This is a genomic window from Hugenholtzia roseola DSM 9546, assembly GCF_000422585.1.
Taxonomy (GTDB): Bacteria; Bacteroidota; Bacteroidia; order Cytophagales; family Bernardetiaceae; genus Hugenholtzia; species Hugenholtzia roseola.
The window spans coordinates 57,672-115,342 of the sequence record NZ_KE383883.1; the positions used below are offsets into that span (position 1 = coordinate 57,672).

Sequence of the window (57,671 nt, forward strand, 5' to 3'; positions counted from 1 at the left end):
CAGGAAAACTGAACGGCTATGCAGACGCTGCTTTCGCTTTACTGATTGGTGATGAAAACTTTAACAAGATTGCCCAAGTAGAATTTCCTGAAAAGTCTTACGATTTGCACAGTTCTTTTACTTACCAAGGCAACTTTTGGATAGCTCTGTATAGTGAGATTGTTGAACGTGAAGGAACTATGCGTTTTGTTATTTTTCAAACTATAAAAAAATAATACTATGTTAAAAAAACAATTTATATATTTTTTATTTTTTATTTTTATTATATCTTGTATTAATAATGATATAATATATAAATATGAAAAAGACTTTTTTTTGTTAATGAATAATGAATATAAAATCAATATAAACGATTTAAATAATCATTATGTTCTAATATTAGGTAACAATAGTTGTAATTCTTGCAAAGAAGAAGTACTTCTTTTTTATGAAAAAAAATTAAAATTATTATTAAATAATGAAAAAGTTTTAATTTTAATAAATTATAGCCCTGCTAAAAGTATGATTAGCGAAAATATACGCTTGATTGAAGACCAAGAAGGCATATTACAGGAGTATGAAATAAATGCTTATAATCCTCAAATATTATTTTTAAAAAATAACAAAGTAATTTTTCATTCTTATATAGAGAAAAATAACTTTATAATTATAGAAAAATTTATTCAAACTAATTTATCTAATCACTAATCTCTTCTCTTTATGATGCGTCTCTCTTTTTGCCTCTTTGCAGTTTGCTTTTTTTGGCTAACGGCTGCCCATGCACAAGATTCTATTCCTACCAACTTATATTATCAAAATGAAAAAATTACGCTTTCTTTTTTTCATTTTTTACCAAATGATTTCAAAGTAGGATACGATATAAATAAAGAATCAAAACTTTATTTATTAAACAAAAACAACTTGATAACAGACGAACTGTCTCTTCCCTTTTTTCCACAAGACCTCATTCCCACCGATAGCAACGCTTTTGTCCTGCGCAACCTACAAAGTGGATATCTTGTCGAAATCCAAGATGAAAAACTAAAAGTAATTGATAAAATAAAATCATTTGCTCTTGAAGAAGAAAACGTCTCATGTTATATGCCTATTTACACTGCATTTGGAGTAGTGGCACACGACCTTGCTAAAAATCCGCGTTTTTTTCTCAAAGATAGAACAAGCAAAACGCATTATCTCTTTACAAAAGAAGGTAAAAAAGCCAAAGGCAGCTATAATTTCGCGGTGTGGCGTGAAAACTTTTGTGCTTTTTTTTCCGACGAATGGATAGGCTATGACTTATCGAGTCAAAAGCAAACTTTTCGCTACTTTCTGCCAAAGGAAAAAAACGCAAATTGGCGTTATGTATTTGACTATGTATTGAAAAAACACTATTTTGTGTACGAAAAAAAGATAAGTAAAAAAGCAAGTAGCTTTTTTCTGTATCAGTACGACGGCAAAAAAACGCTTCGTTTTGTGGCAACACTGCAAGATTTTCCCTATCATATTTACGATAACAATTTGCATTTTATTAAAAAATATGAAAATAAATGGGCGCATTTTGTTGTTGATATAAAATCTGATAAAACAAAACAAGCTGATATAGAATTATTTGAAGTAAAGTAGTTTTTATACACTTTATTTCCCTACGCCCTTGCCTGTGTCGCCAAGAGGAATTACATAGTCGTCTGCGAGGACACAGCATACAAATTTTTACGCAACTTTATTTTCTATTTATCGTATAAAAGTTCATTCTTTGACTAAAAAACGATAAATCTTATGGTAACCTTCTTGCTTTATCCTTATACCACTACGCCCGAAATCTTTTTGGAGCGCATCAAAGAAATAGGGCTTGGGTTTGGTTGGAAACTTTCAGACGAAAGCCCGAATCACCTTGTTTTTATCAAAAAAGGAAATATGAACACATTTTGGTCGCAAAAAATAGAAATTGCCTGCGTGCAAAGCGGTTTTGCGAATATATCAACTACTGTTCAAAATCCTTTACATAGTGGAATGGGTGGCATTTCAGACGAGCCAACGAAAGACCTTATCGAGAGTTATCAAAAAAGATTTATTTTATAGAATATAAAAATTATATAATTTTCATACCAAAATGGGGACAAAAGACACTTGTCCCCATACCAAACAAGCGATTTTAGCACTTAAAGCAACGTTTCTTTGATAAGAATATAAATCCCCATCACGAGTACAAACCAACCGAAGGCAGGTTTTAGCTTTTTGCCTTCTATTTTTTGGGAAAGTGCCATGCCTGCAAATATGCCCACAATGGCAAAGGCGGAAAAGATAGCTAAGAAAGTCCAATCGATTTGCGTTTTGCCCAGCTCACCTGTAAAGCCTAAAAGGGATTTGGCGGCAATGATAACCAAAGAAGTGCCTACCGCCTGCTTCATAGAGAGTTTGGAAAGTACCACTAAGGCAGGAATTATCAGAAAGCCCCCACCTGCCCCCACCAAACCTGTGAGTACGCCCACAACACTTCCTTCTAATAAAATCAGGGGATAGTTAAATACCTGTTCGGTTTCTTCTATTTTTTCTGTATTGTTGTCTTTTTTAATCATACTATAAGAAGCCGCAATCATTAAAATTGCAAACAAAAGCATCAATAGAATATCGCGCGTAACCACAAAACTTCCTACCGAAAAGACCTCGTCAGGGATATTCGGTACAAGGTAAGCACGTGTCAGATAAACGGCAATAATGGAGGGAATCCCGAAAACTACCGCCGTCTTGACATTGACTAAGCCTTTTCGAAAATAGCCCACAGAGCCTACTGCGCTGGTCAGTCCGACGATAAAAAGCGAGTACGCCGTTGCGGTAGTGGCATCAATGTCGGCTAAATAGACCAAAACAGGAACGGTGAGAATACTTCCGCCTCCCCCGATAAGCCCCAAGGATATGCCAATGACGATAGCCAAAAGGTATGAAATTATGAGCATCATAGAGTTATTTTTTTTGAGTTTGACTGCAATTTGATTACAAAGGTAGGCAGTAGGCAGTAGGGAATTAGGAACAAATGTTACTTTTAGCGAAAAGCAAGCCCCTCGAAATGGGCTACGGCAAGGCAAAAGATAGCAGAAAATCTATTTTTCACACGCCCAAAAAGCTAAAAGAAGGTTTTGCCGCTATTCGCCTAATAAAATTTTGAAAAATTCATATTTTGTTCATGTCAGGATAAGCAACTTGTCCTTAAAAAATCTTATTTTTGAGAGAGATTTGCGTTTTTCATTTTCTATTCTAAAAGCATCAAAAAAATAGCCTTTCACCCCAAAACTGTTTTCAAATGTCTGCCAATGGGCTTCAAAATCATACCTACCTAAGCCAAAAGAAGATGCGAAACTTCTCTATCCTCCTCCTATTGTCTTTTTTTCTGGTGCTACAATCGCTAAAAGGGCAAGATTCGCTGCTGTATCAATTTTCGCTCGAAGATTTGCAAAGTGCGGAAGCAGGGGCTTTCATAACGACGGCTTCGAAAAGGGCAGAGCGCGTAGAAGATGCGCCCTCGGTGGTGTCGGTCATTTCGGCGGAAAATATCCGTATTTTTGGCGGAAACACACTTTTTGAGCTATTAGAGCGCGTCAGTAGCATTTACCTAACAGGCTCGGCACTGCTTCCCGACAATATGATTTCTATGCGCGGCGACGCAACGGTGCATTATAGCAACCGCATCTTGATTTTGATAGATGGCAGACCCTATCGCGACAATGCAGGCGGCGGGATTCGATTGGCATTTTTTCAGTTTTTCCCCCTTGAAAACATCGAGCGCATCGAAATTATACGCGGACCGGGGGCAGTTTTATATGGCAGCGGAGCTTACACAGGGGTTGTCAATGTCATTACCAAAAAAGAGAAGGCGCAAGCGACAGCCGTTTCCCTACGGGCAGGCGGCGATGGGCGCGTGCAAGGGGCAGTGCGTTTTTCTACTCCACTTCAAAAAAAGGGCAGCCTTTCTATCGGGGTGCAGGGTGCAAATGATAGGGGTTGGACTTTCAACGCCACAGACGGAATGGGGCTAAATCGCGACCTAAGACGCAGTACGCAAGGCGCAGGTCTGCACCTGAAAGCAGAGTATGACAACTTTCACCTTCATAGTTTTGCAGGCGTGGCAAATACAACGGCAATGTATTTTCCCGGTGCCTGGTCGAATTATACGCGCATCATAGGCAACGACACACTTCGGAATTTTTATAGCGATTTCCAAGCCATTCATTACAGCCTTTTTGCTGATGCAGGCTATACTTTCGCGCTTTCTAAAAAGTGGAAATTAAGCACCAATGTTACCTACAATGGTTTGCGCTTTGTAGAAACAGCAAAGGGCGCGGCAGACGACATTGCCATTACCCGTTCGGAAGATTGGATTTTTGAAGTGGCAAATTTTATAGAATTAGGTGAAAAAGGGACGCTAATTTGGGGCGGCTTGGCGCAGCGCATTTCGGGCAATCAGACCTTTCCTATCAGCCTAAGACGCGAAAAGACAGAGGAATTTCCATACGAAGCCGTCGGTTTTGGTAGCTATAATATCTTCGACTTCAATCTTGGGCGCAATCCTGCCCCTCCTTATATCATCGAACCCTATCGGGAAACGTGGTTTTCGGGCTACTTACAAACCGATTATCGCCTTTCTTCGCATTTTAAAATTGTTGTAGGGGGACAACTGAATAAAGCCGCGCAGGTTGCACTCGATTTTGTGCCGCGTCTTGCCCTTATTGCAAAGGCAAACGATTATGTGGGTGCAAAACTGTTGTACGGCGAAGCCTTCCGCGTAGGTGCGTCTTCCGAGCGTTTTATTCGCGTTAATTTTGTCTTTGGCAATCCGAATTTGCTACCCGAAAAAGTCAGGACTGCCGAATTTAGTCTTTATTACAACGACCCCAATCAATTTTCAAACCTCACCCTAACCTATTTCCAAAACCGCCAACGCAATATCATTACGCGCTCTTCGAAGGCTGCCCAAGACAACAACATTCCCGCCTTCGAATACTTCGACAATAGCACCCTACGCCGCTCACAAGGTTTTGAGTTGGAAATAAGCCTCAATCCTTTGGATAGGTTCAAGGTCATGGCGTATGCAAGTGTGATGGAAAGCCAAGATGAGGTTGTGATTCGTAGCAGCAACAATGCACAACAGCAAGACTCGATTATTCGCGTATCTAATTTGCAGGGCATGCCCCAGACGATGGCGAAAGTTGGCATTTCTTATACCGACCCGAAAGGTTTTTCTTTGGGAGTCTTTAATAGCTTTTTTACGGGCGTAGACATCTTACAAGCCACTCCGCAAGGCGTTGTGCCTATGCCACTTATCAATCCTGCCGCTACCTCTTTTCATTGGCTGACGGCACAAGTCCAACTTTCAGTAGGCGAACTGCTCACCCTGCCTAATTTAGTGGGCTTAGAAGCCACCTTTTATGGCGAAAACCTCCTCAATCAGCGCGTTATGAGCATCGAGCCGCAGCGCAACGTCAATACCCTACCTTCACGTGGAGGACGCAGGTTTTATGCAGGACTGCAATATCGTTTTTAACGATTTCTTTTTTCTAATACCGAAACGATGTCGGCAAGGGTTAGGTCTTGTGCAGCCAAAAGCACCAAGAAATGGTACAATAAATCGGCACTTTCTTCTTCAAATCGTAGCTTATCGCCTTTTACCGCCTCGATGACGCTTTCTACCGCCTCCTCGCCTACCTTCTGCGCAATTTTAGGAATCCCCTTTCTAAAAAGCGATACGGTGTAAGAAGTCGCCTCTGGATTGTCAATTTCTTTTTTTCGCTCCTGAATAAGATTTTCCAAGCGTTTCAAAAAGGCAAGTTCGGCACTCGAATCTTGATTGGGTTCATCAAAACAGGTATCACTGCCTGTATGACACACACCTCCCGTAGGATTTGCTTGGATAAGAAGGGTATCATTGTCGCAATCCAATTTATGCGAAACTACATGTAGAAAATTGCCAGAGGTTTCACCTTTCGTCCAAAGTCTATTTTTGGTACGGCTAAAAAAGGTAACGACCTTTTCGTCTAAGGTCTTCAAATAAGCGGCTTGGTTCATAAAGCCCAACATCAAGACTTTTTGCGTTTGTGCGTCTTGGACAACAACGGGGAGCAGTCCGCCTAATTTTTCGAAATCTGGCTGCATGAAATTGATTGGGGTAAAACGATAAAACAGAACGATAAAACAGAACGGTAAGACAAAATAAGAAGAAAGAAAAGGGCTTGAAGATTTAGAAAGGCGGCTCCTCGTCGAAATCATTTTTAGAAAAGGGGGCTGCATTGGGGTTGTTCGCCTTGCTGGGCAGCGCGTCCATGATGTCGGAAAAGCCGTCGTCTATGCCGCCGAAATCATCTTGGGCATATCCGCCGCCTGTGTCTTCCAAATCTTTAAACTTGACAAAACTCTTTTCGAAGCGCAAACGAATGGTATCGATAGAGCCGTGTCGGTTTTTGGCTACAATAACTTCGGCGACATTTTTGGTGCTTTCACCATTTTCAAATTCGGTAATTTCGTAGTATTCAGGGCGATAGAGAAAAAGCACCATATCGGCATCTTGTTCTATCGAACCCGATTCCCTTAAATCCGAAAGTTGCGGCTTTTTGTCGCCTCCGCGCGTTTCTACGGCACGCGAAAGCTGTGAGAGTGCCAAAACAGGCACGTTGAGTTCTTTGGCAAGCTGTTTTAAAGCTCGCGAAATGCTGGCAATTTCCTGCTCACGATTGCCCTGCTTGCTCGATTCGCCCGTCATGAGCTGCAAGTAGTCGATGATAATCAGGTCGATGCCGTGTTGGGCTTTGAGCCTGCGGCATTTTGCTCGCAATTCCAAAATAGAAATGGCAGGCGTGTCGTCTATAAAAAGTTTTGCCTGCGCCAAAGAGCCTGTTTTTTTCAGAAGCTGCTCCCATTCGTATTCCTGCAATTTGGCACTTCTCAATTTTTCACTCTCAATTTCGGCTTCCCCCGACATCATACGCAAGAGCAACTGTTCAGACGACATCTCCAAAGAAAAAATCGCAACCGAACGATGAAAAGGATTCATGGCAGCATTTCGCGCCGCCGAAAGGACAAAGGCAGTGTTGTGCGTTAGGGTAAAATCATTGGTCAGATACAAATGGTCGGGGCTGCCAATCTGAATACACTGCGTTTCTACCGTTTCTTTGTAGGCGACGGCAGTGATGTATTTGAAAAGTGGCATAGGCGACTTTCCTAAGGCTTTTCCTACGCGCAAGTCGAAAAGGGCTTCGGGAAGTTCGAAGTGCAAGCCGTCTTTTTCATACTTTGCCCAACCGCCCAAAGAGCGAATCAGAAAGAGCAAATCTTTGATAAAAGGCTGATTGTGTTCGGGTTCGAAAATCGGATATACGCCCTGCGATTTGTCTTGTGCAAACTGACTTTGCGGATAACCCTGCTCCAAAATGCCCTCTAAAAGTTCCAATCGCTGCTCCAAACTACCCCAAAGGTAGGATTCTGGAATGGAAATAGGTAAGTTTTCAAATTCATTGAACAATTCCTTCAACTGACTGCGCAAAGGTTCAAGTGGCACTAAGTCTTTTTCTACAAGATGGCGCAAGTTGCGATTAGAGAGCAAAAAGCCCACGCCATAGGGCGGAAAATCGTATGTTTTTGGCTCAAATTGAAGCGGTTGCACAAGGGGAATGTAGTGATTGGGCGTGCCGTCGGGCAGATAGAGCGTATCTAAAATTTCGGCTAAGGAGCGTACTTTGCCGATACCGACCTTATCTGAACCCAAGTTTGTATCTGAATTTGTATCTGAATTTGTGCCTAATATGTGGGCATCAAGTTCTGCCTGTGCATCAAGTTCTGCCTGCATTGCCGAAAACCAAAGATGCTCCAAACAGCAAGTAGCCGACGTGCCATCATCAAAAAAGACCTCATACACATCTTTTTTACCCTGCGGAAAGATGCCCACAAGGGGATAGAAAACTCCGTCGCTGCCTGCAATGCGGTCTTCTACTGTTAGGTCGCCCATTTTTTTCCAACCCTTTGCGGTGAGCAAAAGGGCATCAAGGGGCTGCGCTTTACCCATAGCAGGGCGTGCCGCAATGATGACCAAGTCGGAAGGCTGCCACCCCGAAGTGAGGCGGTCTAAGTTGGTAAAACCGCTGGCTACGCCCGTAAGTCCGTCTTTATTTTTGCGCTTTTCTGCAATTTCTTTAATCGTTTTGGTAAAGACGCTCTGCATATCGGCGGCTTTTTTTCGAATAGTAGCCTCTGCCAAATCAAAAAGGTGCTGTTGTGCCGAATCTAATAAGTCAAAGACATCTACCAAATCGTCTAAGGATTCTTGTCCGATTTTATTAGAAATGCTATGCAGTTCGCGCTTGATGGCTTTTTCCAAGATGATTTGGGCATGATATTGAACGTTTGCCGAAGAATTGACCTCGGCGGTTAGGGCAGCGACAGTGGCTACGCCCCCAATTTTTTCCAATTCACCTAAGCGTTTTAGCTCCTCACAAACGGTGAAGATGTCTATCGGATTACCCTTTGCCGAAAGGTTGAGGATAGCTTGATAGATGGTCGCATACGCTGGCTCATAAAAATGCTTTGCCCGCAAAAACTCCTCTACCTCGCCAATGGCTTCGCGCTCGAGCATCAATGCGCCCAAGACTGCCTTCTCTATGTCGGTAGCCTGTGGGGGCATGCGTGCGTCTGTGCTTTGAAGCGAAATTTTGCGCACGCGACTATCTTGGCGGCTGCTGTAATAGCCATTGTTTTCGGGTTCTTTGGACATATCTTGTGGGTATCAAAGAGGCGACATCAAGCAAAACAAGACAAAATCTCCCTTTCGCACCCTCAAAATCAGGCACAAACATTCGTACAAAACAGAGCCGCACGAAAAGGATAGACTTTTTAGATTGTAAAGTTACGCTTTTTTTTCGAGGGCAATCACACAAATTTGGAAAATTATACCAAAATGCAGCCCCACTCAAAGTTCAAACAAAGCTCGAACAAAAGACGGACAAGGCAGAGTCTTTTCCCTACCTTTATGAACAATGATATTGAATCCTGCGCAAAGTCTTGTGTTGTCAAATTTGAAGCGAAATAAAATTTGGGCTGAACTTTTTTTAGGTCTGAAAGCCCTTTCTTATTTCCATCTCACTGCGGATAAGGCAATGCCTTGTCCCTACTCCTGCGAACAGTGGCACGCCACAAGGTTTCCTACAAAAGTGCCATTTTGTCAGGTTTTGAAAAAAAACAGAAAGGCGCGTGGCTACTTTTTTGCAATTTTGGCAAAAAAATAGGTCTATCTGTCCCTTTCGCCTTTCCGCTTTGGGCTTGGCATATCAGTTGTTAAAAAGAGGACAAACACAATCATTTTTCATCTACTCTACAAAAAGAAGTACAACCTCATGGGAAAAATTATAGGCATAGACTTAGGAACGACCAACTCTTGCGTATCAGTTATGGAAGGCAATGAGCCTGTCGTTATCACCAATAGCGAAGGGAAACGCACTACCCCCTCTATCGTCGCTTTTATGGACAACGGCGAGCGCAAAGTAGGCGACCCTGCCAAACGCCAAGCGATAACCAACCCCGACAAAACTATCGCGTCTATCAAACGCTTTATGGGACGCTCTTTTGCCGAAGTGCAGGGCGAAACCAAATACATTTCTTACAAATTAGCACAAGGGGCAAATAATACACCGCGCGTTCAGATTAAAGACCGTATGTATTCGCCACAGGAGATTTCGGCAATGGTCTTGCAAAAGATGAAAGCCACAGCCGAAGACTATTTAGGCACGACTGTAACCGAAGCCGTTATCACCGTTCCTGCTTATTTCAATGACGCGCAACGCCAAGCCACGATTGAGGCGGGTGAAATTGCAGGTCTGAAAGTGCGCCGTATCATCAACGAACCCACAGCGGCTGCCTTAGCCTACGGTTTGGATAAGAAAAGCCAAGACCTAAAAATTGCCGTCTTCGACTTAGGCGGGGGTACTTTTGATATTTCTATCCTCGAATTAGGTGATGGCGTTTTCGAGGTAAAATCTACCAACGGCGATACCCACTTAGGCGGCGACGATTTTGACCAAGTTATCATCGACTGGCTTGCCGAACAGTTCCAAAACGATTATAGCGTAGATTTGCGCAAAGACCCAATGGCTTTGCAGCGTTTGAAGGAAGCGGCAGAGAAAGCCAAAATTGAGCTTTCAAGTTCTACCCAAACCGAAATCAATTTGCCTTACATCATGCCTATCGATGGCGTGCCGAAGCACTTAGTAACCACGCTTACTCGTGCCAAATTTGAGCAAATCGCTGATAGCCTTGTGCGCCGCACCTTAGAGCCTTGCAAAAAGGCACTCGCTGATGCAGGCATGAACGCCAGCGAAGTTGATGAAGTTATCTTGGTAGGGGGTTCTACCCGTATTCCTAAAATTCAGGAAGAGGTAGAAAAATTCTTCGGCAAAAAGCCCTCTAAGGGTGTCAATCCCGACGAAGTAGTGGCAGTAGGCGCGGCTATTCAGGGCGGTGTCTTGACAGGTGAAGTGAAAGACGTACTCCTTTTAGACGTTACGCCACTTTCTTTGGGTATCGAAACAATGGGCGGCGTATTTACCAAGCTCATCGAATCTAACACGACCATTCCTACCAAAAAATCGCAGACCTTTTCTACTGCTGCCGACAGTCAGCCTTCGGTAGAAATTCACGTCTTACAAGGCGAGCGCAGCATGGCAAAAGACAACAAGACCATCGGACGCTTCCACTTAGACGGTATCCCCCCTGCACCGCGCGGAATCCCACAAATTGAAGTAACCTTTGATATTGACGCAAACGGGGTTATCAACGTTTCGGCAAAAGACTTAGGTACGAACAAGGAGCAAAAAATCCGCATTGAGGCTTCTTCTGGTCTTACAGACGAAGAAATCAAGCGTATGAAGCGCGAAGCCGAAGCCAATGCCGCTGCCGACAAAGAGTTCAAAGAAAAGGTAGATGCCGTCAATCAAGCCGACTCGATGATTTATCAGACCGAAAAACAACTCAAAGAATTTGGCGATAAACTTTCAGAAGGCAACAAGACCGCTATCCAATCTGCCCTCGACGACCTCCGCAAAGCGCATGCCGCACAAGATGCAAACGGCATCAAAACCGCTTTGGAAACCCTACAAGCCGCTTGGAACGCTGCCTCGCAAGAAATGTACGCCGCCGCAGGTGCAGCAGGAACTGACCCCAACGCAGGCGCGACAGGTTCGGCAGCAGGCGCGGAAAACAAAGGCGCAGACGACGTTACAGATGTAGATTATGAAGAAGTAGATGGTAAAAAATAAAAAATGATACCGATTTGCTTTACAAAAAAAGCGACTCCTATTGGGGTTGCTTTTTTTTATTTCTTTAAAAAAGTAAGCAGGTAGAGTTTGATTTAAAATATGATGATTTAAAATTTTAAAAAAATTAGAAAGTTTTGTTTTTATCTAAATATATGCCGTTTTATTTCAATCCAACTTAGGACAAGGCAGTGCCTTGTCCCTACCTTGACAAACGATTTTTTAAAACTTAACACCACTGCCGCTAACCCTCCGTTTCCTGATTTTCGCTTGCCCTAATTTCTATTTCTGCCTGCTTTTGTGCGGCTAATTGGCGGATTCGCTGCCTTTCTACCCAAGCCGAAATAAGGATACTGCCTTCATACAAGGCAAAAATGGGAAGGGAAATAATGACCTGACTCACTACGTCGGGCGGCGTGATAATTGCCGAAATGATAAGAATAATGACAATGGCATGGCGACGAAAGTGGCGCATCAGGGCAGGCGTAGCCAAACCTACCTTCGAGAGGGCAAAAGCAACCATCGGCAGTTGGAACATCAAACCGCAGGCGATAGTGAGCATCGCCACCGTCGTAACGTAGGAATGAATGTCAATTTCATTGACGATACTGGGGTCTATTTGATAATTAGACAAAAAATTGATAGAAAGTGGCGTGATGATAAAATAACCAAATAAAACGCCTATTCCGAAAAGCAAAGACACGAAAAAGGTAGTGCCGCGAATGGTCTGTTTTTCCGAAACATAAAGCGCGGGCTTGACAAATCGCCACAGTTCCCAAAAAGTATAGGGAAAGGCGCAGACAATACCCACCGCAAAAGAAGCCGCAATGTGCATCGTAAATTGCCCTGTCAGGACGCGATTTTGAATGATAAAAGGCAACTCTTTGATGCAAATGGCATCAGAAATCTGACACAAGAGCTGGTACGTCCAGAAATCGGCACGCGAAGGAGCTAAGATAATCCCCCCGAATACGATTTTTTCATTGAGGAAGGCAATGATGCTAAAAACCAAAATAGAAGCAAAGGCACGAATTAAGTGCCAACGCAATTCTTCCAGATGGTCTAAAAAACTCATCTCCTTTGCCTCTTTCCCCTCGTGGTTGGGCTTTTTTTCCGAATTAGAACGACTCATGGCGGTATCGGGTTTGAAAATAAACTCGCACAAAGGTACGAAAAAAAAGCATCTTGATTTTCAAAATCTCAAACCCCAAATTTTAAGCGGCTAAGTAACATCTGTTACGAAACGCCTGCCTTTTAAGCCCTAACTTTGTAGTATCAAAACAGAAAACGACTTCTTTCCTTTTTGAGTACCCCTTTCTCTATCACGTTGGTTATTGTTTTTATTCTGATTTTATCGCTTATTCTCTTTCTTATTTTCTCTCTGATTCTTTCTATTCTTTTTTCCACTTTTTCACCCCAAACGAAGAAAAATATGAACACAAATTTGGCAACTCTCCTAAAAAATGGCGAAGGCACTATCGTAGATGTACGCAGTTTTGGCGAATTTATGGGCGGACACCCAGCAGGTGCGCTCAATATCCCCCTACACGAAATTCCAAATCGAGTAGCAGAAATCAAAGCCCTCAAATCGCCTCTTATCCTCTGTTGTGCTTCGGGCAATCGCAGCGGACAGGCGCAAATGTACCTTTCGGCGCAAGGAATTGAATGTTACAATGGTGGCTCTTGGTTAGATGTCAATTATTTGCAGGCACAGACACAAGCCTAAGCCTTGAAAGGTTAGGTCTGAAAAATTTTGTAATTTGTGGAGGTAAAAAAGACTTGCTTCCACAAATTACAACTTTAAACTCAAAAACTAAAACTATTTTCTAACACTTTCTCATTTCTAAGATGCTCGAAACACTCAAAAAACTCTTTGGATTTTCCGCTGCCCCTGCCGTAGATTTCAAAACCTTAGTGGCACAAGGCGCAATTTTGGTGGATGTCCGCAGCCAAGCCGAATTTGCAGGCGGACACATCAAAGGGGCTATCAACATTCCCCTCGATAGCTTAGAAGCGAATCTGCACAAGCTCAAAGACAAGCAAAAACCCATCATCACACATTGCGCTTCAGGTAGGCGGAGCGGTATTGCGAAGGGCATTTTGGCTTCAAAAGGCTATGCACAGGTCTATAACGGCGGCGGTTGGCAAGGTTTGAAAGCGAAGTTAAGCTAATTATTTTTCAAAATTCTGACTTATTTTCAAAATCAGATGATACAAAAATTATATCAAACCCTATCCGCACCTTGGGATTTTATTCGCCTTTTGCGTTTGGGACTTGCCCTGCTTTTTATAGGTTCGGGCATTTGGGAATCGCAAATGGGTGCGCTCTTTTTAGGTGGTATTTTATTGGTACAAAGTCTGCTCAATGTGGGCTGTGGCATGGGTAGTTGCACCCCTGCCGCTCTGCACGAGCAAGCCCAAAAGCAACCAACGGACGCAAAGGCTCAACAGATAGTCTATGAAGAAGTTTTGCAAAAAAAGTCAAAGTAGCCGTTTTTATGGCTTGTTTCAAATTTGAACGAAATAAAATTTGGGCAGAACACTTTTTTAGGTCTGAAAGCCCTTTTTTATTTCAATCTTGTTGCGGACAAGGCAATGCCTTGTCCCTACCTTTGATTTTTAGAATTTAACCTTATTCCCCTCTCCACTCCTTTTTTTCCTTTATTATGCAAAAACAAAACTTTTGGACAGGCTTTCAAACGCCTGCCCTTTATCGCAGCCTTGTCTTGGGTCTGATGTTTTCTTTGGTCGTTCATTTGGGCGCGTGCCAAAAAGCCCCACAAAGCGTTACTACCGAAACAGCCACACAAAAAGGCACAAAAGAAATACTGACCACACCAGATTTTGAGCAAAAATTAGCTGCTACCCCACAGGCACAACTTGTAGATGTGCGCACACCTGCCGAATTTGCAAGCGGACACCTTAAAAATGCCGTCAATATTGATGTTAGTAGTTCGGATTTTAAAGAAAAAGTGGCGAATTTAGACAAAAGCAAGCCTATTTTTGTGTATTGCCGTTCGGGAGCGCGTAGCGGCATGGCAAGTGGCATCTTGCAGGAACTGGGTTTCACCCAAATCTATGACCTAAGAAATGGTATCGTCGCTTGGCAGGGCGCAGGAAAAGCCGTAGAGTAAAAGCATCATAAAACAAAGGCATCAGAGCAAAATAGTAAAAAACAAGATTTATGTTTTGTTTTGAAAATAAAAAATTTAAAACCAAATATTTTATCAAAACTATTAGTTTTGTGCTGCCATTTCAATACAACTTCGGACAAGGCAATGCCTTGTCCCTGCATTTGTACCCAATTTTTAGAAACTGTTTTTTTAGAACTTAGCACCATTTTGAAAAGGCAAAATCCTGCCTTTCACAACTCTAATTTGCGAAGCAGGCGCACCATTCTATCTACGCGCTCTGCCTCTGTTGGGGCTGCAAAAAGATAATCGAGGCTTTTTTCTTTTTCCAAATCCGAAAGCCGCGCAAAAATCGCCGCCGCCTCTGGTGCATGCTGCAAACAGGCTTGCCAAGTTTCTAAAAAATCCTGCGGAAAGGCAAAAGGATAAAGTCGCAATTCTACCCAATCTCCTGCTTTTTTACCCAATTTTTTGCGCAAAGCTGCCCCCAAAGGCAGAAAAAGACGACCGCCTCCCATGGGCATCAGACGACAATGTGGCAAGGTGAGCGCGTCTATTTGTCCCATAGCACGCACCCAACCAAAAGAAGCCCTTGGGTTTTGTGGCACTTGGGGCAAGTAAAGGTAATGCCAACCGCCTTTGCCCTCGAATTTTTCAATGCAAAAACTGCCTTCTACCAATGTTTTTTCATTTGATACCATATAGAAACTTTTTTTTAGCTAAAAAATGAAATTATATTGCTACAAAAAAAACACTCCAACAAAGCTGGAGTGTTTTTCTACTCACAGCCTAAAATAGATTGCTCTATCCTAAGCCATGATGAAAATGGGCTACAAACAATCCTTTTTATCAAAAGGACATGCAAAGATAGGAAAAAACAATCCAAATGCAAAACGCGCAGGTGCATAAAAGATTAAAAATTTTCAACATCTTGACTTTTAGGCACTTATTTCCAAAGAAAATAAGGTATAACCCTTATTTTTTTGCTTTTTGTTCAGCGTTTTGGCTTCCAAAGTTTTTATTTGCAAGCAAGTTGCATTTTTCTACCACAAAAATAAGAGGCAGCCACCACTTTGTGGAACTTTTAAAAAAACAAGACCTCGCCGCTTTAAAATAGCAGCAAGGTCTTGCCCTTCTTGCCAATTAGTGCCAATTAGCGCAAAATTTAGAGAGCCGCCGTAACAACAACTTTCTGCCATTTGGTCTGCTTGCCTACTTGGGTGCGCAAAAAATAAGTGCCTGCGCCATATCCGCGCAAATCAATTTGGGTCTGAAAATCGCCTTCTACGGCTTCGCGCATCTCCTCGTGCTGTAAAGCACCCGAATCGCGATATAGGGCAATGAATACCGTTTCTTTTTTGATGTCTTTTAGTTTTATATCAAAACTTCCTTCTGATACCTGCGGCGTAATTTGGCAGCGGTTATCGGGCAATGCTTCTATTTGGTTGTCAGATAGTTGGGTATTGAAGGCTTGCGGTAGCTCGTTGGGGCTTAGGTTTTCGAAGTGAATGGTTTTGATGGCGTAGGTGCTTTTTTGTCGTGCTTCATCTTCGTCTGTTGGGAAACGGTAGCGATAGCCTCTTGCTTGTTCTTCAATTTGGACATCAATTTGTGGGAAATCTTCAAACATTTCGGCTACATCTTGAAGGGCATCTTCCATGTCGCGCATGGCAGCTTCTATGTCGGTGCGTAGTTCTTGGGAAAAAGCCTCGCCATCGATTTTAAAGTCGAAGTCGAAAATGGGTCTTTTGATTTTCCCCTGCTTGCCGCGCCAAATTCTGATGTCGGCAATGTCTTCTAATTCTTCGACATCTACCTGAATATCAAAGTCTTCTGTTTCATAGACTTCTGTCTTGCCGTCTTTTTCTATCGTAATCTTGACCTTGCGCCTATTTTTTTGAGTAGTGGTAGAATCGGGCGTTTCGTTTTGGCTCTGTGCTGCCAGTGGCGCGTGAGTGGCGAGGAGAAAAAAGAAGCTACAAAATAGAACGCCTTGTAGGAAAAGAGGTATCATTTTCATAAGAAATAGAGAAAAGAATGAGGAATAGCCCTACCCAAAGGGCAAATCGAGGAAATAAAATCGCGAATTTGCATAGAAAGACAAGGCTATTAAACAAAGAGTTGCATCTTTTGCGTTATGTTTGCGAAAAAAAACACAAACAAAACCCAATGCGAATGGTTATCAGAACAGTGCAAACGCTATGCTTCGTTTTTTTTATCGTTTGTCTTCCTACCCTTGCCAAAATAGGCGCAATCTCTCCCATGCACAGCACACACACCGACATAGAACAAATCCGCAAGGCTTATTTTTCTGCCACAGACAGCGAGCGCAAGACCGAATCGCTTTTGAAAGAAGTACAGAAAAAAAGCGCGACAGACCCTGTGTATCGCGCCTACGAGGGCGCGTGCGAAGCGATTTTGGCAAAATACATGTGGAGTCCGTATAGCAAATTTGCACAGGTGAATAAGGCGAAAGATTTATTTAAAAAGGCGATTGAGGCTGCCCCCGATAATGCCGAAATCCGCTTTCTGCGTTTTTCGGTACAACACAATTTGCCCGACTTTCTGCGCAATGAAAGCGATTTTCAGGCTGATAAAAAATTCCTCCTCCAAACCTTTGAACAAAACCAAATCGAGCTACTTTCGCCCTATCTTATCCAACAAATTGCCACTTTCCTGACCCAATCGGGGCGATACAAACCCGAAGAACGCAAGATTTTTGAAGCCTATCAGACCAAATAAAATTTGGCGACCTTAGAAGCAAGCCTTCTCAAAAAACGCTCTTAGGACAAATTTTTTCCCTACTTATGGGCAAATTAGGCTTTCTACCCTATATTTTTTGGTTAGGAAGGCGAAAAAACTTTTGATTTTCAAGCCCTTTTGAGGAACTTTTTTCGGTAAAAGTTTGCGTAGGTAGAAAAATGTGCGTACCTTTGCAGCCTTATATCTCGAAACAATCAAAAATAGACTTGAATAACACCTCTATCCAATGGCTGTACGTATCAGACTTGCAAGAAGAGGGCGCAAAAAATTACCTTTGTACGATGTAATCGTAGCAGATTCCCGAGCGCCACGGGATGGCAAATTCGTAGAAAAAATCGGGACTTACAACCCGCATACTGTCCCTGCTACTATTCTTTTAGATGAATCGAAGGCTTTGGATTGGCTCTTGAAAGGAGCGCAACCCAGCGATACGGTTCGTCGCATGCTTTCCTACAAAGGCTTGATGATTCGCAAACACCTCCAATTAGGAGTGTTGAAAGGTGCGATTCCACAAGAAGTAGCAGACGAGCGTTACCAAGCATGGCTCAATAGCAAAGAAAGCAAAATCCAAGACCGCGTAAGCAAACTTTCCGAAGAGAAAGAACAAGCGAAAAAAGCGCGTCTGGCTGCTGAAGCTAAAGTTAGCCAAGCTCGTGCGGAAGCCTTGCTCAAAAAGAAACAAGAAGCCGAAGCTGCACTTGCCGCTGAAATCGCTGCTGCTAAGGGCGAAGAAGAAGGACAAGAAGCCGAAGCCGACTCAAACAATGCCGAGGCATAAGCCCACACGCCACCCAATAGTGGCAGTGCTAAGGTTCTATCTCACGCGCCAAAAAAGCGCGAATTTATAGGCTTAACCCCTACAAGATAATGATAGCAAGCACATCATTGAAAAAACGCTACTTTTCTCGATAGAAAGGTAGCGTTTTTCTTTTTTGTTTCAAGCCAAACTTAGGACAAGGTTTAGGACAATGTAGCGCGAAGCTCTAGCTTCGCAAGGCAAACTTGCTATTTGAGCAAGTTTGCGCGAAACAGAGCGTTGTATCAAATTTAGACCAAATGCGAAAGGCTACGCTCGATGAAGTCAGAGAGCGATTTGCCCGAAAGCAAATGTTGTGAGAGCAAAGCCAAATCAAAAGCCTGTTGTGCTAATTTTTGCTGGGTAGCCGCGTCGGTTTCGGTCGCAATTTTTCTAATGAGGGCATGATTGCCATTGACTACTGCCTGATAAAATTCGGGCATCGCGCCGCCCATCATGGCTGCACCACCGACGTTCATTTCTTTGAAGCGGCGCATCATTTCCGACTGTGTTATCACAACGGGCATTTCGCTTTCAGGCAGCCCCTCGATGGCAACACTCACCTGACGATTGGCACTTTTAGCGGCATTTTGTGTTACTTCTTCAAATACTTTCTTTACAATTTCCTTTTCAGATTCGGAAAGCACCGATTCAAGTGTCTCTGCCTTTTCGATGAGCTTATCGATGGAATCGGCATCTACGCGCTTGATTTGTAGCTTTTCTTGCTTACTTTCCAGACGTTGGGTAAAATGTGGGTCTATGACAGTATCAAATTGTAGGACATCATAGCCGCGCTTTTGTGCCGATTGGATATAAGTGTGCTGCTTTTCGGGGTCGGTGGTGTAAAGCAAAACTACTTTTTCGTCTTTGTCAGTTTGGGCAGCTTTTACCTTTTCTTTGTACTCTTCTAAGGTAAAGTATTGATTTTCAATGTTTTTGAAAAGAATACTTTTTTCTACCTTTTCAAAAAACTTTTCTTCGGTAACAGCCCCATACTTGACAAAAAGACCGATGTCGTCCCATTTTTGGGCATAATCTTCGCGCTTTTCTTTGAAAAGTTGGTTTAATTTTTCTGCTACCTTGCTCATGATGTGATTGCTAATCCTACGCACATTGCCATCTGCCTGCAAATAGCTACGTGAAACGTTGAGGGGAATATCAGGCGAATCGAGAACACCATGTAGCAGGGTCAGAAATTCGGGTACAATGTCCTTTACCTCGTCAGTGATAAAGACTTGGCGGCTATAAAGTTGGATTTTGTCGCGCGAAACAGTAAGGTCTTGGCGCACTTTTGGGAAGTATAAAATCCCCGTTAGATTGAAGGGATAATCTACGTTTAAGTGAATCCAAAAGAGGGGGTCGGGCGAAAAGGGATAGAGTTCTTTGTAGAATTTGAGGTAATCTTCGTCTTGCAAGTCGGCGGGTTTTCGTACCCAAAGCGGCTCGGTATTGTTGATGGTATCGCCTTCAAAGACGATTTTGATAGGCAGAAACTTGCAATGTTTGTTTAGGATATTGGTCAGACGGGCTTTTTCTAAAAATTCTTCCGAATCAGGTGCAATATGCAAGATAATATCCGTACCGCGCTCTTCTTTTTGTGCCTCCTCGATGCTAAAAGACGTAGAGCCTTCACAACTCCAAAGGGCAGCAGGCGCGTCTTGATACGATTTAGTCAGAATTTCTACCTTTTTAGCGACCATAAAAGCCGAATAAAAGCCCAAGCCGAAGTGTCCGATAATCTCTTTGGTTTGGTCTTTATACTTTTCTACAAATTCGGTTGCACCCGAAAAAGCAATCTGATTGATGTATTTTTTGATTTCCTCTGCCGTCATGCCGATACCTTTATCGCTGATGGTGAGCGTTTTGGCTTCTTTATCGAGCTTGATTTCTACCTGCAACTCACCCAATTCGCCACTGTATTCGCCCAAAGAGGAGAGGCGTTTAATTTTTTGAGTCGCATCTACGGCATTGGCGACCAGTTCGCGCAAAAAGATTTCGTTATCAGAGTAGAGGAACTTTTTAATGATAGGGAAAATATTTTCTGTATTAACCGAAAGCGTACCTTGTTCTAACATAATGTAGGATATAAAGCGTGAAGAAAATGAGGAAATGAGAAAAAAGCAAGACCGATTGTAGTCGAAAAAGCACTCGACAAAGACTATTCCAAAGCACACAAAACCTGCACTTTTGTCAGTTTTTTAGTCGTTTGTGGGACACAAACAACGGCAAAATGGCAGTTTAGGTTTTTTAGTCGTTTGTGGGACACAAACAACGGCGGAGTCATTTGTGGGACACAAACAACGGCGGAGTCATTTGTGAGGACACAAACAACGGCGGAGTCATTTGTGGGACACAAACAACGGCGGAGTCATTTGTGAGGACACAAACAACGGCGCAAACAATGGCGTGCGAAAAGACCGCGCCGACGGACAACGCCCTCGCCGACGGTTGTATTTTTCCAAAAAAATCGTATCTTTCGGCTACACACTTTTTATCATCAAGATATGAAACTCATCAAAGTTGCAGGGGCAGTTTTGAACCAAACGCCCTTAGATTGGGAAGGCAATAAAAGGCGCATTTTAGCGGCAATCAGCAGTGCCAAGCGTCAGCAGGTTAGTATTCTTTGTTTGCCCGAACTCTGCATTACGGGGTATGGCTGCGAAGATATGTTTTACGCACCCGGCGTGATAGCTGCCGCTCAAAGGGTTTTATTCGAAATATTGCCACACACAGAGGGCATTATCACCTGTTTGGGTCTGCCGCTGATGTATCAAAATCGCACCTTCAATACTTGCGCTTTGGTAGTAGATGGCAAAATTGCAGGCTTTGCTGCCAAAAGATTTTTAGCAGGCAATGGCATACACTACGAACCGCGCTGGTTTACGCCTTGGGTAGCAGAAAAGCAGGTACAAATCACGCTACACGATTTAGACCAAACCGCTCATCAGTTTCCCTTAGGCGACATCTTTTTCGATATTGGTGGTATCAAGATGGGCTTCGAAATTTGTGAAGATGCCTGGGTAGCGAATCGCCCTGGGCGCAATCTCTACCGCTACGGCGCAGATTTGATACTCAACCCTTCAGCAAGTCATTTTGCTTTTCGTAAGATAGAAGTGCGCAAACGGTTTGTATTAGAAGGCTCACGCGCCTTTGGAGTCGCCTATATCTATGCCAACCTTTTGGGCAACGAGGCAGGCAGAGCCATTTACGACGGCGGCACTATCATTGCTTCGGCAGGCGAAATTGCGAACATAGGCGAGCGTTTGGGCTTTTATGAGCAGCTCGTTACGACGGCAGTAATTGATATTGATGCCAATAGAATTGCACAATCGCAAGCCAGCACAACTTTTGATTTGCCCCCTACCCAAGAAAATTGTATCAACCTGCCCTTTTCCTACCCAAGCATCGAGACCGAACCCTACGACCCCAACGAGGAGTCGTGGGAATATAGTCCCCAAATTTGGGAGGAAGAGTTTGCGCGTGCCTTAGCCTTAGGGCTTTTTGATTATTTGCGCAAAAGCTATTCACAGGGCTTTGTCATTTCCCTTAGCGGTGGGGCAGACTCTTCGGCAGTGGCGGCTTGTTGTTTTCTGATGATAAAATTGGGCGTAGAAAGTATCGGCTTAGAAGCCTTCAAAGCCCAACTTTCGCATATCAAAGCCATCAAAGAGGCAAAAAACATCGAGGAGATTGCCGAAAAAATCATCATCACAGCCTACCAGCCCACCGAAAACAGTTCGGAAACGACGCGCTATGCCGCCGAAGCCTTAGCCAAAGCCTTGCATGCGACCCATTATCAGCTCAATGTTGGGCAGGTAGTAAAAGAATATCACCAAATTGTAGAAAAAGCCTTAGGGCGCAAACTCACTTGGGCGCAAGACGACATCACGCTACAAAACGTACAGGCGCGTGTGCGTGCGCCTTCGGTTTGGATGTTGGCAAATATTCACAATGCCCTGCTGCTTTCTACCAGCAATCGTTCAGAGGCTGCCGTTGGCTACGCCACTATGGACGGCGATACCAGCGGAGGGCTTTCCCCCATTGCAGGCATAGACAAGGACTTTCTGCGCAAATGGCTCAAATGGTTAGAGAAAAAGGGCATAGAAAATCGCTTCCAAATTCCTGCCTTGCAGTATGTCAATCAGCAAGCACCCACTGCCGAGCTACGTCCGCTTGAAAACAAGCAAACCGACGAAGACGACCTGATGCCCTACGACCTTTTAGATGCCATCGAGGAGGCTGCCATTCGCGACAAAAAAATGCCCGCCGAGTGTTTGCTTGTCCTGCAACAACGTTTTACACAATACGAGCGCGAACAACTCAAAATTTGGATAGACAAGTTTTTCCGACTTTGGAGCAGAAACCAATGGAAACGTGAGCGTTACGCGCCCTCTTTCCACTTAGACGACAAAAACCTCGACCCCAAAACGTGGTGTCGCTTCCCTATCCTTTCAAGTGGCTTTGCATACGAACTTGAACAACTTAGAAAGAGTTAGGCGTATGGGCAGGGCAGTGGTGTTAAGTTCTGTAAAAAAACTTGTTTTATCAAATTAGAAACAAAATAAAATTTGAACTTAAACCCTAAGGGTCTTGAAGACCCTTAGGGTTTGGGGCATAGGACAAGGCAATGCCTTGTCCCTACATTTGAATCTAATTTTTAGAATTTAATATCTCACTGCCCCAAACGGTGCCTTATTTTTACTCTATCAAAAAAAAAATCTCTTACCAAGCCCTGCTCGATAAGAGATTTTTTTGAAAGCTATTCAAAAATTAGTTGTTGATGTACTTCAAAAACACTTCCGAAAAATCTTTGCGTAGATACTTTTCTTTGCCCGCCTCAATCCAAGCCAAGACGTACTCATGGACGCGCTTCAATTCATCGACCTTATTGACCGACTCGCTGCGATTGCCAACCACCGTTTGTAGTGCCTTGTCTAAACTTTCCATGTGGGTGCGAAACTTCGAATGATTCTCACTCACGATAAGGGAAATCGTGTAAAGAGCCTTATACAAGTCGGCTAACTGCTTTATCTGCTTTTTATCCACGTCAATAGAAAAAGTCAGACCGCCGCCCGATTTGAGCGAGCTATTGTCGCCATAATCCGTATTGCCCATGTAGAATTTTATCTCTACATCTAAATCAATATTTCCAGCGGTTTCCAAAGTAACGCCGCCGATAGGGTGCTTGTAATATTCGTATCGCTTCAAAAGGCGTTTTTTGTTTAAGGCACTATTGCCATCTACATGCACCAAGGCGCGATTGGTAAAGCAATATTCATCTTGTTTGGATTTGATGAGGAAAAAAATCTTTTCGCCGTCCTCATGCAAGATATAATCGTCCGACTCTACTTTGTCGTAATCGGAAGGCGGTACAATGATGCCGATGTCGCTCAATCCTAAGGCTTCAGATGCAATTCTTTTGAACATAAAAAAGGTGGAAAAGTGTAAAACATCAATTGAAAATAAAAAAAGAGCTATAAAATGCCCCAAATGGCGGTACAAATTTGATGCCCTTTTGCAGGCTGCCTACTTTTGGCAGCAAGTTGCGTATAAGTTAGTGAATATTTTAGAGATAGGCGGCACAAATTAGGCGAAGTTGGGCAAAAAATTAAGGCTTGCCGCTTTTTTTTGCTTTTTTAGCATTGTTTTTTCGCTTATCTTGTTCAAAATTCGGTACGACAAGGTTTTTTCCCAAACCTTACTTTCTTTTCGGTTATGAAACGGCAGTCTTTTCGCTTTTCGCGCCTATTTTTCTGGTGTGCCTCTCTTATCGGGCTTTCCCTTATGCAGCTATATGCGCAGGCAGAGCGCGATTTTTTGCTCAATGGCAAAGAAGATTTAGAAAAAAAATACTACCGCAGTGCGCGTTATTTCTTCGAAGAAGCCCTCAAAATCAATCCGAACAACGTAGAAGCGCAATTTTATCAGGCTGTTTCGCAAATCCATCTCCACCAAGCGGAAAAGGGCTTGTCTTTGTTGGCTCAAATCAGCCCTGCCGCCGCGCCACAGGGCGAAGTGGGCTATTATTATTGGTTAGCCGAAGCGCATTTTTTGAATGAAGATTTTGCCGCTGCCCAAAATTCGCTTCTTTCCTTTAAAAAAAGCAGGGAAAAAGATTCGAAACAAAAAGCCTACGACGCACTTGCCACCCATTTAGAGGCACAACTTGGCGAGGCGCAAAAGGCTTACACACAGCCTTATGCCATTTTTATAGAAAATTTAGGGACAGAAATCAATTCAGAATTTGATGAATTTGGGATTTTATTAGATAAGACCCAACGCGATTTGATTTTTACAACCAATAGAGAATCGCAAAACCACCGACAAGCCGCCCATTTATACGACAAAGACCGTTTCACAACCCATTATAGCACCCAAAATAGCGACGGCAGTTGGAAAAAAAATCAGCCCTTTTATGTTAGCGACGAAGCCCATAGCAGCCAAACCGACGAGGTTATTGTGCTACAAATTTTGGAACGCAGCTTTACGGGCAGCGACAAAAAATTACTTATCTCCAAAAACGGACAACTGCACCTTATCGAGCAAAAACAAGGCATTTGGCAGCCCTCCCAACTTTTTTCGCCTACCCTCGATGCCGACAAAGGCGTGCAAAAATATGCCGTTCTTTCTAAAAAACAAGACTTTATCATCTTTGCTTCCGACTACCGCTCGAAAGAAAATTTTGAGCTTTTTGTAGCTTATTACGATAAAAACCTGAAAGATTGGCAGAAACCAGAGCCTTTGGATAGCCTCAATTCCACCTATCACGAAGTTTCGCCTTTTTTAGCCGACGACCAAACCCTTTATTTTAGCTCAAAAGGGCATAATGCAATGGGCGGTTACGACGTTTTTAAATCTACCTTCGAGCCTAAAACAAAAAAATGGCGCAGCCCCACACGCCTGCCCTATCCCATCAATAGTGTCGCAGATGATTTTTATTTCAATTTAGAAAAAGAAGTGGCTTATTTGGTTTCAAATAGAAAGGGAAGCATTGGGGGCGAAGATATTTTCCGCTTTTTCCTTTTTGATAGCCTCACTTTGAAAGGGAAAGTACAAAATAGAGATAGCCAAGAGCCTTTGGCAGGAGCTAAGATTCTGATTTTCAATTCAGAAGAAGCCGCTACTTCCGAAAAGGCAATAGAAAAACATTGGCTTGCACAAAGCGACGCGCAGGGCGAATATCAAATCCGTCTGCCCCTATTGCCGCAAGTGAAAATCAGTGTCATTTTGAATGAAAAAACCTTGTATGAGCAGAGCCTACGGCTAAATCCTTCTATTTTGGCACGAAGAAGTGAAAAGATTTATATCCAAAATTTTCATTTGCAGGTGCAAAAAGAAATCAAGATGGACGACTTTCTAACCAGTGGCAGCCTTAAAAAGTATATCCTCAAAAATATTTACTTCGAGATAGGCAGCGCAAATCTCGAACCGCGCTCTTTCCCCGAACTGTTGCGTTTGGCAGACTTTATGCGTCAGAATCCCGACCTAAGCATTGAAATTGGCGGACATACGGACAATGTTGGTAGCCCCAAGAGTAATTTGGTGCTTTCGCAGGCACGTGCCGAAGCCGTCCGCGTGTTTCTTATTGAAAAGGGAAAAATAGAAGCCTACCGCCTCCAAGCACAGGGCTACGGGCAGACGCAGCCTATCGCCAGCAACGACGACGAATTGGAAGGGCGCGAACTCAATCGCCGCATAGAGGTCAAAATCCTACCCGAAGAGTAGCACAACCAAGAGGGCGACAAAGTCTGTACGATTTTTGCTTGTTTTTTTCCACCTATCCTTTATTTTGCTTTTTTCGCACCCCAAATACTATGAAAGCGCGATTGCCAAATGGCTCTATTTTCTTTTCGAGATGCTCGCTACCCCATACCAAAGCCCTCGTTTTTTTTGGCTTCGGGGCTTGTTTTAGCTTTTTGGTAGCCTTTTTAGGGTCATTCCAAAATCCTATCAAAACCAATGAATGGGTTTTGTGGCAAAAAAGAGAAGGCGTGGAGTTTTATGTCAAGCATGGTAGCTCTTCCTACGACTCGCGCTACAATACGCACGTAAAATTGCGGAACACAAATAGTTATGAGGTTACGACGATTTTCATACCTACTTATGAATGTAACCAAGAGCCACTTATGTCCGTTTCGCGCAAAGAGGTGCGCGTTAATATTTACCCGCGCCATTCAGTTACACTTTTAGCCGACCGCCCCTGCAACGGTTTTATTCCCAACAAGGTTTTGTTTGAACAGTTGAAGATTCAGCCGCGATAGCAAGCTACTCTTTTTTATCCTAAAAAACAGTAAAAGTGGCTTCATTCTTGCAAGTTTTGAGAAGTTTTCAGGTCGGAATTTGTTTTTTTGCTTTATATTTGTTTCCTATAATTCTTTTTGGGCAAAAAACCCTTAGCAGTCGCTTTTTTTACTCCCAATGCGCAACGGCAAATCGATATCCCCTAACTCCTTAGACGCAGATTTGCGACCGACTTCCTATACCATTTTGGTAGCAGATGATTACGAGAGCAATTTAGCCGTCATAGAAAGCATCTTTGAAGAATCTGGGCAGCAGTTTCAAATCATCTATGCCCATGATGGTGTGGCGGCGTGCCAAGAGGCGATTACGCACAAGCCCGATTTGATAATTATGGATTGGGATATGCCCAAAATGACGGGGATTGAAGCCTTAGATTTTCTCAAAAAGCGCGAAGACACTGCCCACATTCCCGTCATCATGACGACGGCTTTTACCTCGTCTGAACACTTAGAAAAAGCCCTCAAAGCAGGTGCAATAGACTACGTGCGCAAGCCCATAGACGAAATTGAATTGGTAGCCAGAGTCAATTCTGCCCTGCAATTAGTGGCTTCCTACAAAAAAATTTGGCGGCAGAAAGAGGAAATTGAAGAAAAAACACGCATCTTACAAACGGCTTTTTCTGAAATAGAAAAGAAAAACGAAAACATCATCAGCAGTATCAAATACGCCAAAAGGATACAAGAAGCCGTTTTGCCACAGCCCGAAGCCCTACAAGCACTCCTGCCCCATTCGTTCGTCTTTTTCAAGCCGCGCGATTTGGTGAGTGGCGATTTTTATTGGTTTGGCGAAAAAGAGGGCAAACTCTTTATTGTCGCTGCCGACTGCACAGGACATGGCGTGCCGGGTGCTTTTATGTCTATGTTGGGCGATACTTTTCTCAATCAGATTGTCAATATTTTTGGAATAACAAGTCCCGACGAAATTCTCAACGCCCTGCATGAAGCCATCAGAAAGGCTCTCAAACAAGATTCTACCAACAACCGCGACGGCATGGACATCGCCATCTGTGTCATCGATAAAAAGAAACGCCATCTGGAATTTGCAGGGGCGAAAAGTCCTTTGGTTTATATTCGCAACAAAGAAGTTGTCCGCATCAAGGGCGATAAATTTTCCGTTGGCGGACGCAGAGAAGGGCTTGACAAAGGCGGCGAGAAGAAATATCAGAAACACACCATTATTTTAGAAGAAAATCCTACGCCTTTTTATCTCTTTTCCGACGGCTATCAAGACCAATTTAATTCGGAAATGCAGGCTAAATTTATGACCAAACGCTTTCTCAAACTGCTTTTGCGCATGCACAAACAGCCCTTTCCAAAACAAAAAGAACTTTTAGAGCAAATCTTAGGCGATTGGATGAAAAACAGCAAGCAGGTAGATGATGTACTTGTCATTGGCTTTGAAGCCTAACTTTTTGAAGACAGCACAAGAGTAAGCCTCCGATTTGGGTGCAAAACGCGCCTTTTTATTTTTTTGTTTTGAAAAAAGATAAAAAAAGACTACCTTTCGAATCTTAAACACGCCCCAAACACTCACTCTTTTTTCTATCCAAACCGTCCCGTCATTTGCCATGAAGTTAAAAAGATGGCTTTTTGAAGCAGCACCTCACCCTTCTGACATAGAAAGCCTATCGAAGAGCTTAAATATCAGTCGCTTACCTGCTACCCTACTTTGGCAACGTGGCATTAGAGAGTATGAAACGGCAAGGCAATTTTTTCGCCCTTCCCTAAGCCAACTGCACGACCCTTTTTTGATGAAAGGCATGGACATCGCCATCGAGCGGATTCAGAAAGCCCTGCACAATCAGGAAACAATCCTTATTTACGGCGACTATGATGTAGATGGCACTACTTCGGTAGCCTTAGTGTATGGATTTCTCAAAAAAATATATCCGCACCTGCTTGCCTACATTCCCGATAGGCACAAGGAGGGCTATGGCATTACGTATGAAGGCTTGAATTTTGCGATAGAAAAAAAAGTAGGACTAATTATTAGTTTAGATTGTGGCGTGAAAGCCAATGAGCAAATAGATTACGCCAAAAAAAACGGCATTGATTTTATCATTTGCGACCACCACTTACCCGACGGCGAGCTACCTGCCGCCCTTGCGATGCTCAATCCCAAGCAAATAGATTGCCCCTATCCTTTTAAAGAGCTAACAGGCTGCGGCATTGGCTTCAAACTTCTCTCTGCATTTTGCCAGCGCACCCAAACACCAGAGCGGCTTTTGCACCAATACCTCGACTTAGTCGTCCTTAGTATTGCCGCCGATTTAGTGCCTTTGGTTGGGGAAAATCGCGTTTTGGCTTTTTTTGGCTTAGAAAAGCTAAACATAGACCCTTTGGCAGGTTTGAAAGCGTTGCTACGCCTGACCAACGGCTACGGGCGCAAAATCACGATTAAAGATTTGGTCTTTTCTATTTCGCCACGCATCAATGCAGCAGGGCGTTTGGCAGATGCTTATGATTCACTAAATTTATTACTTTCCGAAAACGACGAAGAAGCAAGCCGCTTGGCAAAGTTGGTAAATGAAAAAAATGACACCCGACGCGATATAGAAAAAGGCGTGATAGAGGAAGCCTTTGCGATGTTAGATGCCCAATCGGAGAGCCGAAGGGCAAATGTTATCTTCAAAAAGGATTGGAACAAGGGCGTAGTCGGCATTGTGGCGGCGCGTTGTGTGGATAAATACTACCGCCCAACGATTGTACTAACGGAAAGCGAGGATTTGGTAGTCGGTTCGGCGCGTTCTATCCAAGAATTTGACCTTTATCAGACCTTAGAGCATTGTTCAGACCTACTCTTGCAATTTGGCGGTCATAAATACGCCGCAGGATTGAGCCTAAGAAGGCAGGATTTGCCCGAATTTCAGGCGCGTTTTGAAAATCTGGTCGCCCAAAGATTAGAACCCAATCAGCTTGTGCCGCCTGTGCGAATTGATATGGAAATCGGTTTTGAAGAAATTTCGACTAAAATGTTTGCCGTTGTGCAGCAAATGTCGCCCTTCGGACCCCAAAACATGCGCCCTGTCTTTTTGGCGCGAAAAATAAAGGTGGAAAATATCAAAATTATCAAAAATCGCCATCTTAAATTTACTGCCAAGCAGCAGCACCTTAGTTTTGGTGCGATTGTCTTCAACGACTTAAATTTTTTAGAAATTTTAGAACAGCAGGAATGGATAGATTTGGTCTTTTTGGTAGTAGAAAATGAATATGCAGGCAACAAAGTCTTGCAGCTCGAAGTACGCGATTTAAGACCTTTTGTAGAGTAAGATTTTATTTTTTCTAAAAAGCCTACCATAGGCTTTTTTTTTGTATCTTGCCATAAAGAAAAAAAACGTGCTTATTATTTTCATAATAAAACTACTTTATGCTAAAATCATACAAAAGTAAAATTTTACCGTTTTTCTTTCTGTGCCTTTTCTTTTTTCTGCCTCACCTGATTTCGGCACAAAGGATTCATTTGATTTCGGCAGGTAGCCATCAGCATGCCACTTATTTTTCACTTTTGGCAAAAACGGCTACCCAAAGTTTGGCACAGTACAATCGCTTTTTTGCTTATGACGGCAGCAAAAGCAGGCTTCAAACTCCTTTCGAACTCCTCGAAGCCCTCAACGACAAAAACATCAATCAGGGCGATATTATCGTTTTTATCTATAATGGCGACCTTCAAGACCCAAACACACCCGAAGAGAGCTTTCGCGCAGGGACTTATTTTTTTCAAATGGAAACGATAAAACAAATTTTGCGCAGAAAAAATCCTACTCTACTTCTGACATTACTTAATACTGATAATGCAAACTTAAACCAAATCAGACAAACACCACTACCTTCCTTAGAACAACTATACCATATTTTTAACTATTCGGGAGAAATTCATATCCGCTCAAATAATTTGGCTAAGACCTTAGAAAAGCTACAAAACTATAATTTTAATCTAATAAAAACACAAGATTATACCTTTGAAGCCAAGCCACAAGCCCCACGTTTGGCAGGGCGTACTGAAAACAGCCATCTGCCCTTATTTCCTACGCCCATTCCGCCTCCGACGCTTCGCGTACCTCTAAAAGGCTATGAACATTGGCACAATAAAAGCAGTTTGGGCGTAGTAGATAACTATTTTATGGCACAACTCAATCTGGCAGGTTATAGAGAGCGGTCTTATTATCGTTTAGAAAATGGTTTTGCCTTAGTGGTAAGGTTAGAACAAATCGAAGCCAACGGCTTGCCCAAAAGAGAACCCGACCGTTGGCGATTTGGCATCAGCAATTCGCAGGGCAATTTTTCGCTTAACGACTATTTCACCTCCCTTTTTTTTGCACGTGAAGGCTATTTTCGCGTCCTTATCCTAACCGTAACGACGCAAAATTTAAACTTTTCTCAAAATCAAATTAGTAGAGAAGAGATGGCGAATTGGGTTGTAGATGGTGGAAAAGTCCTCCCCGAAAATGTCAGAAGCGCAACTTTTACCAACCGTCATCGCATTGAAGCCCTTATCTACGAATTTAAAGTAGATGACGTAGGCGAAACACCAAGACTGCTTGAGGAAGGTAAAGCAGAACCTGCCACAATTAACAATCATCTTAAATGGAAAAACTTATGGGACAGACTCAACCGAAACGGCTACTAAGACCCGCTATGTCTTTTTTAGTTATAACACTTACAATTTTAATTGTAGCTTACTCTATTATCTTTTTTTGGAATGGTCGCTTTCTAAACATTGCTTTTCTCTATGGAACCAGCATCCTTTTTTCTGTTGTTCCTGCTGTTGCATTGCACCTGCTTTATGGATTACCATTCTTTCCACGCGAGGGTAGACGCGGTTTTCTATTTCAAATTATCCCTGTTGCCTTCTTGCTTCTCACCTTCGCTGCACTTGCCTTTTTTCCCTTCATTGCAGAGTCGCTTTCGCTTACCAAGCAAAGTTATTTTACCATTTTTTTTATTTTAGTATTAGGATTTGCTGTAATAAGTTTAATTCCTTCTTTTTCGTTATATAGAAAGTTTATTAAAGAAAAACTAAAAGATGTTACTATTTATTTAGAAGAAAATCAAAATACTTCGCCTCTACTTTACCCGTCTTCCTATACAAAAGATACAATCTATAACTTACAAAAACTTATTACATTTCCGCAAAAGAAATTTATTCCTACCCTTATTCCTACTATTCTTGGAGTAGAAAAGTTTATACCAGAAGCAAAAGAACAACTCAGACTATTAGAAAAAAATGAAAAAATTTGGCAAGAGCAACAAAACTATTGGAACGAAATTTTAGAAGAAAACGATAGACTTTTAGAACAAATAGCAACAAACAGAGAAACTTTTAATGATGAATATGAAAAAATAAGAGAAAAAATTTATGATTTAGAAATAAAAATACAAAAGAATACAGATGAAAAATATGAAAAAATAAAAATATTATATAATAATCTAAAATATAAGTTAAAAAATAAATTTTTATACTTACAATCAAAAGCTGAAAAAGAAGCTGAAGAATATTCTTTCTACGCTAAACTTTCGCCCTTAGAAAAAGATAAATTTTTAAGTGCTTTTATCACTTACCATTTTTCTCATCAAAAAGGTTTGCAAGATAGAATCCGCAAGGAACAACAACTGATGGCTTTGCTTCTACTTTGCCAAGTCGTTGAAATTATTATGAAAGAGCGCATATATGAGCCTTTTAAACAAGAATGTCAGAACCCACCCCAACGTTTCACACCGCTTAAACGCATTGTGGCGAATAACACAATCCTTAAAGACAAGGACATACTTCTGAAATTTATTGAAAACACAGGTTTCCTAACCTTAGGTCAGATGTTTAGTTGCATCGAAACAAGTCGAGGAAATAGTGTAGCAAATTTATATTTATTTTTAAAGAACTACACAACAAGTTTCACCTTTGATAGAACAGAAAGTGGTCAAGTATCAGCTATTCGAAATGCGCTATCTCATATCAATCAAAGTCAAATTGAAGGAATTGACATAGAAAAAGAGCGAAAAAAACTTTTAACTTTTATAAAAAAACTTTTAGCATAAGGCTCACAAAATCCGCATTTCTACGCGCCTATTGATTTGGCGATTCTTTTCGTTGCTATTATCCGTTAGCGGTCGGCTTGCGCCATAGCCGTATGCCTCGATGCGTTTGGGGTCTATTCCCTTGTTTATCAGATAGTTGCGTGCAGCTTTTGCCCTATTGCGCGACAGCTCAAAGTTCAGACGTGCATTGCCTACATTGTCGGTATGTCCTTCTAAGGCAATTCGCAGGTCTTTGTGTTTGGTTAGAAAATCATATAATAAGTCTAATTTGTTAGTAGCTTCTGGCACTAAAATATATTCGCTTTGTGGGAAATTAAGTTTAAGATTTAAGGTTTCATTTTTTCTAATTTCAAAATCTTCAAAAGAAAAAGGCGGCTCTAAACCTGCCTCTGGCTCACTATCGGGCTGACTTTGGAAAGACCAAATCTTGACTTTTTCGCCATCTTGGGTAGCGATATAACGCCCGTCGCTGCTAATATCCAACGCCAAAACTGCTTGGCTATGCGGCGCAAGGCGTTGTTTTATGGTCTTGGAAGCCAAATCCCAAAGCAAAACTTCGTCATTTATATGCCCTGTTAGGATAAATTCGCCCTGTTTGGAAAAAGCAAAAGCACTACTACCCTGCAAAGTTGTCGCTTGTATCTGCCCTACTTTCTGATTGATTTCGAGGTCGTAAAACTGCACCTGCCCCCCTACCGTCCAAACGCCTAATTTATTCTCGGCATGAGAAAAATCTAATTCACAACCAAAATCAGGTACGGCTTCGTGTTTGCCTAATATTTTTGTAATTTGTTCATTTTTTATATCATAAAATGCAATTTCTCCACCATAAGTAAAGACTAAAAAATTTTCGTCAGGCGTAATGATACCTGCCGTAATGCCATACTTGGGGTTTGAAAAAACGCGCTTTGGCTCTTGTTTTGTTTTCAAATTGATTTGATAAACCTGTCGATTATAGCCCCCAAAAAATATTTTTTCTTTGTCGGGTGTGATAACAGCAAAGGTAGGCTCTAAGCCCTTAATGCCCCCATAAGCCCCAATAGTTGGACTTTGAAAGCGTTTTAAAAGTTTTACTTTTTTGTTTTTTTCCTGCATTTCCCAAACCAAAATGCTGCCGTCATAGCTTGTCGTTACAAAAAAAGATTCGTCAGCGGCAAAAACAATATCTGTAATTTTGTCGGTTTGCGCTTGCAATTCAAAGCATAAATTTTGTGAAGCCGTTTCCCAAATACAAATCTTGCCCTGCCCATCGCCTGTAGCCAAATATTTACCCGAAGGCGAAAAACGCACATGGGTTACTTTCGCGCTATGTTTTTGCAAGGTTTTGATGTGTATAAACTCTTTTTCTTGCGCCTGTAAGTTTTTTATAGAAAAAGAAAAAATACAGAAAAAGAGTAGCAGGCTAAAAAGTTTTGATTGGTGGCTATTCATCTTTATTTTGTTTAAATTTTGAAATTTGAAAAGGGGTGCTATCTACACTAATTTTCGGACATTCAAGGCTCTGAACCCTAACAAAATACGTGCCTTTGGCTAACGACTTTGGTACTTGCCAATCGATACCGCCTACATTGGTTCGGTTGTAGTCCCCAATTTTTAAGACCTGTTTCTTGCCCTGATAGAGGAAAACCTTGACGTTAGAAACGTATTTGCTCTGCCAACTAAGGCGAAGTAGGTCGCCACTTTGTATTTTGGATTTAGTAGCGTCGAGCGGCTTTATTGCAGCATATAAAATATCTTGATAAGTACAAGGATTAACCACAGTATCATTTTCAACATAAAAAACTTTACTTTTGGCAATCAAATTAGGATTTTCAAGTCCCCTTATCAAAAAATAATAACTGCCATTGCTCACGCGCTCACTTAGCACAATAGCCACTCGATTTGTGTCCAAACCATTATACAAAAGTGCAGAAAAACTATCGTACCTTCCCGAAGTATCGCTATCGCTCCTTCGCCAAATTTCCACTGCGACAGGTTTTTGGCATAAATTATCACGCCAAATAAATTGTAGGGTGTCATTTCGCTTGTAAGTCTGCGGCTTAGACTCAAATAAAGATTTTATTTCCAGATGACGTATTTTAGGGAAAAATAGCTTTCTTTCATAACGTAAGTTTCCTTTATTAAGTTTAACTACTCTTTCCAAAAATAGTACAATTTTCTTGTTTTTTTTCACTACCTTAAAAACTGCCTCCTTTTTACTAACCTGCACAGAATAGAGAGAATCGGTATCAGCACCCATATTTTTTTGATATTTTAGGGAAAAACTTACACTTACTTTTAAAAGGGAATCTTCCACAAAAAAGCCATTGAAGACTGCATTTTGCGCTTCCAAAAAAAGGCTATGTCGCTTACAATATTGCCGATATTCGAGCGAAAGATACGCCCCTGCCGCAATTTTGGATTTTTCATTCCACTCCGCCGTAAAATAAGCCGAATCTGGATTTTCGAATAAGCGCATCAATGCCTCCGCATGGGCTTCCTTCACCTGCACACTGTTATTAGACAAATAAGCGTTATTGAAAAGAGAATCAAAATCTAAAACATTTTTTTTACTTTGTGTTTGAATAAAGGAAGTGTCCGCCGCCGAAAAATCCCATTGGCAGGCTATCTGCTCCGCTAAGTGAGGCGATAAATCGAGGCGAAAACTTTTCTGTTCTTCTATCTTTGGCAGAGAAAATACAGAGAAGATAATGGCTACAAGAGAAAAAAGTTGTTGTTTATTCATTTTAAAAATTATTATATTTTTTCTTGTATTTTTTAGTCCCAATTTGGCGCGTTTCTAAAATTTTGGTGTTCCCCAAATAAATTTCATATCTCCCATCTTGCGCCTTTTCTATCCAAACCTCTACCTCTTTATCACATTCGTCTTGATAGATTACTTCGCCGTACCTATCGAAACCTTTAAAAATTTGTGTAAAAATATATTTACTTACCCATCTATTATTTCCTTTTACCTCAATAGGACTTGATTCCTGCACCGTCATTTCCATGTCTATTCTATAATAGGCAGGATTTTTTTTAGTAACCAATTTGTTCAAATTTTTCAAATAAACTTCGATATCACTCCTACGCGGCGTAGGGCGCGAAAGGCTGCTAACTTCCATAAATACTTGTTTATTTTTGAAAAATGTATGTAAATTTTGTAAAATAGATGCTAAATCGAAAGCATCAGTTCGCTGGTCAGATGCCTCGATAATGGTTTGGATAAAGGCGCGAATTTTGTCAGACGCTTCGTTTTGAAAAAGTGCTTCAATTTGGTCGGCTGCTCCGCCAACGTTGTAATCTTGGTCGGAAATCTCGATGGCATTGACATAACCCTCATAAATTGGCTCTTGCGTCTTTTTCTCGATATTGCCTACCGTTTCTTCAACCGCCTGCTTGGTGTTAGTCAGAAGAGTTTGCCAATCCTGTGCAGGGGTCTGCTTGGGATTTTTCAAATTTGATAGTTCGGAAAAAAAAACATTTGTCGCAATTCCACCTAAAACCGTCATTTGTGCTTCTTGCCCTTTTTTGGCGGCTGCCACTTTGACATAACCCTCACTATTTAAAAAAAGGGCTTCTATTTGTGGGCTTATTTCTACCAAATCCGTAACAGGTGCGCGAGGCGAAAGTATTTTAAAAGCACTCAAACCTTTTGGAATTACATTGCAGAGGTCGCCAAAACCGAAGGCAAAAAGTGGATTTTGCATCTTAATTTTATCAAAAAGATAAGTATAGCTAATTGTATTTTTATTGAAAACAATACTATCATTTTCTTTAAAAATGATATGCGGATAACGGTCTTGTGCCACATTAGAAAAAATGCCATGCGAGGCAATACAAAGTGCGACGCGCGTTTGGTCGTCTATCTGGCTCAAAATCTGGGGTAGGGCGTTCATAATCGTATCATAAGCAAACCTTTTATCGGTAAAATAAAAAGGTACAAAATCCATATTTTGCCGCTCGGCTGTTTTTTTGAAAAGTTGATGCCAATGCGCCGAATCAGTTTTGAAGCTCGCAAAGTTGGCGTTTTCCGCTGTATTTTGGGTATAGGCTATCAAAAAAAGGATAATTTTTCCTTTGTTTTGTGCAAAAGAAACCTGCATAGAAAAAGCCTGAATACCAAAAAAACTAATTAGAAAAAACAAAAAAAGCGATATATTTTGTAGTTTTTTTATCATGATACTAATTTTATTTTTCAAAATAATTTTTAAAATCTTGGGAAAGAAAAAGGCGTGGGGTTTGGCTAACTCCTGCTATTTTTTGTGCAAAGCGATTGCAGTCCTGCCTAAGCAAGGGATAAAACTGTTCCCATTCGGGCGCAAGGGTATCAGACTGACTTAATAGGCTCAAATTTTTCCACAAGGCACAAGCAAACGCGCCTCCCTGCTGGGTATCCACAACGGCAAACTCGCTATATTGTGCAGCAATCAAGACCACAAGTGGCTGACTGACAAGGAGTTGATGTAACTTTTCTTTCTCGCTTTTGGGGTTTCGCGACAATAAAAAAAGCGGTGCAGGAGCTTTCTGATGCCCTGCTGCCTGATTGTTGCAGGCTTCTACCCAAAAATGCAACACATCGAATCGCTGCCCTATGTAGGCATCATAGACAAGTCCTTCGAGGGAAAGTAGGTCGGTTTTCTGCATCACGCGATTTTGAGAAAAACAGACCAAATAAGGAAGTTGAGTCTTGCTATCCTCAAAATTTAGCCCATGCGTAATGGAGATAAAATGAAACATGGTCTTTTGCTTGCCCTTCAAAGCCGCCGCCTTGCGGCAGATGTGTAGGTAAGTGTCTGAAACTTTTTGCTTGGAAAGGTCTTTTCCAACTATCGGGAAAACTTCTAAGTCATAGTCTAACAAAGTTGCGATATGCCTCACATTTTGGGTAGCCATTGCATAACTTTCCCCTATACCTGCCCTTGTGTTGGGATTGGTATCTTCGGTAGCGGCAACCACCAAGACATACCACTTCAAACGCGCCGCCTGCGCCACTTCAAGACCCAAAAAACAAAGCAAGATAAGCAAAAAAAAGGAGACAAAACGCATTTCTTATATTTTTTTATCGTTTTAAATAATTCAAATAAGGGTAATCCCTTGTTTTTTTCCTATAAAGTGGGAGCGTTTCGGTTATTTCTGGAAACAAAACACTGCCTTGTCCGAAGTAAGATGGAAATAAAAGAGAACTTTTAGAGCCAAAAAATAGGCTTCAAACCAAATTTTATTTCGTTTCCAAATTTTACAAAAAACGCTTTTCGCAAAACTCAACTCAACACTGCCACCGTAGCAAAACGGGCGAAGCAAGAGTTTCGCGCTACTTCTCATTTGTGGGGACGCAAACAACGGCGGAGGGACAAGGCAGTGCCTTGTCCGAAATGAGCATTTTAGCAATGATTTAATTTTTTCGTCCTGCCGTAGTAGAACTATATCCTTTGATGATTTGAAAGACGGGATTGCCCCCTTGTTGTTGGTTGGGTGTGTTGGGAGTTGGATTAGAGTTGGGCGAATTGTTATGCACTACGTTGGGTGCGCCCCCGACTTTATTGAGGTAGCAAATCGGATTTTGCTTTGCCCCCATATCTCTTACTGCCTTTGTTTCTGCTGTTTTTTTGATAAAAGGAAAGATGCTTTTTTCCCAATCAGGTGCAAGTTGTCCGTTGCTCGCCTGCTCGATGGCAGCCCAAAGTGCGTAGCTATACACGCCTGCAAAGGCATATTGCCCATAAGAGGCGGCGTTCATGACGGTATAGCCCTTGATGGTTAGTAAATCGTGCAGGGGATTTTGTGTTAGGATAAGACGCGGTTTGAGCGTTTTGCTTGGTGCAGCACCAGAGCCGCGCGGAATGGAATTACAAGCCTCTACCCAAACATGGACACTTTCAAAAGCACCGCTATTGTGCAGGGTTTCCAAAATCTCTTGGCTCGAAAGAAGTTCTTGTAGCGAACTATAGACGTTGTCGTGAGGATTGCAAACTAAGTAGCTCAATTCGGAAGTAGCCTGCTCGAAGTTCATGCCGTGTGAGAGCGAAAAGAAAGTAACAATTCGATGGTTTTGGCTGCTTTTTGCCTTTTGCAGGGTATTTTGAAGGGCTTGTTTGATGTGAGGAGCAGTAAAGTTATCGCCTTCTATCTGCGTAAGGTGCAGTTGATAGCCCAACATTTGCGCAATGGCTTTGAAATTGTTAGCGGCATTTTGATAATCTCGACTCAAATCTACCCCTACGCTTCTATCTTTGGTAGCGGCAGCCAAGATGACGTACCAATCGTATTGCTGCTGGGCAAGGCTTGTCGCTGCCAATCCGACATAAAAAAAGAAAAAGAAAAGAAAACGTTTCATATTCATAAAATTTAAAATGTAAATTTTGTTATTTTTTCAAATTCGCTACCTTCTGATTTTTGGCAGTCGTCGTATTTTGTTTGACTTTGCTGCTAAGGGTAGTGGGAAAAAGTTTTTGATAGCACGTTTGCAATTTCTGTGTTGTCTTTTTGGAAAGAGGCAATTTTTCCTTTCCTACTTCGGCTTGCAAAATCTCAAAACAAAAAAGGTACTCGGTCTTGTTGCCTTTGTTGTCGTAGAGTTCCAGCCCCAAAGTAGGCGCAAAGACTCCCAAAAATTCGTAGTTGCGTTTTTCGAAAGCAGTGGTATCGGATAAGATTTTGCCCAACGCTATCAGGGTGCTATCTTTCAAATCTAAAACTTTTTGATACTGAAACGCCTTGAAAATCAGGGAATCTTCTTGGGCGTAGGCTGCACTTCTGCCTGTTAGGTCGTAGGCTCTACCTTTGACAAAGTTTTTTATCTTTTCGTTGTGATGCTGTGAAATAGCCTGTTGAAAAGGGTTTTTCTGTGGCTTTTCGGTTTTGTTGGTATCGCTCTGAACGGGGTCGTCGGCAATGACAGGATTGTCCAGTTTTTTAATTTGGCGATGAGACTCTGGTTTTTTGAGCTTCAAGATAGGCGAATCGAGGGCTACCAAATGCAGGTCTGCCCCCTCTTTTGCCACTTGTAAGGGAAAATGACCTTGTTGGGTATCCTGCTGCCCTTCAAACCAAAACCAAGAAAAGAGAGAAAAGAGTGTGAGAAGAAAGGGAAGTTTCATGTCGAAGTGTTTAAAAGTAAAAAAATAGTATTGTTTGTAGCCCTTTTTTTTAGAGTATATAAAGGTTGTAGGCAAGTCCGATTTCTTCAAAATCAACATAAAGCTGTAGCCTACCTCCCTGCGAATTGAGCTTTACGAAACGGATACGGCACTCTACTCCGTTTTGATTAAGACAAGACCAGCCCATGACGCTATCGCCATCACTATCTTGACTTTCACCCAAATATTCAATGACATCATACACTTGTTTGCGTTCAGCGTGAAGTTCTATGCGGTTGTTGTCCATATCAATCGTACCCAGCACACTAAGTTTTTGATAGGGCGACCAATCTGTCCATGTGCCGCTATTTTTTTCCCGATAAGAAAAATCTTGTGTCTTGAATTTGATGACCTGCGCCGAAAGGGAAAAGCAGGCGAGCAGAAAAAAGGTCAGAAATAGAAGGTATCGTTTCATAAAGAAAGAGGTTTATTTTTTCCAATGGTTATTATTTGGAATGTAGAAAGAATAATTTGGGACAAGTATTTTTCCGCCCAATACATTCACATGTAGGCGCAAGGCATCTACGATGTCTGAAAAAAGCGGCTTAAACTTAGTACCACTCAAAACGGCTGCATTGTTCTGCCCTACAAGGTTTTGCATGTAGGAAAAATCGACGCCACCTCCTTGGGCATCACCAATCGCTACTGCCTGCACGATGGCACGCGATTGCAACCTTTGTGCGGCTTGCAGGGCAGTGCTTGGGTCGTTGGGCAAACCGTCGGAAAGGATAATGACGACATTTTCCTGCGAATTTCCCGTAACGGCACTTTCCACTAAGGCAAGCGCGTCGGTCAGATTTGTACCACCAGTCGCCACTAAAAAGGGCTGTTGTGGATTACCCGTCAGCGTGCTTGGGCTGCGCTCCATTGTAGCATAATCATCAAAGGCAATTAAGGCAACCTGTGCAGTTTGCTTCAAAACGGGGTCGGCAGCGATTTTTTGCCAAGTATCTTGCAAGGCGGCATTGAGCTTGTCCATCTTTTCCCCCGACATCGAGCCAGAGCGGTCGGCTACGATAAAGAAATTGATTTTTGCGCCCAAAGTCGCCGTTTTTCCGCTTGGGTTTCCATATTGAAGCCTTAATTGCGCGTTTGCCTCAAATCCGATAAAGACAAGGCAGAATATTAAAAAAGTAGTCAGACGTAACATCTTGTTGTGAAATTTAGGGTGAGAAAAACAGAGATGCGTCTTTGTAAGACGTAATGCAAAGTTAGTTTGTCCTTTTTTTAATTCAAAATAAAAACCTTATTGCATGCAATCCCATGCAATAAGGCACAACCACTTTTCGGAAAAATTGCTTTATAGGCTTGAATAGTGGCACTTTTTTGCGATTGCAACGCCTTGCAAGACTTAAAAAAAATTAAAAACAGGCGTGGCAGAAAACAGTGTTTCGGTTTGGAAAGCTACCTTCTTTTTCATTTCGCCCTCTTTTTGTGTATCTTTGCTATTGCTTTTTCGTTTGACAAGATACGCACCTTTTTTCCTACTATTCTTCAATATGATAGGCTTTCCAAGTCAAAGGCAAGTCTATTTTAGCCCCCTTAATTTTATGTTGGACATCATTGCAGTAACGCTTATTTTCTCTATTCCGCTATCTGCCATCTTGGGTAGTATTTATATCAAAAGCAAAAAACTAAACCTACAAAAAGCAGAAAGCAAACGCCTACTCGAACTTTTAGAAGAAAACAAGCAAATCAAGAGCCGCTTGGAAAGCCTCGAAACCATTATCGCAGGCGCAAATTTGGAGATGCTCACTTCGGGCAGCCTCGAAGATAGCGAACAAGTACGCGCCCAAATTCAGGCGATGAAAAAGCAAAGCCGCTTTCGTTTGGAAGACTAATGAGAAAAAGAGAAAAGGCGGTTTAAAAAAAAGGCACTTCTGGCAGGCATTTCAAAACTTATTCCCCTTTGGTGAAGTTGGAGAAGAGAGCTACCTTTGTGGCTTTCTCCTTGCCTTATTTCCTAATTTTTCCCTGCCATGAAACAACAACTCTTAGAAGAAGCATACGCCCTACTACAAAAGCGACAATTTCAAGAAGCACACGCGCTTTTTTTGCGCCTTCAAGAAAACGAAGCTGCCGATGTACGGATTCTATATGGCTTGGGACTTAGTTATTTTTACCAACAGCAGATAGAAGCCGCCATCGATACCTACACCCAAGCCCTTGCGCTTGCCCCTACACAAGCCGAAATTTGGTCGGATAGGGGAGTCGCCTATTTTCACAAAGGCAACAAAACCGCCGCCCTCAATGATTTAGATGAAGCCCAACGCTTAGAGCCACACAACCCCTACCGCTATTCAAGTCGTGCCTACATTCGTGCCTCCCTCAAAGATTTGGAAGGTGCAATCCAAGACTATGAAAAAGCCATCGAATTAGACCCCGACGACGCTGTGGCTTACAACAACTTAGGACTTTTACAAGACCAATTAGGATATAAACAAAAAGCACAGAAATTCTACAAAAAAGCCGACGCTTTGGCACAAGACCAAGCTGATGCCCCTTCTTTTGCACCCAAAAAAGAAGCGCGAAAGGGCGAAGAAGAAGACGCGCCCGTCAGCCAAGCCGAATTTAAAGCCCTCAAAGAAAGTATTTTAGGAAATGAACAGACCGAAAAGCAGCCTTCTCAAATAGATGCACCGCCGCCAAAGGCAAAAATTACACTAAAAAGCTATTGGCAGGTAGTTTGTCAGATAGCGCAAAACAAGCAAGAGCGCAAAGCCTTTTGGGAATTTATCAAGACGACCTTACAAGGAAAAAAATAACGGCAAACCTACTTTTTCCTCACTTTCACTATCGCATTTATACTTTTTTAGGCTAAAAAACGTATATTTGGTATGTACGCTTTGGTACGAACTCAAAAATCCTCTGCTCACCTCTCTACAAGCGGTTATGAAGCCCACGCGCTGCACAGGCAACTACATCTTACGCTCTCTCTTTGGCTTATCGGCTCTTTTAGCCTCCGATAAGCAAGGGAAAGGCTATGCCGCTGCCTCATTTTCGCGCTCTTTGTGTCGCCTAAGCCTCATCTTTTTGCTCGCTACTGCCCCTTTTGGCGCACAGGCACAAGAACTGCCCTACCAAGACCCCCTCAATAAACCCGCACTTTGGGCGCAAATCATACAAAAACCACTTTTTCAGCCCCTTTGGGAAGAATATCGCGGTAAAAAATGGACACAACTAAGCCCACAAGAGCGCGTAGAAGTCAAGATGTGGCAGCAAACGGCTATGCTTCTTTTTGTGCAAAAGCGAAACCCCAATAATGGGCAAAACAACGCTGCTATGGCGCAAAATAATCAGAAAAATCAGACAACAACAAACGGCAGCAATACAAATAGTAGTACAAAAAATAATACACAAAGTCAGGTAAAAAATCAGACTAAAAGCCCCTACGCCCTACGTCCCGAACATGTAGAATTGCTAAAAAGAGAAGAAATCCGTACTTATGTGCGCGAAATGGAAGAATTTGTGATGCTCGAACCGATGGAAGTGGAAGATTTGAAAGAAAACCTTTTTGAAAACTTCTTTTTGATAGAAGATTACTTCTTCGAGGAATTTAAGCGGTATGGCGCAAGCTATGTTACCTACAAAAAAACGCACCCCAAAGGCGATTATAGCGAAGACCAATGGATTGAGGAAAAAGAAAACGAGCTACTAAATTTGAAAAAATCTTACATAGAGAAAGAAAAATTTGGCTTTTTAGAAGCGCAACTCCAAAAACAGTAAGTTCATAAACTTGTTTGGCACTATCTTCATATAAAACACGTCTTAAAAAAGTAAAAAACGCTGCGCCTCTGGCATTACGCGCCTTTTTTAATTTTGCGTTCTTGTTTTGTTTTTGTACAAAAATTGGGTTTTGGTGTATAGAAAGCGTATAAAATGCGGTTTTATTGCTTCAAAACCACTCGCCTATGTGAAAGCCTTTGATAGAAGAAGGCGACAAATTGGGTTGAAATTCTTATCTTTACTTTGCGAATGGTTTGGAAAAAAAGCGCGTCAAGATGGTTTGGGGTCATCAAGAAGCCCAACAAAATGCGTTTTTTCTGCGTCTTTTCTCTGTTTGAAAGTTGCTCGATGTAGCACTTCTTCTGCTTCTTTTCGTCTGCTCTGTTTCTACCCTACTTCTTTCCTACCTCTATTCCTATCCTATCCAAACAATTACTTTCCTATGAAAACTTCGCCTACTAACCTGCCTTTTTTAGGAATTGCTTCTCACACTTGGCGGCTGACATTTTTACTGCTTTTCAGCCTCGCTCTTTTCGGACTCTCGCCTATGGCAAAGGCGCAAAAAAAACTAAACGACCCACTTTCCAAACCTGCAATTTGGGCGAAACTCAAAGCAAACCCAAACCAATTAGGACTTTGGGAGGAATACTTGGGTAAAAAGCTCGAAGCGATGAGCGCGGAGGAAAAAAATCAGATGCTTACGTGGCAGGACGAATTGGCACTTTTGGCGTTGGCTTCGAATGAAATTGTGGTCAGTGTATCGGCTACCACCAATCAGGACGACGAATATTTTATCTATGAATTGCAGGCGCAGGAATGGAAAAATATGCAGGAGGTAGTGATGAACCCAAGTGATGAGATGACGCATCTAAAACAAAATGTAGATGAAAATTTTGCCATCTTAGAAGACCTCTTTGCTGAAACTTTCGAAGAGTACGGCGAAACCTACGTTTATTATGCCGATAAATATCCTACCAAAAACTACTCACAGACGGCATGGATAGAGGAGCAGGAAGCCAAAATTCGCAGCTTCAAAGAAAAAGAACTCGACGACATAAAGGCGCGTATCATCAAAAAATAACGCCCTTTCGCTAATTTTTATCTGAAAGACGGTAGAATTTGGTGGGCAAAAGAAAAAGTATTAAATTTGCGCTCTGTTTTCCAATTCCTTGTGTCTAATTCCTTTGGCAAGTGGCAAACTCCTCTTGCTGTCATCTAAATTTTATCACGTCATGAAAAAAGGTATTCACCCTGAATACAGAGATGTCGTCTTTTTGGATACATCAAGCGACTTCAAATTCCTTACTCGCTCTACTGTGGCTTCAAAAGAAACCACTATTTGGGAAGACGGCAAAGAATATCCCCTTGTAAAGGTAGAGATTAGCTCGGCTTCGCACCCCTTCTATACAGGTGCAAAAGGACACGTAGGCGCACAAGCAGGTCGCGTAGAACGTTTCAACCGTCTTTATGGCAAGAAAAAATAAGCCCTCTGGCACTGATTTTCGGCTATCCTTTCGATACAAAACAAAAAAAGCTAAGAACGTTGCGTTCTTAGCTTTTTTTTAGGGCTTTTTTTTAGGGCTTTTGTTAGATTTAAAACTTGACTTTAAAAGCAAAACTGCCCTTTTATTTTTCACCCTATTGTCGCCCTATTTTCGCACACTTTGGAACAAAAACTTGGCAAAATCGAAGGCAGAGTCGGCTAAATTCCTACCTACCAAATCCATCACAAAATTAACCGTCTTTTCGATGGCGGCATCTGTTTTTTCGAAGCCCTTGCTGCTATCGCGCAACCAAAAGCGCAACAAAAATTCGGTTTCTGCCCAAATCAGATTGCTATACTGACCGCTCAAAAACATGCGGGGCTGCACTTCTTGGGTATCGATGCCCTCATCTATCAAATTTGCGATATAATTTCTAAACTTTTCCTTAAACTCATGCAGCGTTTTATTTCTAAAACCGCCATTGCGCTTATCGAAAATAGTAACCAAATAACTACGGTTTTCCTTCAAAACTTCCATCAGGGTAAAATAGAACGCCAATAACTTTTCGCGCACCGAATACTCGTGATACACCTCGTCATTTTGCAAGCGTGTGATAGTTTCTTCAAACCAATCCGCCCAAATTTCCTGCTCTATGTTCAGAAACTGACTATAATATTCGTAAAAAAGGCTCTCTTTTTCACCCATCTCTGCCATAAGGTTGTAGATAGAAGCAGGCACAACGCCTCGCTCGCGCACGTACTTGATAAAAGTGGCTTTAATTTGCGCCGCCTGATTTTGCGCCTCAAAGTGGGGTTCGGAATCGTTGATAGGGGGTTGATTTTCCATAGTGCAAAGTTTGTGTCGTAAAGGTTCGAAACGTAATTTTGATACAAGAGATAACGAAAAAAGGTAGAATAGGGTTTAAAAATAAGGCTGACAGAGCGTCTGAAAGGCTGGATACACTTTTTTATTTGGTAATATTTTTGCTTTTTGCTCTTCTATTGTGTGAAAAAAACAGCAGGGCGATACTACAAAACCAAAAGCCCTGCGCTGTTTTTCCTACCACAAAATTTCTAACTTGTTTCACCTCACTAAAAAAGGGCTGATGATGCAGACACTCAATCCCAACTGGATTACGGAAGGGCATCTCGACTTCGAGTACAAAAAATGGCTGCTTTTGGCATACCTACAACACAGCCACAAAGAATTTGATGCCCAAAAATTATACCCCATACTTTCCGATTTACATTTTCATTATCAAAATTTACTACACCTTAAAAATCAGAAGAAAATCTTGCAGGAGCAATTTCCAAAAGAACTTTCGAAGGCAGATTTTGAAAAACTTACTTTGCACTACAAAGAAATTTTAGAAGATGACAATTTTATGCGCGAATTAGAGGCTATTATTCAATACGCGCTGCCACTTTTTTCAAACGCGCTCGAAGTAGGGAAAAACTTGTATCAGACCATAGAAGAGCAACTCAAAATCGCGCCCATTGGCATTACGCCGCTATATTTTCAGGAAGGCTATTTGTTTTTTTCCATTCAACCGATTAAAAACATGCAAATTTATCGCTACCAAACCAGCATTTTTGAAAATGCGCAGGCAAAGTGGCGCGGTTTGCACCTACAATATGTAGAAACGGTAACGAAAAGCCTTAGCCAAACGTATGAAAATCTGAAAGTGAATTTGAGTCAGCGTTTTCCACAGCTACCCAATCCTGCCACTTTTCTGATAGAAGCCCCTATCAACCCGCCCTTCGAAGAGTCGCTTTTTCCGATAGCCAAGCGTTTGCTTTTGCGCTACCTAAGCCATTTGGAAAAGTAAAAGGCTGATACAAAAGGCTTTGAGCCTTTCCAAAGTCGTACTTTGTTTTGATTGCGTGTATTTGTACACGCAATTTTTGTTTTCTTTTATTTATTTTTGATTATTTCTGGCTATTTCAAAATTTATGTCCGTATCCTCTCCAAAATCTATCGCTGCCTACATTTGGTATCTGCCACTGCTTTTTGTGGCTCTGTTTGCTTTTTTCTTCGGCATCGACCTTTTTTTAGACCTTCATTTGGCAAAGGCGGTAGGCTTTCCACGCACAGGCGCAGGCATAGTGGGCATTTTTCTGGGTGCTTTTGTGCATGGCGACCTTTTTCACCTCTTTTCAAATGGGCTTTCTTTTCTGATTTTGGGCGTAGCCGTCTTGTTTTTTTATGAAAAAATCGGACTCAAAGTGTTTTTTCTTTTGTATCCGCTCACAGGTTTTGGAATTTGGCTCTTTGCGCATCAAGGCTATCACATTGGGGCAAGCGGTTGGCTCTATGGCTTGGCAGCCTTTCTCTTTGCAGGCGGCATTTTTAGGGCGGAAAAAGCCTCGTTGATGGTTTCCTTAGCCGTTGCGGTGCTTTATAGTGGGCTTTTGGCAGGTATCCTTCCAACACCAGAGATAAAAGCCGCCCATATCTCTTGGGAAGCGCATCTCATTGGCTTGGTGATAGGGTTTGTTTTGGCTTTTATTTACAAAGATGAAAAAATCCGCATCTTACAAGAAAGTGAGCAAGCAGGAGCGCAAAAAAAGCAAACGGCGGCGGCAGAAAAGCCTACTTTCGGTTTTGTCCCTTTGCGCGGAAAGCATTTTTATTACACATTCAAAGAAAAAGAAAAATAAGATTTAGGCTATTAGGGCGAAAAAAGAAGGTAAAGGAAGGCATTGTTACAGCGGTCAGAATGTCAAAAAACGGGGTTTTGTACTTCGCGCAAACCTGCTGAACCCCCACCCTGCCCCAGTAATGTTAAATTCTAAAAATTAAGTTCGAATGTAGGGACAAGGCACTGCCTTGTCCGCAGTGAGATTGAAATAAAAAAGGATTTTCAGACCCAAAAATAGGGTTCAGTCCAAATTTTATTTCGTTTCTAATTTGATAAAACAAGGCTTTTTGCAGAACTTAACATCACTGCACCCTGCCCTCCCCCCATAGGGGAGGGTTCGAAAACCAAACTAATTTTCAAGATTTTGCATAATAAAGCAAAGATATTTTATGATAAAAAAGCCTCGCTCTATAGGATAGTGATGTTAAGTTCTGTAAAAAGCCTTGTTTTATTATAGTTTTGTCAAATTTGAAACGAAATAAAATTTGGACTTAAACCCTAAGGGTCTTCAAGACCCTTAGGGTTTGGGGCATAGGACAAGGCAATGCCTTGTCCCTACATTTGCATTTGATTTTTAGAATTTAACATCACTGCTCTCTCCCTGTGTTAGACAAACAAGACACGCCAAATAATATTTGCCGTTTTAGAAGAACTTAGCTATTTTATTTTATGAAAAGGGAACTACTTTTTTAGTTTTTAGGGCAGGCGAAATTCCTATTTTAGATTTTTTTATCTTTGCGCATCTCTCTTTTCTGTATTCACTACGATTCACCACTACCAATGAACGCATTTATATCCTCCCCTTTACACCTGCCTTCGAAAACCTTTGTGGTAGGCTTGTTTTGGACATTGCTCTGCCTTTCGCCCTCTCTTTGGGCGCAACAAGAAGAAACAAATACAAATCAAGGACTCAATTTGGGTACGCTGACGGGCAATCTACAGTCCGACTTTCGCTATTACCGCAAAGATAGTCTTATCAATGCCGAGCAGCCACCTGAAAAAATTGGCTCAAACAATTATCTCCAACTCAACTACCAGCGGGGCAATTTTCGTGCAGGCATACGCTATGAGGGCTATTTTCCGCCTCTTTTAGGCTACCCTAACAATTTGAGAGGGAATGGGCTTGCGCACCGTTTTGTAGGATATAGCGTTGGGGGTTTAGATGTTACGGCAGGTCATTTTTACGAACAATTTGGCAATGGCTTAGTCTTACGCCTGCAAGAGGATAGATTTATCGGAATTGACAATGCCATAGATGGTTTGCGTGTCAAATATAATTTCAATGATGCTGTTTATCTGACAGGTTTGGTAGGCAAAATTCGCAACGGCTTTTTAGGGCTTAGTGAAGGCACAGTGCGAGCCGTCAATGCAGATGTGTATGTGAGCAACTTTTTCCCTGCCCCAGAAAATGGCACGCGCAATCTGACCCTAAGCGTTGGGGGTAGTTATGTGAGCAAATACGAACCTTATTTGGGTACGCGCGACTATATTTCCGAAAATATCGCAGCTTATTCGGGTAGAGCCGCTCTAAAATTTTTCAATTTTAGTGTAGATATGGAAGCCGCCTATAAAGAAGGCGACCCTACACGCCTCAATAACTACATCAATAAAAGCGGTTCGGCGTTTTTGCTCAATATGAACTATTCGGCAAAAGGCTTAGGGCTTTCTTTTTCTGCCAAGCGCATCGATAACATGGACTTTCGCGCCGAAAGAACAGCCATTGACAACGTCATGTTTATCAACTTCGTACCCGCCAATACGCGCCAGCACACCTACCGACTCCTAACTTTGTACCCTTATGCTGCCCAGCAGGTAGCAGGCGAATGGGGTTTTCAAGGCGAAATGGTCTATACCTTGCCCAAAAATAGCGTTTTAGGAGGCAAATACGGCACTACGGTCATGGTAAATTATGCCACTGCACGCAACCTAACCACACGCGCCCTACCTGATGAGCGCGGCTATGAAGCCGAACCTTTCCTTATCGGCGAAAAGGTTTATTATCAAGATTTTAACATAGAGATAAACCGTAGATGGAACAAAAAATTACGCACCATCTTCATGTTTGCCAAGCTCGATTACGACAAAGACCAAATCGAGGGTAGAACAGGTTACGGCTTAGTCAAATCTACAACCGTCATCGGCGAGGTGCAGTATAAAATCAGTAAGAAAACAGCCCTGCGCGTCGAATTGCAACACATGAGTACCGAGCAAGACTTCGGAAATTGGGCGTATGCCTTAGCCGAGCTAACCTTCGCGCCTAACTTTTCTTTCTATGTAGCCGATGAATACAACTACGTCAGTGGCGATTATACAGGCACGCGCAAGCACTACTACGATTTTGGGGCAGCCTACGTAAAGGGCGGCAATCGCTTTGCTATTAGCTACGGCAGACAGCGAGCAGGCTTACTCTGCGTTGGGGGCATTTGTAGGATAGTGCCAGCATCGAGCGGATTTAGTTTCTCTATCAATAGCACTTTCTAAATCAGTTTGTACTTTTTTCAAAGAAATAAACCCAACGATATTAGATTTCCAAAATGATTCGTATTTGTAGAGATAAGGCAGTGCCTTGTCCCTAAACCTGCATTTTCGTAGGGACAACGCACAGCGTTGTCCGAACTATGCACGAATGAACCAACCCTGTTTTTCAATTTTGCCCTGCGGACAAGGCAATGCCTTGTCCCTACAAGGGTAAAATGTGGGTCAGTTTTTTTTTAAATAGGTTAAAAATCAAGACGGCATTTCGCTTTGGATACGCAACACCGCCTCGACGGAAAGTTGGCTAAGGGCGGCAGTTTGTTCAATGCTTAACCCATTTTTTAGACAGTTCTGAACAAAAATGCGCGAAAGTTCTTGTTTTCCTATCTCGATGCCGATTTCTATTCCTTCTTCCCTACCTTCCTCTCTGCCTTCTTCTCTGCCCTCTTCGCGCGAGGTATCAAGGCTATTTTTAAGGTCGCGGTAAGATTTTAAGCTATCCTCGTATGCTTGTCTATCGTTGGTAGAAAACTGCGCCACTTCCGCAATTTTAAATATTTTCTTGAAGGCGATTTCCTGCAAACGGGCAGGCATCTCTTCCAAACTTGCCAAGTGCCGCAATAGATAAAACCACTTTTCTTCGGGCGTTTCGAGCTGTTCGAGCGGTTTGGTAAAATTGGGCATTTGTAGGAAAATAAAGGAGAGCTTGTCGTAAAAGATGCGGTTGTTATTGACATTGACAAGTTTGATTTGCGCCTTTACTTCATCTTTACTACTTTCATCTTCAAAGACAAAATCTAAAATGGCGATAAAATAAATAGGCAGGAGTCTGAAATTCCACTCGCCTTTTTGCGCCTGCTCCTGAATGGGAAAAGTGGTATAGTAAAGCGCACGGTCTTTGAAATATTTTTGCTTTGCCTTTTGGAGTTCTATGATAAATTTTTCGCCTTTTTCATTTTCGCAAAAAAGGTCATAGACCACTTTTCTATCTACTTCGGAAAGCCCTAAATGTTCTGTTTGGCGATACTCTAAATTAACTACCTGCTGGTCGGGCAGGACAGCATTGAGAAAGCTAATCAAAATATCTTTGTTTTCTTCCGTCCCAAAGAGTTTTTTGAAGCCAAAATCTGTAAAAGGATTGATAAAACGTGCCATAGAAATAGGTAGAATAAAGGATAGAAAACAAATCACACAACACACAAAGATACGATTTTTGCAAACCACAACCAAACACTGCGCGAAGGTTGTCTTGGGCAATTTTAGAATAAGAGCAGCGGCTTACAGTTTGGATTTGTACGCCTGATATAGGAGATTTTTCCTATCTTTGAAGCTACATTCTCAAAAAACAGACCCATATCCTACTCAACTTTCCTTTCCTATGTTTGAAACCTTGTCAGATATTTTTACTTCCAAAAAACACCTTTTGGCGGCAACTCTCCTTCCCTTAGTCTGGGCAATGAGTGGCTGCCAATCTAAAAAAACAGATACGATGGACAATCAGACCACACAAAAAGACAGTACGGTACAAATCGCACCCCCGACGGCAAAGATAGAAGCCTACTACCACAAAGAACATGGCACAGAACGCTTAGACAATTACTTTTGGCTGCGCGACGACAAACGCGAAAATCCCGAAGTGTTGGCATATCTGGAAGCCGAAAACGACTATCTAAAAAAGTCCTTGGCACATACCGACGCTTTTCAAGACAAGCTATTTGCCGAAATGAAGGGCAGAATCAAGGAACAAGACGAATCTGTACCCTACAAAAAAGGCAACTACTGGTATTACACGCGCTATGAAGAGGGCAAAGAATACGCCCTTTATGCCCGCAAAAAGGAAACCTTAGAGGCTGCCGAAAGCCTCCTGCTCGATGGCAATGAGCGCGGTGCAGGGAAAAGTTATTATGGTGTGGGTGCGTTTTCTATCAGCCCCAATGAAAACATCTTGGCGTTTTCGGAAGATACCGTAGGGCGCAGAGAGTACATTTTACAATTTAAAGACCTAACCACAGGGCAAGCCTTAGCCGATGTCATTCCTAATGTAGAGGGCATTGCTTGGGCAAACGACAACAAAACCATTTTTTATGTAAAGAAGCACCCCGAAACATTGCGCTCTTTTCAGGTCTGGAAACACGTTTTGGGTACGGAAGTGAGCAAAGATGTTTTGATGCACGAGGAAAAAGATGAAAGTTATTATACTTCGGTCTATAAAACAAAGTCTGACCGCTATATCCTCATTTCGCTCAATAGCACCCTCAATTCTGAAATTCGCATCTTAGATGCCAATAAGCCCGAAGGCAAATTTGAGGTCTTTCACAAGCGCGAACCCAAGCACGAATACAGCCTCGACCATAGAGGCGATAAGTTTTATATCCGTACTAATTGGGAGGCAGAGAATTTCCGCCTGATGGAAGTAGCGGTAGGAAAGCAGCAGGACAAGAAAAATTGGAAAGAAGTAGTGGCGCACCGCAGCGACGTGCTTTTAGAAGATTTCGACCTTTTCAAAGATTTTATGGTTGTTTCGGAACGCAAAGAAGGGCTTATCCAGATGCGCATCTTCAACCACAAAGACAATTCGGAGCATTACGTACCCTTCAAAGACCCCGTTTATTCGGTCTATACCACTTCAAACCCCGAAATGGATACCCAAACGTTGCGTTATGCCTACACCTCGCTTACGATGCCCAATTCTACCTACGACTACAACATGGAGAGCAAAGAAACAGAATTGAAAAAAATGCAGGAAGTAGTAGGCGGCTACAATCCCGACGATTATGTTTCGAAGCGTCTTTGGGCAACGGCGACTGATGGTACAAAAGTGCCAATTTCTTTGGTACACAAAAAGGGAATCCCACAAGATGGCAAAAGTCCGCTTTATATCAACGCATACGGCAGCTATGGCTCCTCTTCTGATGTTTATTTCTCTACCATTCGCCTAAGCCTTTTGCAGCGTGGCTTTACCTTCGCCATTGCACACATACGCGGCGGCGAAGAATTGGGCAGGCAGTGGTATGAAAATGGCAAATTATTGAAGAAGAAAAATACCTTCACCGACTTTATAGACTGCACCAAATTTTTGCAGCAGCAGGGCTATGGCTCTGCCGAAAATACCTTCGCTATGGGTGGCAGCGCAGGCGGCTTGCTCATGGGTGCAATCGTCAATATGAACCCCGAACTCTACAAAGGCGTGGTTTCACACGTGCCTTTTGTCGATGTCATTTCTACTATGATGGACGCTTCTATTCCGCTCACCACCAACGAATATGACGAATGGGGCAATCCAAACAACAAAGAATACTACGACTACATGCTTTCCTACTCGCCCTACGACAATGTGAAGGCGCAAAACTACCCCAATATGCTCGTTACGACGGGGCTGCACGATTCACAGGTGCAATATTGGGAGCCTGCCAAGTGGGTAGCCAAATTACGCGCCACTAAGACAGACAACAATCGCCTTTATTTCTATACCAACCTGACGGCAGGGCATGGCGGCGCATCAGGACGCTTTTCGCGCCTCAAAGAGTATGCCTTAGAATATGCCTTTATCTTTGACTTGCTGGGGATAAAGGAATAAAAGCCAAAGCAACAAGGTAAGAGATAAGGTTATGAAATAGACCAAAGTCTATACTATGTTGTTTATCGGTTAAAAAAACGGGGTTTTGTGCTTCGCACAAGCCTCCTGAACCCCCACCCTGCCCTCCCCCCATAGGGGAGGGTTCGAAAACCAAATCATTTTTTTATGCTTCGCATAAAAAAATGATACCGAATAGAAGCCTCGCCCTATGGGGGCGGGGTTTGGGGTGAGGTTCATTTAAGACTTTTATCGTTGCAACAACGCCAAAAATAGGGTAGGATTTTCAAGTCCTGCCCTATTTTTATGCTGTCTTGGGTCTGATTTTTCTTGGGTCTAATTTTTTGGGTCTGATTTTTCTTGGGTCTAATTTTTTGGGTCTAATTTTTTGTCGCGCCTTATTTTTTTCGTCCCCAAACAATGCGCGGCTTTTCCTGCATATCCATTTGAATATGACAATCGGAAAAGGCGCGTTCCACTAAGGCATCAAAGACCCCTTGCGCATGCCTTTCATGGACTTCAAAATAAAGCCTTCCCCCTTTGGCAAGGGCATCAAATTGCGCAATTTTTTCATAAAAAAGTAAGGGTTGCCCTTTGGGTACAAATAGCGCAAGGGCAGGCTCATGCTCGGTTACGGAAAGTGGCATCTGCTCGCGCTCATTTTCGGGAATATAGGGCGGATTGCTGACCATCACATCAAAAGTAGGAAAATCTTTGGCTTGGGCAGTTAGGATATTGGCAAGTTGGAAATAGACCTTAGCCCCTACTTCTTGCGCATTTTGGCGTGCCACCTGCAAGGCGGCTTGTGAAACATCTATTGCCCAAACTTCCGCAGTGGGCAGGTTTTTCGCTAAGGCTATCGCAATCGCACCACTACCCGTTCCGATGTCTAAGATGCGCAAAGGCTGTGCTGTTTTTTCCTTCTCTAAAATCAAATCGAGCAATTCCTCCGTTTCGGGGCGCGGAATAAGCACCGCAGGCGAAACCTTCAATTTCAGACCGTAAAAATCGGCAGTGCCTAAGATGTACTGCAAAGGCTCTCCTGCTTGTAGGCGCAAAACGGCTTGCGTAAGCCACTGATTTTGCGCCTCCGAAAAGGTAATTTTTTCCCAAATGTCCCATCTTTTGAGCGCGTACATTTTTTCGAGCAACCAATAGGCGATATTTTCAGCCTCACGTGGCTCATATACAGGCGTTAGGTGCGCTACGATAGCCAAATGCAGTGCTTTGGCAGTTTGGAAGGTAGGCGCAAAGGCAGAAAAGTTGGAAAGAGGGGACATAGCAACAAACAAAGATAAAACAAAGGGCGGCTTCAAAGGTGCTACCCAAAAAAACCCTAACGACACCTTCAAGTGCCATTAGGGATATTTTTTCTAATAAGCAGACCTTACATAATATCGTCAGGACGGCTCGGAATGTACTGTCTTGTAGAATCGACTTGCAATTTTTGTTTGGCACAATCGAAATTCCTATCAATTTCTGGATACGGACGCTCGAAGCGGTATTTGTCATACCCAAGTTCTTTTACAAGCACTGTATCGGCGTAGAGATTATCCATAAACTTAGCGAAGGCAGGCATTGCCAAACGCGAACCCTGTGCATAGACGCTATTGGGAAAGGTGATGGCTTTGTCGTCGCCCCCAACCCAAGTGCCTACCGTTAGGGCAGGTAGCACCGCCATAAACCAGCCGTCGGAAGCTTTTTGCGTAGTACCCGTTTTTCCGCCTACCTCAAAGACTTTCTTTTTAAAATCATAACGCCACAAGCCGCCTGCCGTACCGCCGCGCTCCTCTATTGCGCCGCGCAACATGTAGAGCATCGTATAGGCTTCTTCGGGTTTGAAAACCTCCCGCTTGACAGGCGTAAATTCGTCGACTACATTGCCATTTCTATCTTCGATGCGGACAATAAAAGTAGGTTCTACCCAATAGCCACCATTGAGAAAGGTGCTATAAGCTCCTGTTAGTTCTAAAACAGAAACATCACTTGTTCCCAAAGCAATGGAAGGGTTTGCATCTAAGGGACTTTCTACGCCCATATTTTTGGCATACTCCACTGCCTTGTCTGGCGAAATCTCTTTGATAAGATACGCCGCAATGCTATTGACAGAACGCCCTAAGGCTTGGCGCAGGGTCATGGATTCACCCGTAAAATTGCTTCGTGGAGTCCAAGCCTGTCCTGTTTGTCTATCTACTACCGTTGTGGGAACATCTACAACGGAATGGCAGGGGGTGAATTTCTTTTCCTTGATGGCGGCAGCATATACGATAGGTTTGAAGGTAGAGCCGGGCTGACGGGGACCTTGCTTGACGTGGTCAAATTTGAAGTGGGTATGATTGATACCGCCTACCCAAGCCTTCACCTGCCCTGTTTGTGCCTCCAAAGCTACCATACCAATATGAAGAAACATCTTCATGTAGCGGATAGAATCCATCGGGGTCATGACCGTATCGAGGGTATAATCGGGTGCGTCCCAAGAGAAGACCTGCATGCGCACAGGCTTTTCAAATTCTTTGAATATCGCGATTGTATCCTCGCCGAAAGTTTCGCGCAATAAGCGATAACGCTCTGTTTTCTTCGCCTCGCGCGTTAGGTAGTTGGGAACATTGCGCCAAGGCTCGATGCCCTTCATTTGTTTTTCAAAATTCTGCTGCAATTCTTTCATGTGTTCGAGGGCAGCCTTTTCCGCCATATTTTGCAGGCGCGAATCGATGGTTGTATAAATTTTCAAACCATCAGCGAAAAGGTCGTACCCTTTTTCCTGACACCAACGCATGAGTTCATTTCGCAAGACGGTACGAAAGTAGGTAGCCATGCCGCGATTGTGTTCGTCATCTTCGGTTATCTGGCGTGCATCTAAGGGCAAGGCACGCAAGGAATCCTTTTGTAGGGGCGTGATAAAACTTGCCACTTGAAGCTGATGAAAGACTACATTGCGGCGATTAACCGCATTTTTGGGATTGCCAATGGGATTGTATAAGCTCGGTCCTTTGAGCATGCCCACCAAAACTGCCGCTTGGTGCAGGTCTAAATCCTTTGGACTTTTGCCAAAATATTTCGTCGCTGCCGTATTGATGCCAAAATAATTCCTACCAAAATCTACCGTATTGAGGTACATTTCTATAATTTCTTTTTTTGTATAAGAGCGTTCCAAACGCACCGCCAAAATCCATTCTTTGGTTTTGATGGCAGCCATGCGCAAAATTTTGTTGCTCTCTTTTTTGGTAAAAGTGCCTTCGTATGCCTTATTACCGCGTGTTTGGAAAAGGTTTTTTGCAAGCTGCTGCGAAATGGTACTCCCGCCCCCTTGTAGGTCGAAGGTAAGAATCCCGACGGCTACACGCATCAGACTTCGCAAATCTATACCCGAATGAGAATCGAAGCGCACATCTTCGGTTGCCACAAGTGCGTTGATAAGGTGTGGCGAAAGGCTATCATAGGGCGTGCGCTGACGGTTTTCGCGAAAATAAGTACCCAAGACTTCGCCATCTGCGGCATAAACCACAGAGGCAAGCGCGTTTTGAGGGTTGTCCAACTCTTTGAAATCGGGCATGCCACCAAAAAGCCCTCCCCAATTATCGCCTACCGCAGAAACCCAGCCCCATATCGCAAAGAAACTCAAAAAAAATAGCACCCATAGAATTTTAATCGCTCTTAGAAACATAACAAAGAAGGATTGGCAGTATATAAATTTTTCGAAACAAACATGCAGGATTTGGCAAGGCAAAGATAGTAATTTTTAGTTTGCCCCTGCTTGCGCTATCCTCCAAAGTTGAAATTTCTTTTTCTCTATCTGCCTAAAAACTGCCTAAAAATAAGCAAGTGGCGTGAAATGGTGCTTTTTTGAAGTAGAATGAAATAAAAAATTGCCCCTACGACTCCAAAGCCTCTTTGATGTTCTGACGATACTGAATGTCTAAATTTTTAAGAAAAGCTGCCTCTGGACGGCGTTCCAACTCCTCCCGACAAGTCTTGACGGCTAAATCAAACCAATTTCCCTGTGGCAAAATCTTGCGATGCACACGCAAACCCAAAGAGAGCATCTCTTTTTTCCAATATAAAAAATACCACTCCATCGAAGGCTGATGAAAAGCCCGCAAATTGCGCTTATCGAAGATAAATTTTTGGGCTTTGCGCAAACAACTCAATTCGCCTGCCTTCAAAAAAATCTCCTGAAAGGCATCAAAAGGGATAAACTCGGTGCGAATCACACATAAAGCCGCCTTGTATTCTTCAATCCAATAGATATTAGCAAATTCGTTTTGGCTAACCAAATGGAAGCCCTCTATGTCGAGAGCTTCTCTTTTTTCCGATAGTTTGGGTTCTACTTTCATTTTCTTCCTTTTTTAGACACAAATCGCATAAG

51 protein-coding genes (1 of these 51 only partly in view) are annotated in these 57,671 nt (G+C 42.4%); 30 read left to right on the forward strand and 21 right to left on the reverse strand.

What is annotated here, in order from left to right:
• From G500_RS0116040 to G500_RS0116055, 4 genes are all read left to right on the forward strand, one after another.
• Positions 1 to 215 carry the final stretch of a DUF4221 family protein gene (locus tag G500_RS0116040; RefSeq protein WP_027003288.1) on the forward strand. The gene continues 913 nt to the left of window position 1, outside the view, so 215 of the gene's 1,128 nt are visible here — the last part of the coding sequence; the start codon falls outside the window, past its left edge; its stop codon occupies positions 213 to 215.
• A 4-nt stretch (positions 216 to 219) separates the two neighbouring features.
• A complete protein-coding gene (locus G500_RS0116045) occupies positions 220 to 687 on the forward strand; it encodes a hypothetical protein (RefSeq protein ID WP_027003289.1) in 468 nt (155 codons plus the stop codon).
• A 12-nt stretch (positions 688 to 699) separates the two neighbouring features.
• Positions 700 to 1,602: a hypothetical protein gene (locus G500_RS0116050; protein ID WP_027003290.1), complete on the forward strand. Its 903-nt coding sequence runs from the start codon at positions 700 to 702 to the stop codon at positions 1,600 to 1,602.
• 153 nt (positions 1,603 to 1,755) lie between these two features.
• Positions 1,756 to 2,058: a hypothetical protein gene (locus G500_RS0116055; protein WP_027003291.1), complete on the forward strand. Its 303-nt coding sequence runs from the start codon at positions 1,756 to 1,758 to the stop codon at positions 2,056 to 2,058.
• Positions 2,059 to 2,138: 80 nt separating this feature from the next.
• Here G500_RS0116055 and G500_RS0116060 read toward each other — a convergent pair whose 3' ends face one another.
• Complete coding sequence (locus G500_RS0116060) at positions 2,139 to 2,936, reverse strand: sulfite exporter TauE/SafE family protein (RefSeq protein ID WP_425402050.1); 798 nt, start codon at positions 2,934 to 2,936, stop codon at positions 2,139 to 2,141.
• Positions 2,937 to 3,277: 341 nt separating this feature from the next.
• Between G500_RS0116060 and G500_RS0116070 the strand changes: the two genes are divergently transcribed.
• A complete protein-coding gene (locus G500_RS0116070) occupies positions 3,278 to 5,515 on the forward strand; it encodes a TonB-dependent receptor plug domain-containing protein (RefSeq protein WP_027003293.1) in 2,238 nt (745 codons plus the stop codon).
• Here G500_RS0116070 and hisIE read toward each other — a convergent pair.
• Together hisIE and dnaB are read right to left on the reverse strand one after the other, a co-directional pair.
• Positions 5,512 to 6,123 carry a bifunctional phosphoribosyl-AMP cyclohydrolase/phosphoribosyl-ATP diphosphatase HisIE gene (hisIE, locus tag G500_RS0116075; protein ID WP_027003294.1) on the reverse strand — a complete coding sequence of 204 codons (612 nt, stop codon included), beginning with the start codon at positions 6,121 to 6,123 and terminating at the stop codon, positions 5,512 to 5,514. The two genes, G500_RS0116070 and hisIE, sit on opposite strands and share 4 nt — an antisense overlap.
• Positions 6,124 to 6,208: 85 nt before the next feature.
• On the reverse strand, positions 6,209 to 8,731 hold the full coding sequence (dnaB, locus tag G500_RS25540; RefSeq protein WP_086047938.1) for a replicative DNA helicase: 2,523 nt from the start codon (positions 8,729 to 8,731) through the stop codon (positions 6,209 to 6,211).
• A 262-nt stretch (positions 8,732 to 8,993) separates the two neighbouring features.
• Between dnaB and G500_RS0116095 the strand changes: the two genes are divergently transcribed.
• Both G500_RS0116095 and dnaK read left to right on the forward strand, forming a co-directional pair.
• Complete coding sequence (locus tag G500_RS0116095) at positions 8,994 to 9,242, forward strand: hypothetical protein (RefSeq protein WP_027003296.1); 249 nt, start codon at positions 8,994 to 8,996, stop codon at positions 9,240 to 9,242.
• A gap of 108 nt (positions 9,243 to 9,350) precedes the next feature.
• Positions 9,351 to 11,267, forward strand: a complete 1,917-nt coding sequence (gene dnaK, locus G500_RS0116100; RefSeq protein ID WP_027003297.1) for a molecular chaperone DnaK — start codon at positions 9,351 to 9,353, stop codon at positions 11,265 to 11,267.
• A 241-nt stretch (positions 11,268 to 11,508) separates the two neighbouring features.
• Here the strand turns inward: dnaK and tatC are convergent, their stop codons facing one another.
• On the reverse strand, positions 11,509 to 12,396 hold the full coding sequence (tatC, locus tag G500_RS0116105; RefSeq protein ID WP_027003298.1) for a twin-arginine translocase subunit TatC: 888 nt from the start codon (positions 12,394 to 12,396) through the stop codon (positions 11,509 to 11,511).
• Positions 12,397 to 12,696: 300 nt separating this feature from the next.
• On the opposite strand from tatC, the gene G500_RS0116115 reads away from it, so the two are divergent.
• From G500_RS0116115 to G500_RS23870, 4 genes are all read left to right on the forward strand, one after another.
• A complete protein-coding gene (locus tag G500_RS0116115; RefSeq protein WP_035757801.1) occupies positions 12,697 to 12,990 on the forward strand; it encodes a rhodanese-like domain-containing protein in 294 nt (97 codons plus the stop codon).
• Between the two features lie 122 nt (positions 12,991 to 13,112).
• Positions 13,113 to 13,436, forward strand: coding sequence for a rhodanese-like domain-containing protein (locus G500_RS0116120; RefSeq protein ID WP_027003300.1), 324 nt, complete (start codon positions 13,113 to 13,115; stop codon positions 13,434 to 13,436).
• 36 nt (positions 13,437 to 13,472) lie between these two features.
• Complete coding sequence (locus G500_RS0116125) at positions 13,473 to 13,754, forward strand: hypothetical protein (RefSeq protein WP_027003301.1); 282 nt, start codon at positions 13,473 to 13,475, stop codon at positions 13,752 to 13,754.
• A gap of 176 nt (positions 13,755 to 13,930) precedes the next feature.
• Positions 13,931 to 14,398 (forward strand): rhodanese-like domain-containing protein, encoded by a 468-nt coding sequence (locus G500_RS23870; RefSeq protein ID WP_245574499.1) that lies wholly within the window; start codon positions 13,931 to 13,933, stop codon positions 14,396 to 14,398.
• A gap of 230 nt (positions 14,399 to 14,628) precedes the next feature.
• Here the strand turns inward: G500_RS23870 and G500_RS0116145 are convergent, their stop codons facing one another.
• Both G500_RS0116145 and G500_RS0116155 read right to left on the reverse strand, forming a co-directional pair.
• The gene (locus tag G500_RS0116145; protein WP_027003303.1) at positions 14,629 to 15,096 is read right to left on the reverse strand and encodes a DUF1905 domain-containing protein; all 468 of its coding nucleotides are present in this window, start codon (positions 15,094 to 15,096) and stop codon (positions 14,629 to 14,631) included.
• 464 nt (positions 15,097 to 15,560) lie between these two features.
• Positions 15,561 to 16,415, reverse strand: coding sequence for a T9SS type A sorting domain-containing protein (locus G500_RS0116155; RefSeq protein WP_027003305.1), 855 nt, complete (start codon positions 16,413 to 16,415; stop codon positions 15,561 to 15,563).
• 155 nt (positions 16,416 to 16,570) lie between these two features.
• Between G500_RS0116155 and G500_RS0116160 the strand changes: the two genes are divergently transcribed.
• Positions 16,571 to 17,137, forward strand: coding sequence for a hypothetical protein (locus G500_RS0116160; RefSeq protein ID WP_154657191.1), 567 nt, complete (start codon positions 16,571 to 16,573; stop codon positions 17,135 to 17,137).
• Positions 17,138 to 17,384: 247 nt separating this feature from the next.
• Positions 17,385 to 17,936: a 30S ribosomal protein S16 gene (locus G500_RS0116165; protein WP_027003307.1), complete on the forward strand. Its 552-nt coding sequence runs from the start codon at positions 17,385 to 17,387 to the stop codon at positions 17,934 to 17,936.
• A gap of 269 nt (positions 17,937 to 18,205) precedes the next feature.
• Here the strand turns inward: G500_RS0116165 and htpG are convergent, their stop codons facing one another.
• Positions 18,206 to 20,029 (reverse strand): molecular chaperone HtpG, encoded by a 1,824-nt coding sequence (gene htpG / locus G500_RS0116170; RefSeq protein ID WP_027003308.1) that lies wholly within the window; start codon positions 20,027 to 20,029, stop codon positions 18,206 to 18,208.
• A 268-nt stretch (positions 20,030 to 20,297) separates the two neighbouring features.
• Here htpG and G500_RS25795 point away from each other — a divergent pair, with 268 nt between their 5' ends.
• Positions 20,298 to 20,462, forward strand: a complete 165-nt coding sequence (locus tag G500_RS25795) for a hypothetical protein (protein WP_154657192.1) — start codon at positions 20,298 to 20,300, stop codon at positions 20,460 to 20,462.
• Complete coding sequence (gene nadE, locus G500_RS0116180; protein ID WP_027003309.1) at positions 20,459 to 22,450, forward strand: NAD(+) synthase; 1,992 nt, start codon at positions 20,459 to 20,461, stop codon at positions 22,448 to 22,450. The genes G500_RS25795 and nadE overlap by 4 nt, the downstream gene beginning before the upstream one ends.
• Positions 22,451 to 22,724: 274 nt before the next feature.
• Here the strand turns inward: nadE and G500_RS0116185 are convergent, their stop codons facing one another.
• Positions 22,725 to 23,381 carry a PH domain-containing protein gene (locus G500_RS0116185; protein ID WP_027003310.1) on the reverse strand — a complete coding sequence of 219 codons (657 nt, stop codon included), beginning with the start codon at positions 23,379 to 23,381 and terminating at the stop codon, positions 22,725 to 22,727.
• Positions 23,382 to 23,669: 288 nt separating this feature from the next.
• Between G500_RS0116185 and G500_RS0116195 the strand changes: the two genes are divergently transcribed.
• From G500_RS0116195 to G500_RS0116225, 6 genes are all read left to right on the forward strand, one after another.
• Positions 23,670 to 25,679, forward strand: coding sequence for an OmpA family protein (locus tag G500_RS0116195; RefSeq protein ID WP_027003311.1), 2,010 nt, complete (start codon positions 23,670 to 23,672; stop codon positions 25,677 to 25,679).
• A gap of 89 nt (positions 25,680 to 25,768) precedes the next feature.
• Positions 25,769 to 26,215 (forward strand): hypothetical protein, encoded by a 447-nt coding sequence (locus G500_RS0116200; RefSeq protein ID WP_154657193.1) that lies wholly within the window; start codon positions 25,769 to 25,771, stop codon positions 26,213 to 26,215.
• A 202-nt stretch (positions 26,216 to 26,417) separates the two neighbouring features.
• Positions 26,418 to 27,662, forward strand: a complete 1,245-nt coding sequence (locus G500_RS0116205) for a PP2C family protein-serine/threonine phosphatase (RefSeq protein ID WP_161626150.1) — start codon at positions 26,418 to 26,420, stop codon at positions 27,660 to 27,662.
• Positions 27,663 to 27,822: 160 nt separating this feature from the next.
• Positions 27,823 to 29,523 (forward strand): single-stranded-DNA-specific exonuclease RecJ, encoded by a 1,701-nt coding sequence (recJ, locus tag G500_RS0116215; protein WP_027003315.1) that lies wholly within the window; start codon positions 27,823 to 27,825, stop codon positions 29,521 to 29,523.
• Between the two features lie 98 nt (positions 29,524 to 29,621).
• Positions 29,622 to 30,881 carry a hypothetical protein gene (locus G500_RS0116220; RefSeq protein WP_027003316.1) on the forward strand — a complete coding sequence of 420 codons (1,260 nt, stop codon included), beginning with the start codon at positions 29,622 to 29,624 and terminating at the stop codon, positions 30,879 to 30,881.
• A complete protein-coding gene (locus tag G500_RS0116225) occupies positions 30,839 to 32,287 on the forward strand; it encodes a hypothetical protein (RefSeq protein ID WP_154657194.1) in 1,449 nt (482 codons plus the stop codon). The genes G500_RS0116220 and G500_RS0116225 overlap by 43 nt, the downstream gene beginning before the upstream one ends.
• 3 nt (positions 32,288 to 32,290) lie before the next feature.
• Here G500_RS0116225 and G500_RS25205 read toward each other — a convergent pair whose 3' ends face one another.
• The 8 genes from G500_RS25205 to G500_RS0116265 all read right to left on the reverse strand — a co-directional run bounded on the left by G500_RS25205 (position 32,291) and on the right by G500_RS0116265 (position 40,555).
• Positions 32,291 to 33,718 (reverse strand): OmpA family protein, encoded by a 1,428-nt coding sequence (locus G500_RS25205; protein ID WP_051203753.1) that lies wholly within the window; start codon positions 33,716 to 33,718, stop codon positions 32,291 to 32,293.
• Complete coding sequence (locus G500_RS0116235; protein WP_035757752.1) at positions 33,711 to 35,012, reverse strand: hypothetical protein; 1,302 nt, start codon at positions 35,010 to 35,012, stop codon at positions 33,711 to 33,713. The genes G500_RS25205 and G500_RS0116235 overlap by 8 nt, the downstream gene beginning before the upstream one ends.
• Before the next feature lies 1 nt (position 35,013).
• Positions 35,014 to 36,447 carry a hypothetical protein gene (locus G500_RS0116240; protein WP_154657195.1) on the reverse strand — a complete coding sequence of 478 codons (1,434 nt, stop codon included), beginning with the start codon at positions 36,445 to 36,447 and terminating at the stop codon, positions 35,014 to 35,016.
• A 10-nt stretch (positions 36,448 to 36,457) separates the two neighbouring features.
• Entirely contained in the window at positions 36,458 to 37,315 is an 858-nt protein-coding gene (locus G500_RS0116245) for a hypothetical protein (protein WP_027003320.1), read from the reverse strand.
• Positions 37,316 to 37,661: 346 nt separating this feature from the next.
• The gene (locus tag G500_RS0116250) at positions 37,662 to 38,603 is read right to left on the reverse strand and encodes a caspase family protein (RefSeq protein ID WP_027003321.1); all 942 of its coding nucleotides are present in this window, start codon (positions 38,601 to 38,603) and stop codon (positions 37,662 to 37,664) included.
• A gap of 28 nt (positions 38,604 to 38,631) precedes the next feature.
• The gene (locus G500_RS0116255) at positions 38,632 to 39,366 is read right to left on the reverse strand and encodes a hypothetical protein (protein WP_154657197.1); all 735 of its coding nucleotides are present in this window, start codon (positions 39,364 to 39,366) and stop codon (positions 38,632 to 38,634) included.
• Between the two features lie 49 nt (positions 39,367 to 39,415).
• On the reverse strand, positions 39,416 to 39,820 hold the full coding sequence (locus tag G500_RS0116260) for a hypothetical protein (RefSeq protein ID WP_027003323.1): 405 nt from the start codon (positions 39,818 to 39,820) through the stop codon (positions 39,416 to 39,418).
• A 12-nt stretch (positions 39,821 to 39,832) separates the two neighbouring features.
• Positions 39,833 to 40,555 (reverse strand): vWA domain-containing protein, encoded by a 723-nt coding sequence (locus tag G500_RS0116265; RefSeq protein ID WP_027003324.1) that lies wholly within the window; start codon positions 40,553 to 40,555, stop codon positions 39,833 to 39,835.
• 349 nt (positions 40,556 to 40,904) lie between these two features.
• On the opposite strand from G500_RS0116265, the gene G500_RS0116275 reads away from it, so the two are divergent.
• The 5 genes from G500_RS0116275 to G500_RS0116295 all read left to right on the forward strand — a co-directional run bounded on the left by G500_RS0116275 (position 40,905) and on the right by G500_RS0116295 (position 44,615).
• On the forward strand, positions 40,905 to 41,246 hold the full coding sequence (locus G500_RS0116275; protein ID WP_035757755.1) for a hypothetical protein: 342 nt from the start codon (positions 40,905 to 40,907) through the stop codon (positions 41,244 to 41,246).
• A 138-nt stretch (positions 41,247 to 41,384) separates the two neighbouring features.
• Positions 41,385 to 42,170, forward strand: coding sequence for a tetratricopeptide repeat protein (locus G500_RS25210; protein ID WP_051203755.1), 786 nt, complete (start codon positions 41,385 to 41,387; stop codon positions 42,168 to 42,170).
• Between the two features lie 67 nt (positions 42,171 to 42,237).
• Positions 42,238 to 43,131 (forward strand): hypothetical protein, encoded by an 894-nt coding sequence (locus G500_RS0116285; RefSeq protein WP_154657199.1) that lies wholly within the window; start codon positions 42,238 to 42,240, stop codon positions 43,129 to 43,131.
• A gap of 442 nt (positions 43,132 to 43,573) precedes the next feature.
• Positions 43,574 to 44,212: a hypothetical protein gene (locus G500_RS0116290; RefSeq protein WP_027003327.1), complete on the forward strand. Its 639-nt coding sequence runs from the start codon at positions 43,574 to 43,576 to the stop codon at positions 44,210 to 44,212.
• A 151-nt stretch (positions 44,213 to 44,363) separates the two neighbouring features.
• On the forward strand, positions 44,364 to 44,615 hold the full coding sequence (locus G500_RS0116295) for a type B 50S ribosomal protein L31 (protein ID WP_027003328.1): 252 nt from the start codon (positions 44,364 to 44,366) through the stop codon (positions 44,613 to 44,615).
• Between the two features lie 165 nt (positions 44,616 to 44,780).
• Here G500_RS0116295 and G500_RS0116300 read toward each other — a convergent pair whose 3' ends face one another.
• The gene (locus tag G500_RS0116300) at positions 44,781 to 45,461 is read right to left on the reverse strand and encodes a TetR/AcrR family transcriptional regulator (RefSeq protein WP_051203757.1); all 681 of its coding nucleotides are present in this window, start codon (positions 45,459 to 45,461) and stop codon (positions 44,781 to 44,783) included.
• A 232-nt stretch (positions 45,462 to 45,693) separates the two neighbouring features.
• On the opposite strand from G500_RS0116300, the gene G500_RS0116310 reads away from it, so the two are divergent.
• The 3 genes from G500_RS0116310 to G500_RS0116320 all read left to right on the forward strand — a co-directional run bounded on the left by G500_RS0116310 (position 45,694) and on the right by G500_RS0116320 (position 49,737).
• Entirely contained in the window at positions 45,694 to 46,443 is a 750-nt protein-coding gene (locus G500_RS0116310) for a hypothetical protein (RefSeq protein WP_245574500.1), read from the forward strand.
• Positions 46,444 to 46,567: 124 nt separating this feature from the next.
• A complete protein-coding gene (locus G500_RS23885; protein ID WP_051203758.1) occupies positions 46,568 to 47,275 on the forward strand; it encodes a rhomboid family intramembrane serine protease in 708 nt (235 codons plus the stop codon).
• Positions 47,276 to 48,036: 761 nt separating this feature from the next.
• Complete coding sequence (locus tag G500_RS0116320) at positions 48,037 to 49,737, forward strand: DUF6029 family protein (protein ID WP_051203759.1); 1,701 nt, start codon at positions 48,037 to 48,039, stop codon at positions 49,735 to 49,737.
• Positions 49,738 to 49,983: 246 nt separating this feature from the next.
• Here G500_RS0116320 and G500_RS0116325 read toward each other — a convergent pair whose 3' ends face one another.
• Positions 49,984 to 50,886 (reverse strand): Rpn family recombination-promoting nuclease/putative transposase, encoded by a 903-nt coding sequence (locus tag G500_RS0116325; protein WP_027003333.1) that lies wholly within the window; start codon positions 50,884 to 50,886, stop codon positions 49,984 to 49,986.
• A gap of 223 nt (positions 50,887 to 51,109) precedes the next feature.
• Between G500_RS0116325 and G500_RS0116330 the strand changes: the two genes are divergently transcribed.
• Positions 51,110 to 53,308: a S9 family peptidase gene (locus G500_RS0116330; RefSeq protein ID WP_051203760.1), complete on the forward strand. Its 2,199-nt coding sequence runs from the start codon at positions 51,110 to 51,112 to the stop codon at positions 53,306 to 53,308.
• Between the two features lie 395 nt (positions 53,309 to 53,703).
• Here G500_RS0116330 and prmC read toward each other — a convergent pair whose 3' ends face one another.
• The 3 genes from prmC to G500_RS0116350 all read right to left on the reverse strand — a co-directional run bounded on the left by prmC (position 53,704) and on the right by G500_RS0116350 (position 57,639).
• Positions 53,704 to 54,585, reverse strand: coding sequence for a peptide chain release factor N(5)-glutamine methyltransferase (gene prmC, locus G500_RS0116340; RefSeq protein ID WP_154657200.1), 882 nt, complete (start codon positions 54,583 to 54,585; stop codon positions 53,704 to 53,706).
• A 107-nt stretch (positions 54,586 to 54,692) separates the two neighbouring features.
• A complete protein-coding gene (locus G500_RS0116345; protein ID WP_027003336.1) occupies positions 54,693 to 56,969 on the reverse strand; it encodes a transglycosylase domain-containing protein in 2,277 nt (758 codons plus the stop codon).
• Positions 56,970 to 57,177: 208 nt separating this feature from the next.
• Entirely contained in the window at positions 57,178 to 57,639 is a 462-nt protein-coding gene (locus G500_RS0116350; RefSeq protein ID WP_051203762.1) for a hypothetical protein, read from the reverse strand.
• Positions 57,640 to 57,671: the final 32 nt, after the last annotated feature.

What these genes read in the sequence shown, in the direction of transcription:
- G500_RS0116345 (WP_027003336.1), bottom strand. Translation starts at nt 56,969, where the DNA reads ATGTTTCTAAGAGCGATTAAAATTCTATGGGTGCTATTTTTTTTGAGT.
- G500_RS23885 (WP_051203758.1), top strand. Translation starts at nt 46,568, where the DNA reads ATGTCCGTATCCTCTCCAAAATCTATCGCTGCCTACATTTGGTATCTG.
- G500_RS0116070 (WP_027003293.1), top strand. Translation starts at nt 3,278, where the DNA reads ATGTCTGCCAATGGGCTTCAAAATCATACCTACCTAAGCCAAAAGAAG.
- G500_RS0116275 (WP_035757755.1), top strand. Translation starts at nt 40,905, where the DNA reads ATGATAGGCTTTCCAAGTCAAAGGCAAGTCTATTTTAGCCCCCTTAAT.
- G500_RS0116245 (WP_027003320.1), bottom strand. Translation starts at nt 37,315, where the DNA reads ATGCGTTTTGTCTCCTTTTTTTTGCTTATCTTGCTTTGTTTTTTGGGT.
- G500_RS0116185 (WP_027003310.1), bottom strand. Translation starts at nt 23,381, where the DNA reads ATGTTCAAAAGAATTGCATCTGAAGCCTTAGGATTGAGCGACATCGGC.
- G500_RS0116200 (WP_154657193.1), top strand. Translation starts at nt 25,769, where the DNA reads ATGAAAGCGCGATTGCCAAATGGCTCTATTTTCTTTTCGAGATGCTCG.
- G500_RS0116300 (WP_051203757.1), bottom strand. Translation starts at nt 45,461, where the DNA reads ATGGAAAATCAACCCCCTATCAACGATTCCGAACCCCACTTTGAGGCG.
- G500_RS0116060 (WP_425402050.1), bottom strand. Translation starts at nt 2,936, where the DNA reads ATGATGCTCATAATTTCATACCTTTTGGCTATCGTCATTGGCATATCC.
- G500_RS0116325 (WP_027003333.1), bottom strand. Translation starts at nt 50,886, where the DNA reads ATGGCACGTTTTATCAATCCTTTTACAGATTTTGGCTTCAAAAAACTC.
- G500_RS0116160 (WP_154657191.1), top strand. Translation starts at nt 16,571, where the DNA reads ATGGTTATCAGAACAGTGCAAACGCTATGCTTCGTTTTTTTTATCGTT.
- G500_RS0116330 (WP_051203760.1), top strand. Translation starts at nt 51,110, where the DNA reads ATGTTTGAAACCTTGTCAGATATTTTTACTTCCAAAAAACACCTTTTG.
- prmC (WP_154657200.1), bottom strand. Translation starts at nt 54,585, where the DNA reads ATGTCCCCTCTTTCCAACTTTTCTGCCTTTGCGCCTACCTTCCAAACT.
- tatC (WP_027003298.1), bottom strand. Translation starts at nt 12,396, where the DNA reads ATGAGTCGTTCTAATTCGGAAAAAAAGCCCAACCACGAGGGGAAAGAG.
- G500_RS0116145 (WP_027003303.1), bottom strand. Translation starts at nt 15,096, where the DNA reads ATGGTATCAAATGAAAAAACATTGGTAGAAGGCAGTTTTTGCATTGAA.
- G500_RS0116235 (WP_035757752.1), bottom strand. Translation starts at nt 35,012, where the DNA reads ATGAATAAACAACAACTTTTTTCTCTTGTAGCCATTATCTTCTCTGTA.
- G500_RS0116055 (WP_027003291.1), top strand. Translation starts at nt 1,756, where the DNA reads ATGGTAACCTTCTTGCTTTATCCTTATACCACTACGCCCGAAATCTTT.
- G500_RS25210 (WP_051203755.1), top strand. Translation starts at nt 41,385, where the DNA reads ATGAAACAACAACTCTTAGAAGAAGCATACGCCCTACTACAAAAGCGA.
- G500_RS0116265 (WP_027003324.1), bottom strand. Translation starts at nt 40,555, where the DNA reads ATGTTACGTCTGACTACTTTTTTAATATTCTGCCTTGTCTTTATCGGA.
- G500_RS23870 (WP_245574499.1), top strand. Translation starts at nt 13,931, where the DNA reads ATGCAAAAACAAAACTTTTGGACAGGCTTTCAAACGCCTGCCCTTTAT.
- G500_RS0116165 (WP_027003307.1), top strand. Translation starts at nt 17,385, where the DNA reads ATGGCTGTACGTATCAGACTTGCAAGAAGAGGGCGCAAAAAATTACCT.
- G500_RS0116255 (WP_154657197.1), bottom strand. Translation starts at nt 39,366, where the DNA reads ATGAAACTTCCCTTTCTTCTCACACTCTTTTCTCTCTTTTCTTGGTTT.
- G500_RS0116240 (WP_154657195.1), bottom strand. Translation starts at nt 36,447, where the DNA reads ATGATAAAAAAACTACAAAATATATCGCTTTTTTTGTTTTTTCTAATT.
- G500_RS0116350 (WP_051203762.1), bottom strand. Translation starts at nt 57,639, where the DNA reads ATGAAAGTAGAACCCAAACTATCGGAAAAAAGAGAAGCTCTCGACATA.
- G500_RS0116295 (WP_027003328.1), top strand. Translation starts at nt 44,364, where the DNA reads ATGAAAAAAGGTATTCACCCTGAATACAGAGATGTCGTCTTTTTGGAT.
- G500_RS0116195 (WP_027003311.1), top strand. Translation starts at nt 23,670, where the DNA reads ATGAAACGGCAGTCTTTTCGCTTTTCGCGCCTATTTTTCTGGTGTGCC.
- hisIE (WP_027003294.1), bottom strand. Translation starts at nt 6,123, where the DNA reads ATGCAGCCAGATTTCGAAAAATTAGGCGGACTGCTCCCCGTTGTTGTC.
- G500_RS0116120 (WP_027003300.1), top strand. Translation starts at nt 13,113, where the DNA reads ATGCTCGAAACACTCAAAAAACTCTTTGGATTTTCCGCTGCCCCTGCC.
- recJ (WP_027003315.1), top strand. Translation starts at nt 27,823, where the DNA reads ATGAAGTTAAAAAGATGGCTTTTTGAAGCAGCACCTCACCCTTCTGAC.
- G500_RS0116250 (WP_027003321.1), bottom strand. Translation starts at nt 38,603, where the DNA reads ATGAAACGTTTTCTTTTCTTTTTCTTTTTTTATGTCGGATTGGCAGCG.
- dnaK (WP_027003297.1), top strand. Translation starts at nt 9,351, where the DNA reads ATGGGAAAAATTATAGGCATAGACTTAGGAACGACCAACTCTTGCGTA.
- G500_RS0116290 (WP_027003327.1), top strand. Translation starts at nt 43,574, where the DNA reads ATGAAAACTTCGCCTACTAACCTGCCTTTTTTAGGAATTGCTTCTCAC.
- G500_RS0116045 (WP_027003289.1), top strand. Translation starts at nt 220, where the DNA reads ATGTTAAAAAAACAATTTATATATTTTTTATTTTTTATTTTTATTATA.
- G500_RS0116125 (WP_027003301.1), top strand. Translation starts at nt 13,473, where the DNA reads ATGATACAAAAATTATATCAAACCCTATCCGCACCTTGGGATTTTATT.
- dnaB (WP_086047938.1), bottom strand. Translation starts at nt 8,731, where the DNA reads ATGTCCAAAGAACCCGAAAACAATGGCTATTACAGCAGCCGCCAAGAT.
- G500_RS0116220 (WP_027003316.1), top strand. Translation starts at nt 29,622, where the DNA reads ATGCTAAAATCATACAAAAGTAAAATTTTACCGTTTTTCTTTCTGTGC.
- htpG (WP_027003308.1), bottom strand. Translation starts at nt 20,029, where the DNA reads ATGTTAGAACAAGGTACGCTTTCGGTTAATACAGAAAATATTTTCCCT.
- G500_RS0116155 (WP_027003305.1), bottom strand. Translation starts at nt 16,415, where the DNA reads ATGAAAATGATACCTCTTTTCCTACAAGGCGTTCTATTTTGTAGCTTC.
- G500_RS0116050 (WP_027003290.1), top strand. Translation starts at nt 700, where the DNA reads ATGATGCGTCTCTCTTTTTGCCTCTTTGCAGTTTGCTTTTTTTGGCTA.
- G500_RS25205 (WP_051203753.1), bottom strand. Translation starts at nt 33,718, where the DNA reads ATGAATAGCCACCAATCAAAACTTTTTAGCCTGCTACTCTTTTTCTGT.
- G500_RS0116260 (WP_027003323.1), bottom strand. Translation starts at nt 39,820, where the DNA reads ATGAAACGATACCTTCTATTTCTGACCTTTTTTCTGCTCGCCTGCTTT.
- G500_RS0116095 (WP_027003296.1), top strand. Translation starts at nt 8,994, where the DNA reads ATGATATTGAATCCTGCGCAAAGTCTTGTGTTGTCAAATTTGAAGCGA.
- G500_RS0116320 (WP_051203759.1), top strand. Translation starts at nt 48,037, where the DNA reads ATGAACGCATTTATATCCTCCCCTTTACACCTGCCTTCGAAAACCTTT.
- G500_RS0116225 (WP_154657194.1), top strand. Translation starts at nt 30,839, where the DNA reads ATGGAAAAACTTATGGGACAGACTCAACCGAAACGGCTACTAAGACCC.
- G500_RS0116115 (WP_035757801.1), top strand. Translation starts at nt 12,697, where the DNA reads ATGAACACAAATTTGGCAACTCTCCTAAAAAATGGCGAAGGCACTATC.
- nadE (WP_027003309.1), top strand. Translation starts at nt 20,459, where the DNA reads ATGAAACTCATCAAAGTTGCAGGGGCAGTTTTGAACCAAACGCCCTTA.